This is a genomic window from Limnospira fusiformis SAG 85.79 (assembly GCF_012516315.1).
In the GTDB taxonomy this organism is placed as follows: domain Bacteria; phylum Cyanobacteriota; class Cyanobacteriia; order Cyanobacteriales; family Microcoleaceae; genus Limnospira; species Limnospira fusiformis.
In genome coordinates, this window is the sequence record NZ_CP051185.1 from 57,672 (window position 1) to 115,342 (window position 57,671).

At 45.2% G+C, this 57,671-nt stretch carries 50 protein-coding genes, 4 pseudogenes and 1 riboswitch (2 of these 55 cut by a window edge); of the genes and pseudogenes, 31 read left to right on the plus strand and 23 right to left on the minus strand.

Going from position 1 to position 57,671, the window contains the following annotated elements; genetic code table 11:
- Positions 1–1,815, plus strand: the 3' portion of a protein-coding gene (gene thrS, locus HFV01_RS00295; RefSeq protein WP_193520725.1) for a threonine--tRNA ligase. It extends 54 nt beyond the left edge of the window; only the last 1,815 of its 1,869 coding nucleotides appear in the window; the start codon falls outside the window, past its left edge; it ends in the stop codon at positions 1,813–1,815.
- Between the two features lie 242 nt (positions 1,816–2,057).
- Here the strand turns inward: thrS and HFV01_RS00300 are convergent, their stop codons facing one another.
- Positions 2,058–2,279 (minus strand): hypothetical protein, encoded by a 222-nt coding sequence (locus HFV01_RS00300; protein WP_193520192.1) that lies wholly within the window; start codon positions 2,277–2,279, stop codon positions 2,058–2,060.
- 574 nt (positions 2,280–2,853) lie between these two features.
- Here HFV01_RS00300 and HFV01_RS00305 point away from each other — a divergent pair.
- Positions 2,854–3,247, plus strand: a pseudogene (locus HFV01_RS00305) (zinc ribbon domain-containing protein); the annotation flags it as partial.
- A gap of 96 nt (positions 3,248–3,343) precedes the next feature.
- Here HFV01_RS00305 and HFV01_RS00310 read toward each other — a convergent pair.
- The 6 genes from HFV01_RS00310 to metE all read right to left on the minus strand — a co-directional run bounded on the left by HFV01_RS00310 (position 3,344) and on the right by metE (position 8,793).
- Complete coding sequence (locus HFV01_RS00310; RefSeq protein ID WP_006623099.1) at positions 3,344–3,847, minus strand: DsrE family protein; 504 nt, start codon at positions 3,845–3,847, stop codon at positions 3,344–3,346.
- 164 nt (positions 3,848–4,011) lie between these two features.
- Positions 4,012–5,010, minus strand: a complete 999-nt coding sequence (locus tag HFV01_RS00315; protein ID WP_006623101.1) for a methyltransferase domain-containing protein — start codon at positions 5,008–5,010, stop codon at positions 4,012–4,014.
- 56 nt (positions 5,011–5,066) lie between these two features.
- Positions 5,067–5,615: a c-type cytochrome gene (locus HFV01_RS00320; RefSeq protein ID WP_228116418.1), complete on the minus strand. Its 549-nt coding sequence runs from the start codon at positions 5,613–5,615 to the stop codon at positions 5,067–5,069.
- 52 nt (positions 5,616–5,667) lie between these two features.
- Positions 5,668–5,853, minus strand: coding sequence for a hypothetical protein (locus tag HFV01_RS00325; RefSeq protein WP_006668352.1), 186 nt, complete (start codon positions 5,851–5,853; stop codon positions 5,668–5,670).
- Between the two features lie 80 nt (positions 5,854–5,933).
- On the minus strand, positions 5,934–6,449 hold the full coding sequence (locus HFV01_RS00330) for a hypothetical protein (protein WP_006623104.1): 516 nt from the start codon (positions 6,447–6,449) through the stop codon (positions 5,934–5,936).
- Between the two features lie 61 nt (positions 6,450–6,510).
- On the minus strand, positions 6,511–8,793 hold the full coding sequence (gene metE, locus HFV01_RS00335; protein ID WP_006668353.1) for a 5-methyltetrahydropteroyltriglutamate--homocysteine S-methyltransferase: 2,283 nt from the start codon (positions 8,791–8,793) through the stop codon (positions 6,511–6,513).
- Between the two features lie 337 nt (positions 8,794–9,130).
- Positions 9,131–9,275, minus strand: a riboswitch (cobalamin riboswitch).
- Positions 9,276–9,503: 228 nt separating this feature from the next.
- On the opposite strand from metE, the pseudogene HFV01_RS00340 reads away from it, so the two are divergent.
- Positions 9,504–10,109, plus strand: a pseudogene (locus tag HFV01_RS00340) (IS607 family transposase).
- Positions 10,072–11,181 (plus strand): RNA-guided endonuclease InsQ/TnpB family protein, encoded by a 1,110-nt coding sequence (locus tag HFV01_RS00345; protein ID WP_318286268.1) that lies wholly within the window; start codon positions 10,072–10,074, stop codon positions 11,179–11,181. The pseudogene HFV01_RS00340 and the gene HFV01_RS00345 overlap by 38 nt, the downstream one beginning before the upstream one ends.
- Positions 11,182–11,543: 362 nt before the next feature.
- Here the strand turns inward: HFV01_RS00345 and HFV01_RS00350 are convergent, their stop codons facing one another.
- On the minus strand, positions 11,544–11,765 hold the full coding sequence (locus tag HFV01_RS00350; RefSeq protein WP_193520727.1) for a hypothetical protein: 222 nt from the start codon (positions 11,763–11,765) through the stop codon (positions 11,544–11,546).
- Positions 11,766–12,303: 538 nt separating this feature from the next.
- On the opposite strand from HFV01_RS00350, the pseudogene HFV01_RS00355 reads away from it, so the two are divergent.
- Positions 12,304–13,348: pseudogene (locus HFV01_RS00355) on the plus strand (RNA-guided endonuclease InsQ/TnpB family protein).
- A gap of 204 nt (positions 13,349–13,552) precedes the next feature.
- Here HFV01_RS00355 and HFV01_RS00360 read toward each other — a convergent pair.
- From HFV01_RS00360 to HFV01_RS00375, 4 genes are all read right to left on the minus strand, one after another.
- Positions 13,553–13,753, minus strand: coding sequence for a hypothetical protein (locus HFV01_RS00360; protein WP_071533550.1), 201 nt, complete (start codon positions 13,751–13,753; stop codon positions 13,553–13,555).
- 336 nt (positions 13,754–14,089) lie between these two features.
- Positions 14,090–14,269 carry a hypothetical protein gene (locus HFV01_RS00365; protein ID WP_071533566.1) on the minus strand — a complete coding sequence of 60 codons (180 nt, stop codon included), beginning with the start codon at positions 14,267–14,269 and terminating at the stop codon, positions 14,090–14,092.
- Positions 14,270–15,316: 1,047 nt separating this feature from the next.
- A complete protein-coding gene (locus HFV01_RS29985) occupies positions 15,317–15,517 on the minus strand; it encodes a hypothetical protein (RefSeq protein ID WP_082113529.1) in 201 nt (66 codons plus the stop codon).
- A gap of 336 nt (positions 15,518–15,853) precedes the next feature.
- Complete coding sequence (locus tag HFV01_RS00375; protein ID WP_008050473.1) at positions 15,854–16,033, minus strand: hypothetical protein; 180 nt, start codon at positions 16,031–16,033, stop codon at positions 15,854–15,856.
- A gap of 764 nt (positions 16,034–16,797) precedes the next feature.
- Between HFV01_RS00375 and HFV01_RS00380 the strand changes: the two genes are divergently transcribed.
- The 4 genes from HFV01_RS00380 to HFV01_RS00395 all read left to right on the plus strand — a co-directional run bounded on the left by HFV01_RS00380 (position 16,798) and on the right by HFV01_RS00395 (position 19,529).
- Positions 16,798–16,956: a hypothetical protein gene (locus tag HFV01_RS00380; RefSeq protein WP_006668361.1), complete on the plus strand. Its 159-nt coding sequence runs from the start codon at positions 16,798–16,800 to the stop codon at positions 16,954–16,956.
- Between the two features lie 47 nt (positions 16,957–17,003).
- Positions 17,004–17,756 carry a pentapeptide repeat-containing protein gene (locus HFV01_RS00385; RefSeq protein ID WP_228116416.1) on the plus strand — a complete coding sequence of 251 codons (753 nt, stop codon included), beginning with the start codon at positions 17,004–17,006 and terminating at the stop codon, positions 17,754–17,756.
- 138 nt (positions 17,757–17,894) lie between these two features.
- Complete coding sequence (locus HFV01_RS00390; protein ID WP_006623114.1) at positions 17,895–18,284, plus strand: hypothetical protein; 390 nt, start codon at positions 17,895–17,897, stop codon at positions 18,282–18,284.
- A gap of 75 nt (positions 18,285–18,359) precedes the next feature.
- Positions 18,360–19,529 (plus strand): FtsW/RodA/SpoVE family cell cycle protein, encoded by a 1,170-nt coding sequence (locus tag HFV01_RS00395; protein WP_006623115.1) that lies wholly within the window; start codon positions 18,360–18,362, stop codon positions 19,527–19,529.
- 200 nt (positions 19,530–19,729) lie between these two features.
- Here the strand turns inward: HFV01_RS00395 and HFV01_RS00400 are convergent, their stop codons facing one another.
- From HFV01_RS00400 to pyrE, 3 genes are all read right to left on the minus strand, one after another.
- Entirely contained in the window at positions 19,730–21,229 is a 1,500-nt protein-coding gene (locus tag HFV01_RS00400; protein ID WP_006668362.1) for an ATP-binding protein, read from the minus strand.
- A 546-nt stretch (positions 21,230–21,775) separates the two neighbouring features.
- On the minus strand, positions 21,776–22,099 hold the full coding sequence (locus tag HFV01_RS00405; protein ID WP_006623117.1) for a hypothetical protein: 324 nt from the start codon (positions 22,097–22,099) through the stop codon (positions 21,776–21,778).
- Between the two features lie 363 nt (positions 22,100–22,462).
- The gene (gene pyrE, locus HFV01_RS00410) at positions 22,463–23,089 is read right to left on the minus strand and encodes an orotate phosphoribosyltransferase (protein ID WP_006623118.1); all 627 of its coding nucleotides are present in this window, start codon (positions 23,087–23,089) and stop codon (positions 22,463–22,465) included.
- A gap of 98 nt (positions 23,090–23,187) precedes the next feature.
- Here pyrE and HFV01_RS00415 point away from each other — a divergent pair, with 98 nt between their 5' ends.
- The gene (locus HFV01_RS00415) at positions 23,188–23,622 is read left to right on the plus strand and encodes a hypothetical protein (RefSeq protein ID WP_006623119.1); all 435 of its coding nucleotides are present in this window, start codon (positions 23,188–23,190) and stop codon (positions 23,620–23,622) included.
- Between the two features lie 64 nt (positions 23,623–23,686).
- Here HFV01_RS00415 and ctpC read toward each other — a convergent pair whose 3' ends face one another.
- Complete coding sequence (gene ctpC, locus HFV01_RS00420; protein ID WP_046318625.1) at positions 23,687–24,970, minus strand: carboxyl-terminal processing protease CtpC; 1,284 nt, start codon at positions 24,968–24,970, stop codon at positions 23,687–23,689.
- A 142-nt stretch (positions 24,971–25,112) separates the two neighbouring features.
- Complete coding sequence (ispG, locus tag HFV01_RS00425) at positions 25,113–26,330, minus strand: (E)-4-hydroxy-3-methylbut-2-enyl-diphosphate synthase (RefSeq protein WP_006623121.1); 1,218 nt, start codon at positions 26,328–26,330, stop codon at positions 25,113–25,115.
- A gap of 176 nt (positions 26,331–26,506) precedes the next feature.
- Here ispG and HFV01_RS00430 point away from each other — a divergent pair, with 176 nt between their 5' ends.
- Positions 26,507–27,310: an alpha/beta hydrolase gene (locus tag HFV01_RS00430; RefSeq protein ID WP_046318623.1), complete on the plus strand. Its 804-nt coding sequence runs from the start codon at positions 26,507–26,509 to the stop codon at positions 27,308–27,310.
- 33 nt (positions 27,311–27,343) lie between these two features.
- Here HFV01_RS00430 and HFV01_RS00435 read toward each other — a convergent pair whose 3' ends face one another.
- The 4 genes from HFV01_RS00435 to HFV01_RS00450 form a co-directional block, all read right to left on the minus strand.
- On the minus strand, positions 27,344–28,111 hold the full coding sequence (locus tag HFV01_RS00435; protein WP_006623124.1) for a pentapeptide repeat-containing protein: 768 nt from the start codon (positions 28,109–28,111) through the stop codon (positions 27,344–27,346).
- Between the two features lie 35 nt (positions 28,112–28,146).
- Positions 28,147–29,202, minus strand: a complete 1,056-nt coding sequence (locus HFV01_RS00440; RefSeq protein ID WP_193520728.1) for a pentapeptide repeat-containing protein — start codon at positions 29,200–29,202, stop codon at positions 28,147–28,149.
- Between the two features lie 21 nt (positions 29,203–29,223).
- On the minus strand, positions 29,224–30,720 hold the full coding sequence (locus HFV01_RS00445) for a serine hydrolase (protein WP_193520729.1): 1,497 nt from the start codon (positions 30,718–30,720) through the stop codon (positions 29,224–29,226).
- A 176-nt stretch (positions 30,721–30,896) separates the two neighbouring features.
- Positions 30,897–31,664, minus strand: coding sequence for an RNA methyltransferase (locus HFV01_RS00450; protein ID WP_006670529.1), 768 nt, complete (start codon positions 31,662–31,664; stop codon positions 30,897–30,899).
- 47 nt (positions 31,665–31,711) lie between these two features.
- Here HFV01_RS00450 and HFV01_RS00455 point away from each other — a divergent pair, with 47 nt between their 5' ends.
- The 20 genes and pseudogenes from HFV01_RS00455 to HFV01_RS00555 all read left to right on the plus strand — a co-directional run bounded on the left by HFV01_RS00455 (position 31,712) and on the right by HFV01_RS00555 (position 54,701).
- Entirely contained in the window at positions 31,712–31,864 is a 153-nt protein-coding gene (locus tag HFV01_RS00455) for a DUF2256 domain-containing protein (protein ID WP_071533551.1), read from the plus strand.
- A 30-nt stretch (positions 31,865–31,894) separates the two neighbouring features.
- The gene (locus tag HFV01_RS00460) at positions 31,895–32,839 is read left to right on the plus strand and encodes an isoaspartyl peptidase/L-asparaginase (protein WP_006623129.1); all 945 of its coding nucleotides are present in this window, start codon (positions 31,895–31,897) and stop codon (positions 32,837–32,839) included.
- A gap of 486 nt (positions 32,840–33,325) precedes the next feature.
- Positions 33,326–33,715 carry a response regulator gene (locus HFV01_RS00465; RefSeq protein ID WP_006670530.1) on the plus strand — a complete coding sequence of 130 codons (390 nt, stop codon included), beginning with the start codon at positions 33,326–33,328 and terminating at the stop codon, positions 33,713–33,715.
- An 18-nt stretch (positions 33,716–33,733) separates the two neighbouring features.
- Complete coding sequence (locus HFV01_RS00470) at positions 33,734–35,968, plus strand: chemotaxis protein CheA (protein WP_193520730.1); 2,235 nt, start codon at positions 33,734–33,736, stop codon at positions 35,966–35,968.
- A gap of 116 nt (positions 35,969–36,084) precedes the next feature.
- Positions 36,085–36,549: a chemotaxis protein CheW gene (locus HFV01_RS00475; protein ID WP_192808285.1), complete on the plus strand. Its 465-nt coding sequence runs from the start codon at positions 36,085–36,087 to the stop codon at positions 36,547–36,549.
- Positions 36,550–36,618: 69 nt separating this feature from the next.
- Positions 36,619–38,739 (plus strand): methyl-accepting chemotaxis protein, encoded by a 2,121-nt coding sequence (locus HFV01_RS00480; protein ID WP_193520731.1) that lies wholly within the window; start codon positions 36,619–36,621, stop codon positions 38,737–38,739.
- A gap of 164 nt (positions 38,740–38,903) precedes the next feature.
- Positions 38,904–42,179 carry a HEAT repeat domain-containing protein gene (locus HFV01_RS00485; RefSeq protein ID WP_193520732.1) on the plus strand — a complete coding sequence of 1,092 codons (3,276 nt, stop codon included), beginning with the start codon at positions 38,904–38,906 and terminating at the stop codon, positions 42,177–42,179.
- Positions 42,180–42,276: 97 nt separating this feature from the next.
- Positions 42,277–43,149 (plus strand): CheR family methyltransferase, encoded by an 873-nt coding sequence (locus HFV01_RS00490; protein ID WP_006670535.1) that lies wholly within the window; start codon positions 42,277–42,279, stop codon positions 43,147–43,149.
- Between the two features lie 43 nt (positions 43,150–43,192).
- Positions 43,193–44,242, plus strand: coding sequence for a protein-glutamate methylesterase/protein-glutamine glutaminase (locus tag HFV01_RS00495; protein WP_006623137.1), 1,050 nt, complete (start codon positions 43,193–43,195; stop codon positions 44,240–44,242).
- A 34-nt stretch (positions 44,243–44,276) separates the two neighbouring features.
- Entirely contained in the window at positions 44,277–44,906 is a 630-nt protein-coding gene (locus HFV01_RS00500; protein WP_006623138.1) for a chemotaxis protein CheC, read from the plus strand.
- 3 nt (positions 44,907–44,909) lie between these two features.
- Positions 44,910–46,370: a TRM11 family methyltransferase gene (locus tag HFV01_RS00505; RefSeq protein WP_006670536.1), complete on the plus strand. Its 1,461-nt coding sequence runs from the start codon at positions 44,910–44,912 to the stop codon at positions 46,368–46,370.
- Positions 46,367–47,322, plus strand: a pseudogene (locus HFV01_RS00510) (AvaI/BsoBI family type II restriction endonuclease). Before HFV01_RS00505 ends, HFV01_RS00510 begins: the two are co-directional and overlap by 4 nt.
- 76 nt (positions 47,323–47,398) lie before the next feature.
- The gene (locus HFV01_RS00515; protein WP_006623141.1) at positions 47,399–48,136 is read left to right on the plus strand and encodes a cytochrome c biogenesis protein CcdA; all 738 of its coding nucleotides are present in this window, start codon (positions 47,399–47,401) and stop codon (positions 48,134–48,136) included.
- Positions 48,137–48,164: 28 nt separating this feature from the next.
- Entirely contained in the window at positions 48,165–49,535 is a 1,371-nt protein-coding gene (locus tag HFV01_RS00520) for a cytochrome c biogenesis protein (RefSeq protein ID WP_006670539.1), read from the plus strand.
- A gap of 346 nt (positions 49,536–49,881) precedes the next feature.
- Entirely contained in the window at positions 49,882–49,998 is a 117-nt protein-coding gene (locus HFV01_RS00525) for a hypothetical protein (RefSeq protein ID WP_006623143.1), read from the plus strand.
- 47 nt (positions 49,999–50,045) lie between these two features.
- Positions 50,046–50,231: a PDC sensor domain-containing protein gene (locus HFV01_RS00530; RefSeq protein WP_006670540.1), complete on the plus strand. Its 186-nt coding sequence runs from the start codon at positions 50,046–50,048 to the stop codon at positions 50,229–50,231.
- A gap of 225 nt (positions 50,232–50,456) precedes the next feature.
- Complete coding sequence (locus HFV01_RS00540; protein WP_006623145.1) at positions 50,457–51,200, plus strand: HAMP domain-containing protein; 744 nt, start codon at positions 50,457–50,459, stop codon at positions 51,198–51,200.
- A gap of 584 nt (positions 51,201–51,784) precedes the next feature.
- Positions 51,785–52,123 carry a PP2C family protein-serine/threonine phosphatase gene (locus tag HFV01_RS00545; RefSeq protein WP_318286269.1) on the plus strand — a complete coding sequence of 113 codons (339 nt, stop codon included), beginning with the start codon at positions 51,785–51,787 and terminating at the stop codon, positions 52,121–52,123.
- Between the two features lie 309 nt (positions 52,124–52,432).
- A complete protein-coding gene (gene mrdA, locus HFV01_RS00550; protein WP_008055460.1) occupies positions 52,433–54,223 on the plus strand; it encodes a penicillin-binding protein 2 in 1,791 nt (596 codons plus the stop codon).
- Positions 54,224–54,410: 187 nt separating this feature from the next.
- Entirely contained in the window at positions 54,411–54,701 is a 291-nt protein-coding gene (locus tag HFV01_RS00555) for a Mo-dependent nitrogenase C-terminal domain-containing protein (RefSeq protein ID WP_006623150.1), read from the plus strand.
- Here HFV01_RS00555 and HFV01_RS00560 read toward each other — a convergent pair.
- Together HFV01_RS00560 and ltrA are read right to left on the minus strand one after the other, a co-directional pair.
- A complete protein-coding gene (locus HFV01_RS00560) occupies positions 54,698–56,323 on the minus strand; it encodes a B12-binding domain-containing radical SAM protein (protein WP_035759047.1) in 1,626 nt (541 codons plus the stop codon). The two genes, HFV01_RS00555 and HFV01_RS00560, sit on opposite strands and share 4 nt — an antisense overlap.
- A 114-nt stretch (positions 56,324–56,437) precedes the next feature.
- Positions 56,438–57,671, minus strand: the 3' portion of a protein-coding gene (gene ltrA / locus HFV01_RS00565; protein ID WP_046318614.1) for a group II intron reverse transcriptase/maturase. 542 nt of this gene lie beyond the right edge of the window; 1,234 of the gene's 1,776 nt are visible here — the last part of the coding sequence; its start codon lies off the right edge, out of view — the gene reads right to left on this strand; it ends in the stop codon at positions 56,438–56,440.

Here is a 57,671-nt window from a genome sequence, read left to right on the forward strand (position 1 = left end):
GGAGAAAAGCTGCGGCGAATTCGCCACACCTGCGCTCACATCCTAGCAATGGCGGTACAAAAACTATTTCCCGAAACCAAAGTCGCCATTGGTCCCACCACCGACACGGGGTTTTACTATGACTTTGACCGGAAAGAACCGTTCACCCCGGAAGACTTGGGGCAAATAACTAAGGAGATGAAACGCATCATCAAAGGTAACTTGCCAGTAATTAGGGAAGAAGTCAACCGAGAACAAATTAGGGCAGAAATAGAGAAATTAAATGAACCATTAAAGTTAGAAATTCTGGATAGTATTCCCGAAACAGAAACCATTACTCGCTATTTTATCGGTAGCCCAGATATGGGGCGGACGAATCATCCCGAAGTCGAACCGTCTCTGATTTCACCGGTGGTTATTCCCACCCAGGAATTTTGGTGGGATTTATGTGCAGGACCTCACCTGAACTCTACGGGCGAAATTAATCCAGATGCTTTGGCGTTAGAAAGTGTAGCCGGAGCTTACTGGCGAGGAGATGAAACCCTACCGCAACTACAACGAATTTATGGGACGGCTTGGGAAACTCCAGAAGAACTAGAATATTATCAGCAGCAGAAAGAGGAAGCGAAAAAACGCGACCACCGCAAGTTAGGACAGGAGTTAGATTTATTTAGCATCCAAGAAGATGCCGGAGGCGGTTTAGTCTTTTGGCATCCTAAAGGCTCAAGAATGCGGCTATTAATTGAGGACTATTGGCGACAAGCTCATCTGCAAGATGGTTATGAGTTGTTGTACAGTCCCCACATTGCTAATTTGGAACTGTGGAAAACTTCCGGTCACTATGATTTTTACCGAGAAAATATGTTTGACCAGATAGAGATTGAGAACCAATCCTATCAATTAAAGCCGATGAATTGCCCCTTTCATGTATTAACTTATCAAAGTCATTTGCACTCTTATCGAGAGTTGCCAATTCGCTGGGCAGAGTTAGGCACTGTGTATCGGTATGAACGCTCTGGGGTATTACATGGATTGATGCGAGTGCGGGGGTTTACTCAAGATGATGCCCATATTTTTTGTTTGCCTGAACAGGTGGCAGATGAAATTTTGGGAGTGTTAAATTTGACGGAAAAGATTTTATCGGATTTTGGCTTTAGTAAATATGAGGTGAATCTTTCTACTCGTCCGAGTAAATCGGTGGGGAATGATGCGGTGTGGCAATTAGCAACGGATGCTTTGATTGCTGCTCTGAATACTAAAGGCTGGGATTATGTGACTGATGAGGGTGGCGGGGCTTTTTATGGACCTAAAATAGATATTAAAATTCAGGATGCGATCGGTCGATTGTGGCAATGTTCGACGATTCAAGTGGATTTTAATTTGCCGGAACGATTTAATATGGAATATGTGGCGACGGATGGTTCTCGGCAACGTCCGATTATGATTCATCGCGCGATTTTTGGCTCTTTGGAGCGGTTTTTTGGGATTTTAATTGAGAATTATGCGGGAGATTTTCCCCTGTGGTTGGCTCCGGTTCAGGTGAGAGTATTGGCGGTGAGCGATCGCTTTCGAGATTATGCTCAATCAATTGCCCAAAGTTTAAGACAGCAGAATATCCGCGCGGAAGTCGATAATACTGGGGAACGTTTAGGCAAACAAATTCGCAACTCTGAACTCGAGAAAATTCCGGTGACAGTGGTGATTGGTCAGCGGGAGTTAGATAATCAGTCTTTGAGTGTGAGAACTCGCTCCTCAGGAGATCTGGGAACGATGACTCTGCCCCAGTTGACGGAGGAAATATTGAAGGCGATCGCTGAAAAATCCCCAAGTTATTAATCTAATAGTTTGAGAGCATGATTTAATCTCAAATTAGGTTAACATTTTACGGCAATACGGTACAATACCAAGTATGGGTGCGAGACGTTTAGGAGTGAAATAGGGATGCAATGCCCGAAATAGCCTCCTAGTGGGACTTCCACCCCTTGGTGGAATATAAGGGATTCACATCCCTGACCATCCCATAACTGTTTATATGTCCCGACGCTTGGAGAAATCTGAGCAAGGCAGGGGACTCAAGGTCATAAACAAACTGAGAAATCAGGGAGTAGAGAGTAAAGGCGATAGCCACCCCCAGTTTCAGGATACACAACCTTGGGATTGAAGCGGGGAACGGAAGGCGTGAAGTAGAACCTACTACCAAATGCGACCACTGCCAACCATCCATGACTAGGGAAACCGAATGTCTGGCTTGAACCATCGTCATTATTGAGTAGCGTAATAGGTTGCCACGCTGCGCTCAAAAGAGCAAGGGGAAAAGTAGGGTTTTCCATACAACACCTACACAGACCTTTTTAAGTACCCCGGTGGAAAGGACAAGTCTAAAGATGGAATGCCCATATAAACGGAACGTTTAAACCCCTTTTTTTAGGCTCTCGGCAGGTACATCTTGTTGAGTAGTGAAAGTGTAATCGTATGCCTTTAAGGGGAAGGGATGTGACTGAAAGCCAATGCCTAATTGTAATGGTTAGGATATGCCCACTAGTCACGGTGTAGATATAGTTACTGCAATCAACAGGAGTTTAACGGCGAAAGCGAGTTTAAACACTACGATGTTGTATTTAGCTCCAAAAGTTGAAGTACAAAAGCAGGGGTTGGTAACCCTGTTCCCGTTGCCAAGGGGTATCTACATCAGGAGCCGTGTGATGCGAAAGTATCAAGCACGGTTTTGAATGGGAGTGGGGGAAGGCGACTTCCCTCTCGACCCCTACCTGCGAGACCTTCGGGTATGAAATAGAGCTGAAATGGGCGAAATAACTACCCGGTGAGGACTTCAACCCCTTGGTTGATTGGGTCGCATCCCTGGCCATCCCATAACACAGCCGGATTTTTTGGCCCACCTTCGAGACTTCCAATATGGTTGCCAAGGTGAAGCGTCTAATCAGGTCTAAGACTGCCCGCGCCATGCTGACATGGGCGCATTATCGATTCAAACTAACCCTGAGACATCAAGCGCGGAAATAACTGAACAGTTGTAGATGTGACCGAAGAATACACCAGCAAAACCTGTACTCACTGTGGTCATGTTCATTCCCAGCTAGGTGGCTCAAAAGTGTTCCGATGTCCTGAGTGCGGGTTCACTCTACCACGGGACTGGAACGGTGCTTTGGGAATCTTTCTAAAAGCTTTGCGGGATACCGCCTCTGTTACCTTAACGGGTAATAGTGCTATCGTCGCATTGTCCGGGAACAACCGGAAAAATGCCGCGTAAATGTATCAGTCAGGGGAATAGTCAGATACCTGGGGAGATTTCTTCAACAGGGAATTGGCGATGACAACCAAATTCTCTGTTGAGGTCAAAAACTGACTAGAAACCAATAATTTTATCGGCTGCTAAAATCAAACTAGGGATATCCTCGTTCTCCTTTGCTAATTGAGCGCCAGTCCGTAAATTAGCAGCGGTGATTCCGGCGGCTTCGGCACAAGCAGGACAAACCATTACCTTGCCTCCGGCGGCGACAAAATCATCATACATTTGGGCTAAAGTCATCGGACTACTACCCCAGCGCAAGTCTAAGGGTTGATTTCTAGAGGCAATTCTCACCCCCTCCAAAGTCAAAACCAGCGTCACCTGAGCGCCCCGTTTTTGGAGGTTTGTGCCTAATTTCAAAGCCATGAAAGCCGCATGAAGGTCATCAGTGCCATGAGTCAGGTGCATAATAATATTTTGCCCATCACCCCTGGTTTGGGATTGTCCGACTTGGGTCTGATGTTGAGCGGCGGCGGTGCGGGAAAGGTTGACCGACGGCTCTGCCAACACTCCTAAAAGGCTAAGTGCGGCGATCGCTAAACCCAGATGCGTTTTTCTCATAAAACCTTCCTAACAATGCCATGGGAGCAGTCCTAGAAGCCAGCCATATGCTGGCACTAGGAGTTGATCAGGATTTTAGCATAATTGGCGGCGGCTCCAATCAAGAGAACGGTGTTGACTTTTCCCCTTAATTAACATTTGAAGATAGAGACTTCAAATCTTGATTATTTTGGTAACGCTTCACTGGTTTGAGTCGATACAGCCATCTCCTCAACCGGTGCAGCAGCGCGAACAGCCCGAAACATCCCAAATCGGCACAAACCCGCCCCAAAGGCTAACCGCATTAACAGGAATGTGGGGACTTCTCGCAAGGATTTAATCAATCCCGTCACCCCAAAGCGGATAATCCCCTCTGGACGGATTATCCCCTGCCAAATGGAATCTAGCCAAGAGGGTAGAGTTTCGGCGGTCCAGTCTGCGGTGGTGACTTCACCAGATACCAACCCGGTCGCCGCGAGTTCTTCCGCAAAGCCTTCAATACTAGAGAAAGCCGGATGAGCCCATTGATCCAACAGTTGCCGCATGACTACCTTTTCCCAGGCGTTCAAGGGTTTTTGGCGCGAGTCTCGTTGATTCCAGTCCGCCACCACCAGCACCCCACCGGGTTTTAACACCCGCATCATCTCCCGCGCATATTGGGCTTTATCCGGCATATGGGGTCCGGCTTCAATAGACCAAACCACGTCAAAACTGGCATCGGGGAAAGATAATGCCAAGGCATCATCTACCTGAAACCGCGCATTGAGGTCGGTTGGGGTGAGTTCCTGGGCGCGTTTGACTTGCCCTGGAGAGATAGTAATACCTGTGACGGCAAAGCCATAATCTCGCGCTAGAATGCGACTACTGCCACCGATACCACAACCGACATCCAAAACTGTTGTGCCGGTCTGAAGGCGGTCTAATCCCCCCCAACGGACCATTTCATGCACAAAGTCTTCTTTAGCTTTCAGGAAGTCTTTGGGTTGTGGCGGTGAACCATAGTGACCGAGGTGGATATGTTCCCCCCAGTAAAATTCCAGGATGCCGTCATTAGTCCAATCATCATAGGAGTTGGCAACAGAATCGGCGGATTGATATTTGCGAGGGGAAAGCAGGTAAAGTGTTAATCCTACCACAATTGCTAATAACAGCAGACTAATGGTGATTAAAAAAAGGTTGAACATGGTATAATTGTGTTATAATCTAGGATGGCGTGAACTAAAGCCACTAGGTTTCTGGGTTAAGGTTGGCGCACTCGATAAATGCTATGACAATCTAAGCACGTTTGCCTCACTTTTGTAAATGACTCGATCGCATTAATTGGATTTGGTGAATTATTAACCATAGTTTTCAGGGTTTCAAGATTAGCTTGAAAGTTGGCAATCAGTCGAGAAAAGTCATCGGGTTCTGACCAAATTAATGGCTTGGCTCCCCAGCCCTCTGCGTCAGTCATAGCGGTTCCATGTGGGAAAACTTCGGGCATATATTCAGCTAGGGATAATAAGCTATTAATGTGGGTTAGAGTTTGATTAGCAAAAGGAGCCTCTTTTTCTAAAATCGCTTCCAGAGAACGATAATGGGCTGACAATGCTTTCATGTATTGGCGACGATAGGCGATCGCTAAATCCCTGTCTACGGCTGACAAAGAAGTATTTGGGCTGACATTGAGGGCATTATTGTTGGTTGTATCCGTCAAATAATGGGGATAAACTTTCATCAAAAACCCTCCGCCAATAACCAGTAATACAGCAATTACCAGAGTACAAATAAAGCGGATAAATTTAGTCATTAAGCTAGTCTGGAATGAGAAACTTATGGAGTTTTGTGGGCGGGGTAATAAATTATGGTTTTTCATGTCTTTGGGAGAGCGATCGCCAAATTACCAACCAACCATTTCGGAGTCGATTTATAACTTGAATTTTCCCCTTTTTAGGCGCTTTTTCAGCTTTACCCAGCGCCTCCTGTTTGACAAAAGGATGGACAGAAGCGGGAATTTTTCCAGAGCGATCCAGATAATATTTTAGCATCGTATTTATGCCATCATAAGTTGTTAATAATTGAAGAGGCGATGATATTTTCGCCCCCAAATTAGCGAGCAAGAGAATTTTCAGAAGCCATATAAATTATGGTTTCCGAGGGAATATGATTGGCGACTTGAATCCGAGCAGCCATCATCCGCAGGCTGGAATTCTTCCCAGTGTTTGCAGATTTGCTCGTAGCACTTATGCGGAGTAATTGGCAAATTTTTTAGGTAGAAGAATGTCACCTGATTCAATGACTCCAACAGAAACACTAATTCTGTGGTGGGGTTGTAGGTATCGACAGCTTCCAAAATGTGAGCATTCATAAAATGATGACGCAGAATCACTGTGTCAGGCGCAGCCAGCCACGCATTCAGAAAAGCGGCGAGACGCGATCTAGGTACATAGTGAACCTTAAAAACCTCCCCCGCCATTCCTACTGTTGGCGTATTGGTGCTACAAATCACTGCACCCCGTTCACCATTGAGATACCCCACCCAGGCGTTATAGCCTAGAGACAATAGATTTGTAGCAATAAAATCTTGCTGCCAATTCATCGGCGGATTGGGCGGTTCCTTGGTCGGGCTATCTGTTCCATTCATAAGAAATCCCAGGTGGTTTGCACAGACTCCCCCGTTAGGAAACGGGGGATTTAGACATCAGTTATTTTTCAGTCAAATTAGCTTCCTGGCGCAGAATTTTCGCCGCCTCCACCATATTTTTTAGGGAAGGAATCACCTCTTCCCAACCCCTTGTTTTCAAGCCACAATCGGGATTAACCCAAATCTGTTGTACAGGTAAATTGGCGACCCCGGTTTTTAACTGTTGCACCATCTGTTCTGTGCTGGGAACTGCTGGGCTGTGAACATCGTAAACGCCGTTCCCCACTTGATGTTTGTAGCCCGCATCAGTAATTTCAAACAGGGTTTCGTTATTGCTGCGGCTATTTTCAATGGACAACACATCCGCATCCAACCGCTCAATATGCCCAATAATATCCCCAAATTCCGAGTAACACATATGGGTATGGATTTGGGTTTCCGGTTTGGCTATAGCCGCAGACAGACGGAAAGCATCCACCGCCCAGGATAGATACTCATCCCAACGTTCTGGCTTCAGAGGCAGCCCTTCCCGCAAGGCAGGTTCATCAATTTGTACCATCTTCGCCCCCGCGGCTTCTAAGTCGGCTACTTCATCCCGCAAGGCTAAGGCAATCTGCATGGCTTGTTTACTGCGCGGAATATCGGTGCGGGTAAATGACCAGTTAATCATGGTGACCGGACCGGTTAGCATCCCTTTGACAATTTTATCGGTCAGGGATTGGGCTACCTTGAACTCTCGAACTGTCATGGGTCCGGTGCGGGCGACATCTCCATAAATAATCGGGGGACGCACGCAACGGCTGCCGTAACTTTGCACCCAACCATGTTCAGTAAAGGCAAAGCCTGATAACTGTTGCCCGAAAAATTCCACCATGTCGGTGCGCTCAAATTCCCCATGCACTAATACATCGAGTCCGGCTTCTTCTTGGAATTGGATGCACTTGGCAATTTCGGCATCGATCGCCGCTTCATATTCGGCTTGGGTAATGTCACCCCGTTTCAGTTTCACCCGCAGTTGCCGCACTTCGGAGGTTTGGGGGAAAGACCCGATGGTGGTGGTGGGGAATGGGGGCAAAACGGGCTGGCGTTCTTGACGTTGTTCATAAGGCAAAGTCCGCTCTAAATCCTGGGAGGTCAGATTTTGCAGGCGTTCTTTTACCCCCTGATTAACTGGGCTAAATTCCTGGAAGGTTTGCCATTGCCGGAGGATGACTTCCAGATACTTGTCAGGTTCTTGGGTTCCATAGGAGCGATCGGCCCAATCAGCCAGCAGTGTGATTTCTACTAACTTCTGTTCAGCAAAGCTCAAAACGGACCGCAAGGGTTCGGGGAGTTTGGTTTCTCGCTGGGCATCGTATGGCACAAATTGCAGGGAAGCAGACGGCTGAATCCGCAGGTTAGGGGTGACACGGGAAATGGCTTCCAGGGTTGACAAAACGGAGTCCGGGCGAATTTTCCATACATTGCGGGCATCGACAATTCCCGCCCCCAACTCTTTATCGTCGGGGAAACCATACTGTTGCAGTAACTCTAGGTTACGCCCACGGGTGAAGTCTAAACTAATGCCAGCGACGGGTAATTCCATCACCCAGGGGTAATTGTCTCCCAAGTCATCAAAGTAGGTGACCAGGTGAATGGGTAAGCCGACTTGGCTGAGAGATTGATAAGTTGATTGATAGAGTTGTTTAAAGTTGGCAGCATCTCCGAAGACTAAAGCAGGTTCATGGATTTGGACTTCAGCGACACCCATTTTTTGGAGTTCCTGGAGAAGCAGGAGATAGCGATCGCCTAGTTGTTTTCCCGCTTGGTCTTGATTCATCTCCAAACGACTCAGCCGCAGCAAAGTCACCGGACCCAAAACAATGGGAACAGCGCGATCGCCTAATAAGGTTTGAGCGCGATGCACGGTTTGCAGGAAATCGCTAAAGTCGGCTGGCTGTAATGTTTCGGGAATTTCTGGGACGAGGTAGTGATAGTTGGTGTCGAACCATTTGGTCATTTCCAGGGCGGCAATGCCATCCTTACCCCGCGCCATGGCAAAATAACGGTCGAGTCCGCTAAAGGATGCAAACCGTTCGGGAATGATGCCTAAGCGGATGCTCCAGTCTAAAACGTGATCGTAGAGGCTCATGTCGCCAATACCAATGCGATCGATGCCTGCTTGTCGTTGAGTTTCCCAGTTTTTGAACTCAACTTCATTCCGAGTCTGGATGAGGGTTTCTGCGTCCGATTTACCCCGCCAAAAGGCTTCTAATGCCTTTTTTAACTCGCGACTTTTACCAATACGAGGATAGCCGATAGTCGCGGTTTCCAGACGGGTTTGAGTGTATGTTTCCAAGGTCATAAATTGTCGCGTCCTAACGCTGAAAATAGTCATAGAAATCTAGTCCATCCCCGCGACAAACCAGCGGAGTGAACAATTCAAAGCAGCAGAATATCTGCCCAATTGAGTTAAGCAATACTCAGACCAGACTGATTCAAATCACCGTTAGCATGAGTGACCATCTGCCAGTCAATGTCTACATAAGGCTAGTTTTCTCAAAATGGCAATTTCAAATCAGGGCGCTACCCATGCAACGCCAGGGGAGTCGTCCTAAAAAATGAAGGCAATATTAATTGTGAAAAAGCTAAACGAACCATCATCCGTACCTCGCAGACGAAAAATAACAGTTTGGTGCATCTCCAGAGGAGACAGTTCGGCGGGCATTCTGACTTAGAGAGTTGTGTCTCTCCTCACAGCTGCGGGACAGCGCCGGATTTACGCCGGACTTTCCCCCTTACGTCTGATGGCTGCTCCCCATCAGAACCGACAATATTTAAGCATGATAACACACAAAGCGGAGATTTGACGAAATCATGGCAAAGTTACTGTAAACTGGGGGAACAACGATAGATGTCAGCAACCCGGTTTCTAGGGCTTAGGGTTTCACCAAGCGGCCAAGCCGCCCAAAGTCCATGGGAGAGCCACGGCACGAGAGCATGATTTAATCACAAATTCGGTTAATATTTTAGGGCAATACGGTATAATAAGCGAGAAGGGTTGAGGATAAACCTATTGCCAGATATGTCAAACCCAAGGAAGCGGCCCAAATCCTTCGAGTCCATGAAAGAACACTCCGCAGATGGGACGACAATGGCTCAATCGACACCATCAGAACCCCCGCTGGGCAACGACGATACAACGTTGAGTGATATACTGCCAAATCAGGCAGTGACAAACGCAAAGTCGTTATCTATGCCAGAGTTAGTAGCCGCGCCCAGCAGTCCGACCTCAACCGACAGGTGGCCGCACTGTCCAACCTCTACCCCGAAGCAGAAGTCGTCTCAGAAATCGGAGGCGGGCTCAACTTCAAGGGAAAGAAAATGCTGGCCTTACTGGGACATCATTTGTCAGGAGATGTCCGCATGGTTGTCGTTGCCCACAAAGACCGATTGGCAATATGGGGATTTGACTGGTTTCGATGGCTCTGTGAGTAAAACAGGTGCTCACTCATGGTTCTCAACCAGACAAGTCTCAGTCCAGAACCAGAAATGGTTGAGGACATCCTCGCCCTCCTCCACTGCTTTAGCTCCAGATTATACGGACGGAGTAAATACAAAACTCAGGTCAAAGAAGATCCGGATTTACCCCAGCCCCGAGCTAAATCAAGTCTGGCGTAAATGGCTGGCCGCTTGTCGGTATTGCTACAACCAAGCAATTGCATTATCTAGGAGTGGTAAACGACTAAGCAAGTTAAAGTTACGCAATAAAGTGATGCAGAGTGACTTACCCGAATGGGTCAAAGAAACACCCTGCCACATTCGGCAAAATGCCATCTTTGATGCCTATCTCGCCTTTTCAGCCAGTCCTGGCGCAAGGTTTAGGAGCTGTCGGGATAGTTCTCAAGCCATCAAGTTTAACGATGCTAATTTCTCTTCAGGGAGTTGGTATCCAAGACTAACGAAAGGATTAACTTTCATGGTTTCCGAACCCATCCCTAAAACTTGCGGGCAAGGGACTCAGTTGGTGTTTACCAAAGGTCGATGGTTGGCGATTTTCCCTGAGCCAGTTGCCGTTACCCCAACTGAAGCGAATGGCGTAATTGCATTAGACCCGGGTGTGCGAACTTTCATAACTGGGTTTGATGGTTCACGATTTCTGGAATTGGGCTCCGGGGATATTGGAGGCATTACTAGGCTATGTCAACATTTGGATGATTTGATGAGCCGAATCGCCAAGGAACCCTGTCGTTCAAGAAGGCGACGGATGAGGCAAGCGGCTCAACGAATGAGAACCAAAATCCGCAATCTAGTTGATGAAGCCCACAAACAAATTGCTCATTACTTGACTAATGACTACAGCATAATTTTTCTGCCCACCTTCGAGACTTCCAACATGGTTGCCAAGGTGAAGCGGAAAATCAAATCCAAGACTGCCCGCGCCATGCTGACATGGGCGCATTATCGATTCAAACTAACCCTGAGACATCAAGCCGAGATAACTGGAACCACAGTTGTAGATGTGACGGAAGAATACACCAGCAAAACCTGTACTCACTGTGGTCATGTGCATTCCCAGCTAGGTGGCTCAAAAGTGTTCCGATGTCCGGAGTGTGGGTTCACTCTACCCAGGGACTGGAACGGTGCTTTTGGAATCTTTCTAAAAGCTTTGCGGGATACCGCCTCTGTTACCTTAACGGGTAATAGTGCTATCGTCGCATTGTCCGGGAACAACCGGATAAGTGTCGCGTAAATGTATCAGTAATGTTATACCGTTTCGGATCAGGAGCAAGAATTTAATCCAATATTTGCTTTACATCTTAGGACAATAAGGTACAATACCCCAAAAGATTCGCAACTCAATAATGAGTATACGGTCAAACCCCAGACCATGCCAAATTTCCCTGACGACATACTCATCAAGTCGGATTCATGGTAAAATCCAATCATGGTGCGAGACGTTTAGGAGTCAAATAAGGCTGCAATGCCCGAAATAGCCTCCTAGTGGGACTTACACCCCTTGGTGGAAGATAAGGGACTCGTATCCTGACCATCCCATAACTGTTTATATGTCCCGACGCTTGGAGAAATCTGAGCAAGGCAGGGGACTCAAGGTCATAAACAAACTGAGAAATCAGGGAGTAGAGAGTAAAGGCGATAGCCACCCCCAATTTCAGGATACACGATTCTGGGATTGAAGCGGGGAACGAAAGGCGTGAGGTAGAACCTACTACCAAATGCGACCACTGCCAACCATCCATGACTAGGGAAACCGAATGTCTGGCTTGAACCATCGTAATGATTTAGCAGCGTAATAGGTTGCCACGCTGCGCTCAAAAGAGCAAGGGGAAAAGTAGGGTTTTGCATAAAACACCTACACAGACCTTTTTAAGTACCCCGGTGGAGAGGACAAGTCTAAAGATGGAATGCCCATATAAACGGAACGTTTAAACTCCTCATTGGTTCTCCTTATCAAAAAAGTGAGCAATATTACTCACAAGGAGTAGTGAAAAGTGTAAGCGTATACCATTGAGGGGAAAGGATGTGACTGAAAGCCAATGCCTAATTGTAATGATTAGGATATGCCCACTAGTCACGGTGTAGATATGGAGACTGCGACAAGTAGGAGTAATATGACGAGAGCGAGTTTAAAGACTACGAGTTGTATGCCAAGCTCCCAAAGTTGGAATCATAAAGCGGGGGTTCGTAACCCTGTTCCTAGTGACAAAAAGGGTATCTACATTAGGAGCCGTATGAGGTGAAAGTCTCAAGTACGGTTTGGAAGTGGAGTTGGGGAAGGTGACTTCCCTTTCGACCATAACCAATCAAAGCTTTCCGGACAAAACTCAAACTCAATGACCGTCATCGCACCTTGATGGCCAAACACGCGGGTTATGCTCGGTTCGTGTTTAATTGGGGATTACACTTATGGAGGTCAGCTTATGAAGAGGGACTCAAGCCTAATATCAACTCCATTAAAAAGGTTTTTACTCATTATGTGAAACCTCAATATCCTTGGATGTCTGAATTGTCTTCTAAAGTTTATCAATATGCCTTCATTAATCTAGGGGATGCCTTTAAGCGCTTCTTCAAGGGAATAAGCAGTTATCCTATAATTTAAGAAGAAAGGCTACCATGATAGCTTTACCCTTGACAATTCCGGAAAGCCATTCAATCTGTCAGGAACTCGCCATAAGCTGCCTTTTGTGGGCTGGGTTTCTACATTTGAGGCACAACCCGAAAGTTGGGTTAAGAAAGTCACTATAACGCGCCAAGCAGGTGACTGGTATATGAGCTTTTTCGTAGAAATCACGCCAGAAATTACACCGAAATATCGAGAGAGAATCGGGGTAGACCTAGGAATTAACAATTTGGCGACTTGCTCCGATGGGACCCAATTCTCTAATCCCAAGGCTTATAAAGCAGCGACCAAAAAACTAGCTCGATTACAACGTCATTTAAGTCGCAAAGTCAAAGGCTCGAAAAATTGGGCCAAATGTCTCTTAAAAGTTCAAAAGCTACATCAAAGAGTAGCAAACATTCGGCGGGACACGATTCATAAAATCACTACTTTTTTGGCTAAAAACCACAGCCAAGTCGTCATTGAAGATTTGAATGTGTCTGGAATGTTGAAAAATCATTGTTTGGCGGGTTCTATCGCTGATGCTTCATTTTATGAGTTCCGTCGGCAACTAGGTGACAAGGCAGAACGTTATGGTTCAAAGTTAATGATTGCGGATAGATTTTATCCATCCAGTCAACTTTGTTCTAACTGTGGCCATCGTCAACAAATGCCCCTAGTCCGTCGGACTTTTGAATGTCCAAACTGCGGTCTGGCGATAGATCGTGACTTGAATGCTAGTATAAACCTAGAGTGCGAGACGTTTAGGAGTGAAATAAGGCTGCAATGCCTGAAATAACCTCCTAGAGGGAGTTAAACTAGTCAATCCGGCTGCTACTATAACTAGATTATTAGTTTACCCCTTAAATATATATATGTCCCGACGCTTAGTGAGTTATGACACTAAGCAAGGCAGGGAACTCAGGGTCAATCCCATTCTAAGAAATCGCAATGTTCCATCCAAGTATACTACAAGGAGGAGTATTTAACCCACTTGGGGCGATTATGGGAAAGAGTAAAGGCGGTAGCCACCCCCAGTTTCAGAAATCACAAATCTGGGATTGAAGCGGGGAACGGAAGGCGTGATGTAGAACCTACTACTATAGGCGACCACTGCCAACCATCCATGATTAGGGAAACCGAATGTCCGGCTTGAACCATCGTCATTATACAGCAGCGAAATAGGTTGATACGCTGCGTTCAAAAGAGCAAGGGGAAAAGTAGGGTAATTTTAGCATCACCTACACAGACCTTTAAATGTACCCCGGTGGATAGGACAAATCTAAAGATGGAATGCCCATATATATGGAACGTTTAAACCCCTGTTGGGCTCTCTACGAGTACATCTTGTAGAGTAGTGAAAAGTGTAAGCGTATGGTGCGAGACGTTCGGGTATGAAATAGGGCTGAAATGCCCGAAATAACTACCCGGTGAGGATTCCAGCTCCGAATCTGGATATAAGGAGACCTCTCCTGACCATCCTCATAACTGGTTATATGTCCCGACGCTTAGGGAACTAAGCAAGGCAGGGAACTCAAGGTCATAAACGAACTGAGAAATCAGGGAGTAGAGAGTAACGGCGATAGCCACCCCCAGTTTTGGAAATCATAACTCCAGGATTGAAGCGGGGAACGGAAGGCGTGAGGTAGAACCTATTACCAAGACGCGACCACTGCCAACCATCTATGATTAGGAAGACCGAATGTCCGACTTGAACCATCGTAATACACTAGCAGCGAAATAGGTTGACACGCTGCGCTCAAAAGGGCAAGGGGAAAAGTAGGGGGTTCGTGCGACTACCTATACAGACCTTTAAAAGTACCCCGGCGGAGAGGACAAATCTAACGATGGCATGCCCATATAATCGGAACGTTGTAACCCCTCTAATGCTCTGCCTATAAACCAGTGAGTAATGCTATTCACAAGGCAGTAGTGAAAAATGTAAGCGCATGCTTAGAGGGTGAAGGATGTGACCAGAAGCTAAAGCCCAATTGTCATGGTTGGGATATGCCCACAGGTCACGGTGGGGATATAGATACTGCGGTCAGTAAGAGTATAATGGCGAGGACGAGTTTAAAGACTACGTGGTGCATATAGCTCTGAACATCGAAGTAGAAAGCAGGTCTCTTGATTCTGCTCCTTTGACAAATAGGGTATCCACACCAGGAGCCGTGTGATGGGAAACTATCAAGCACGGTTCTGAATGGGAGAGGGTGAAGGTGACTTCACTCTCGACCCCTAACCCCATAAGGGGAAAGGATGTGACTGAAAGCCAATGCCTAACTGTAATGGTTGGGATATGCCCACTAGTCACGGTGTGGACATAGAGACTGCGATGATGTAAGAGTGCTTATGACCGAGAGCGAGTTTAAAGACTACGTGGTGTATATAGCTCCTAAAGTTGAAGTCACAAAGCAGGGGGTCGTAACCCTGTTCCTACTGACAATAGGGTGTCTACATCAGGAGCCGTGTGATGTGAAAGTATCAAGCACGGTTTTGAATGGGAGTTGGGAAAGGTGACTTTCCTTTCGACCCCTACCAGTGCGAGACGTTTAGGAGTGAAATAAGGCTGCAATGCCTGAAATAACCTCCTAGAGGGAGATAGACTGACTCGACCAGTTTACCCCTTAACTGTATATATGTCCCAACGCTTAGGAAGTTGTGATTCTAAGCAAGGCAGGGAACTCAAGGTCAATCCCATTTTAAGAAATCGCAATATACCGTCCAAATATTACCTAGGAGGAGTATTATAACTCACTTGGGGCGATTATGGGAAAGAGTAAAGGCGGTAGCCACCCCCAGTTTCAGAAATCACAAATCTGGGATTGAAGCGGGGAACGGAAGGCGTGATGTAGAACCTACTACTATAGGCGACCACTGCCAACCATCCATGATTAGGGAAACCGAATGTCTGGCCTGAACCATCGTCATTATAAAGTAGCGAAATAGGTTGACACGCTGCGCTCAAAAGAGTAAGGGGAAAAGTAGGAGTCTTTCTATACTACCTACACAGACCTTTAAATGTACCCCGGTGGATAGGACAAATCTAAAGATGGAATGCCCATATATACGGAACGTTTAAACCCCTATTGGGCTCTCTGCGAGTACATCTCGTAGAGTAGTGAAAAGTGTAAGCGCATGGTGCGAGACGTTCGGGTATGAAATAGGGCTGAAATGCCCGAAATAACTACCCGGTGAGGATTCCAGCTCCGAATCTGGATATAAGGAGACCTCTCCTGACCATCCTCATAACTGGTTATATGTCCCGACGCTTAGGGAACTAAGCAAGGCAGGGAACTCAAGGTCATAAACGAACTGAGAAATCAGGGAGTAGAGAGTAACGGCGATAGCCACCCCCAGTTTTGGAAATCATAACTCCAGGATTGAAGCGGGGAACGGAAGGCGTGAGGTAGAACCTACTACCAAGACGCGACCACTGCCAACCATCTATGATTAGGAAGACCGAATGTCCGACTTGAACCATCGTAATACACTAGCAGCGAAATAGGTTGACACGCTGCGCTCAAAAGGGCAAGGGGAAAAGTAGGGGGTTCGTGCGACTACCTACACAGACCTTTAAAAGTACCCCGGCGGAGAGGACAAATCTAACGATGGAATGCCCATATAATCGGAACGTTGTAACCCCTCTAATGCTCTGCCTATAAACAAGTGAGTAATGCTATTCACAAGGCAGTAGTGAAAAATGTAAGCGCATGCTTAGAGGGTGAAGGATGTGACCAGAAGCTAAAGCCCAATTGTCATGGTTGGGATATGCCCACAGGTCACGGTGGGGATATAGATACTGCGGTCAGTAAGAGTATAATGGCGAGGACGAGTTTAAAGACTACGTGGTGCATATAGCTCTGAACATCGAAGTAGAAAGCAGGTCTCTTGATTCTGCTCCTTTGACAAATAGGGTATCCACACCAGGAGCCGTGTGATGGGAAACTATCAAGCACGGTTCTGAATGGGAGAGGGTGAAGGTGACTTCACTCTCGACCCCTAACCCCATAAGGGGAAAGGATGTGACTGAAAGCCAATGCCTAACTGTAATGGTTGGGATATGCCCACTAGTCACGGTGTGGATATAGAGACTGCGACAAGTAAGAGTGCTTATGACGTGAGCGAGTTTAAAGACTACGTGGTGTATATAGCTCCCAAAGTTGAGGTCATAAAGCAGGGGGTAGTAACCCTGTTCCTACTGATAATAGGGTGTTCACATCAGGAGCCGTGTGCTGGGAAACTCGCATGCACGGTTTGGAATTGGAGTTGGAGGGGGCGACCTCTCTTTCGACCATACCAAATCGCCTGGTTCCGACGATTACACTTGTGGACGGGGTGCTGCCGACAGTCCCGGACGAAGCCAGAAATAAACATCAAGATCCGGCTATGTCCGGTTTTGTTTAAGTTTTATAGAGCATAATTTAATGAGACTCAAGATTCAGGCTGTAATCATGATGATCGCGCCATTAGGATTTATCACTGGTGCGATCGCCGCTGACTCTGATGACTTACAGAGGCTTCTAACTACCAATCAATGTCCTGGCTGTGATCTGCGGGGAGCCGACTTGTCAGCCGCTCAACTTTCCGGGGCTAATCTTTTTCAAGCCGATCTGGGCGGCGCTATCCTCCGACAAGCAGATTTACGCAGTGCTAATCTGCAAGAGGCTAATCTGTATAATGCCGACTTGGGGGGTGCGAGTTTAGCTGCTAGTAATTTGTTTAAGGCTAATCTCCACCATGCGAACCTACAAAGGGCTGATTTGCGTGAAGCCGATCTCGGTCAGGCTATGCTGGGTCGTGTAGACTTGCGGCGGGCTGATCTTAGGGATGCTAATCTATTTCAGGCTAACCTCGGTCAGGCTTATCTGGAAGAGTCCGATTTGATGAATAGCAATCTCCAAAGGGCTTTTTTATTTAGGGCTAATCTGGAACGTGCTAATCTGACCGGGGCTAATTTGCTGGGAGCAGATCTGCGGGGTGCTAATTTTTCTGATGCCGATCTCACTGGTGCCAGTCTGGTGGGTGCGGCCTTGAATGATACTAATATCAATCGTGCCCAACTGTCTAATACAAACTTGTCTGGTGCTTTGTTACAGGGAACAACTCTCGGTCCGGTCGTGTGCATTATTGATCAATCTGTTAATTGTGCCGCTCCCCCTGCGCCACCACCTCCCTTGCTTCCGGCAGATTTTTGGGACGATTAATCTCCTGAGATAGGGGTTTTTGAGTTTTTATCTGGCGATCGCTTTTCAGAATCGGGTAATGTGAGTATACTAAATGTGGGGTCTAAAAATCCCCATATCCTCTAAACTCGCTAAACCTAGGGTTAGCTTCTAAACATCATGAGTGCCCAACCTCTATTAAAGTTTGAAGTCCAGACAGCTGCTCAATTGGCAGAAGATCTGCGATCGGCGACAACCTGGCGTGAAGTTGAGGCACTCACCCAAAACTATTCCCATTGGAAACGTGAAGCCTGGAAGTTACTCTCTGAAGCTGAACAGGAGCGGATTAAATATCTTAAACATTGGCAGGATCACCCAGTAGCCCAAAAGTTTCCCCCCGGTTCTCTGGTGCAACGCATCAATAGCAGCACAGAGAGGGTGGGTAAGGTCGTTAACTACTGGAGTGCATACGGTGTCGATTATGTAACTTTTCAGGTGGAGCAGGATATTGATTGGTGTCGGGCTAGTTTTCTGCAATTGGTGAACCCAGAAAAATCAACCGCCTATTAGGGTAAATTGCCACTCAACCGGATTTTATCTAAGCTACAATAGCCCAAATCCCCTGCTGATCTAAATTTATCCTGAATGCGCTTACGCTATCTTATTCCCTTTTTCGATCCTAGTTCCCAGAATTGGGCAACAGAACCTCGCCTGCTGCGCTGGTTAACCTTTGTGTGGCTATTTGTCGGTCTCGTGGCGATGTTTTCTGCTTCCTATCCTAGTGCATTAGCTGAACATGGGGATGGTTTGTACTACTTCAAACGCCAGCTCACATGGATGTTAGTGGGGATGGTAGGATTTAACGTGATTGTTAATACCCCTGTGCGGGTCGCGTTACGGACTGCTCAGTGGGGATTATTCGCGGTGATGGGGTTATTGTTTCTTACTATAGTCCCCGGTTTGGGAACTACTATCAACGGGGCGACTCGATGGCTGTCACTAGGCCCAATTCTCATTCAGCCTTCGGAATTAATGAAGCCATTTCTGATACTACAAGCGGCGCGGTTTTTTCCCCGCTGGGAGCGGTTGAGTTGGCGATCGCGACTAACCTGGTTAGGGATTTTTCTGCTAATTTTGTTGCTCATTTTAGCCCAACCCAACCTCAGCACCACCGCTCTTTGTGGTATGACATTATGGTTAATCGCCCTCGCCGCCGGACTTCCTTTTTTGTATTTGGGCGGTACTGCTGTTGGTGGGTTAATCTTGGCTACTATTAGTATTAGCCTACGAGAATACCAAAGGAAGCGGGTTCTCTCGTTTATGAATCCCTGGGCTGATCCCGTTAATGATGGCTACCAATTAATTCAGAGTCTACTAGCTGTCGGTTCTGGCGGTCTTTGGGGCGCTGGTTTGGGATTATCTCAACAAAAGTTATTTTATCTGCCGATTCAGTATAGCGATTTTATTTTTGCCGTTTATGCCGAAGAGTTTGGCTTTGTTGGCGGGGTGCTGCTTTTGTTGATGCTAGTCGCTTATGGGACTCTTGCCCTGAGAGTCGCTCAATTAGCCAATAATATTGAACATCAACTGGTAGCGATCGGAGCCATGGTCGTCATGGTGGGACAGTCTTTGCTGAATATTGGGGTAGCTACTGGGGTACTACCAACTACTGGTTTGCCTTTACCCTTATTTAGTTATGGTGGAAGTTCCATGATTGCTAGTTTAGCAATATCTGCTTTATTGATTCGGGTAGCCCGCGAAAGCAGTGAAGCACAGGTTATTCCCATCAGGCCTCTTGCTCAAAACAGGGGTTGACAAGTAGCGCGGGATGATGCTATGTTATCCACGTAATGTCTATTTTATGATTTCTCTGTTTGCATTAATAAAAAAAAATTAAAAAAGTCCCATTATTTAAATACTACCATAGGTCAGCAACAAAAGCAACCCTCCCGAAACCCAATCGCGGGTGGGGAGTGATTTATTTACAAAACTTAACATAACTAATTAATTTTTAACTATTTGACTGTTGAGATGGGGGAATTAGACAAAAAATCAGGACATTGTGGGTTTAAGGGAAGTTTGATCCAAAACTCGGTTCCTTTGCCAATTTCTGACTCGCACCAAATTTCCCCACAGTGGCGGGAGACGATAATTTCACGACTTATATATAACCCTAAACCCGTACCTTTACCGATTTCTTTGGTGGTAAAAAATTGCTCAAAAATTTGGTTTTTCGTGGTTAGGTTGATACCCTTAGCATTATCGGCAACCATGATCGTGATCTGTTCTGAATTAGCCAGGGTTTTAATTGTAATTAACGGCTGAGACTGTTGGTTGTTGTGTGTCCAGTCCCCTACTTCATCTAAGGCATCAATGGCATTGCTGATCAAATTCATAAACACCTGATTCAGTTGACCTGGGTAGCAGAGGATTGACGGTAGTTTCCCATAGTCTCGAATCACTTGAATCGGCGGACGTGATGGTGTGGCTTGTAAGCGGTTTTTCAAGATGAGTAAGGTTCCCTCTAAACCTTCTTCCAGATTGACTTTTAGCATTTGGTCGCTGTCTTTGCGGGAGAAGTTACGCAGCGATCGCACAATTTGAAAGAGTCGATCTGAACCCAATTTCAGGCTAGATATAACTGTCAAAAAATCCGTCTCTAAAAACTCTAAATCTATGGAATCTATGTATTCTTGAATGCGCGGATCGGTCGGGGAATAAATATCTTGATAAAGCCGAGTGAGTTCTAGTAGGTCTTTGCTATAGTTTTCCACATGGGCTAAATTATGAAATATCGAGTTAACGGGGTTATTGATTTCGTGGGCTAAACTAGCCATCATTTGCCCCAATGATGCCATTTTTTCCGATTGAAAAAGCTGTGAATGGGTGTGTTTAAGTTCCTCTAAAGTTTGCTCTAGTTGCTGTGCTTGAGCTTGAGCGATCGCGGCGGCGGAACAGGCTTGTTGATAAAGTTGAATTTGGGTCTGTTCAAGATCTAGTTGTTCGATTTCACTTTCCCGTTGATATTGCGCTACTACAGCATCAAGAATAGATAGCAATTCATTGGGGGCAATATTGGTAATATAGTCAAGGTGAGGATGGCTCGGTGTTAAGTCAGAGTCCGCAGTTGTGGCTAAAGTTCTGACTGCTAAAATATACTCGCGGATGCGTTTATCTAAATTTAGCGGCTCTCGGAAATACATCGATCGCACTATAGCCGAAGGAGATGTTAATAAATTCATCTCACTATCACCGTAGAGTAAACCTTTATGCGATCGCTCCATCAGAGTAATATCTTTAATCAAAGTTTCCCGAATCACCTCCCTTTCGGCTGGGTCAGAAGTAGTAACTAACTTGAGGCTAAAAAAAGCTGTTCTCTGGGAAAGCATCCGCTGACGACCACTGACATTCACCACCGCCGCATTCACCTTCCGGGTGGTGTTAATTTCTTGCAGGTCAAAATAACTCTCAAATTGTTTCATTAATATAAGCAGGGATAGATTTACTGATTTCATCTTTCCACCCTCCTGGCGACTCTCCCTATACCTGTACTCAGGAAATCGCCAATGACAGGAAAAGAGGGGCAGAATTTTTCTGGCATCCTGGTTTCTCCTAAATTAGTTTAGTGTGCAGGTTTTTTTGATGGGAAACTTGCCCAACCCACTCCCACTTATGGGGCAATGTTAGCTTTCAGAAAATGTTATTTTATCTGGTTACCTCAGAAACACTAGCTTCACCCTGTATACTTGTTTAACTACTGACGACAGAGCCAGGAACTAGCTACCTATTCGGTGGGTGTCCTGACTCAAACAACCTTAATGGTTATTTGACAATCAGAGTTTTTTATTTAGTATCTCAAGTTACAGATTATCAAATTATTTAAAATTCACGACTAGACCATAGCACAAAAATCGGCTTTTGTTTGTGAAAAAAAAAGTTAAATTTTTCGACCATTACAGAGCAGTTCAGCAGAAGATAGCCTAGTAGGAGCTAGGTTCAACATAACTTGACAGTTTCAGCCAGCCCCTACATTTACCTAAAGCCTGGTGGCAGAATAATGATTATTTTTTAAGATCACGAGCCATGTTACGGAACATATCCAAACTGGAGTCAGCACGACGACGATCGCTTTTCACCTCTGGTGCTGGAGATTCAGTAGCTTTAGGCTGGGTCATTTCCATCGCTGGTTTAGCGGTAGCTTTAGGAGCCTCGAAAGGTTTTCCTCCCGACATTTTAGGGAAAGACTTTTTAACTTCTAAAGGCTTACGCATATACTCAATATCGCCTAAACTCTTGGCGCTATCGGGATCAAGATAGAAAGAACTTCCTTGAGTTTTTGTTGTTTCTGATTTGCGACCAAATAAGCCTCTAATAAATCCTGACATAGTTTTTTCCTAGGTGGGGTGTTGGGTATATGTTAAATTTTATCAAAAATTGTGTTGATTATGATAATTTTTTACGGATTTCTCAATGCACGCTCATCAATGCCCACTTTATGTAAAGTTTGGTGAAAAAAAATTTAAGAAATATTACAAAAAAAATTTTTTGCTCTGGGGTGGTGGCTTTCCTGGCTGATTTGTGGTATTATTTTTAACAATGGAAATGTTGACATTTTTTTGGTAATTGAATAGATTACCATTATTTAAATACATATCTGTAGCTTACCATTAATTACCCCCACTTGTCAACCCTGGGGCGGGGCGTTTTTTTTAAATTGATGAAAAAATCAACTTAGTTAACAGGAGAATTTAATGATCCAAGTTTAGAGTCTGATAACGAGTTTGTAGTTGATTAATGCTGTAGAGGGACTCCAAATTAAGGCCAGCATTTTGATAAAGTTCAGCCCCCCCTTGATGGCGATCGACTAAAGCGATAACCTTATCAACGCTGTATCCAGCATCAGTAAGGCGTTGTACAGCTTTGAGGGCAGATTGTCCAGTAGTGACAACATCTTCGAGAACTACGACGTTAGCGCCGGGGGATAGTTCGGGTCCTTCGATGTAGGCTTTAGTTCCGTGTCCCTTAGCTTCTTTTCGGATAATGAGGGCGGGTATAGGTCGATTTTCGTAGACAGAAACGACACTAACGGAGGAAACCATAGGATCAGCACCGAGGGTAAGCCCGGCGACTGCTTCTGTTTCCAGGGGAAGTAATGGTAAAATCAGGCGAGCGATCGCCACCGACCCAGCGGGATGTAATGTGACCTGTTTACAATTAATATAGTAGGAACTCTGCTGACCAGAGGAGAGAACAAAATCCCCTTCTTGATAAGCGAGTTGACACAAAAGGTCAAGTAGCCACGATCGCAGGGTATCTAAAGCTGCACAAGAGGCATTGAGATCGCAAAGAGCAGGGATTTCTGAAGGGTTAGTCATAAAGGAGGGAAAAGGTAGGAAACAAATCTGTAATCACTCCATCTGATCGTACACTGGGAGAGACCATCTGATCAAACAGATTCACCAAGGTTAATGCCATGAACAGAATTTTATTACAGAGTATCAGTGGAGTGTTAGGGGTAGCGATCGCCTCATTCGTGTGGGTTGAGGGAGTTGTGGCGCAACCGAGAACCCGTTTCCAGCCTTTTGCGGAAGACTTTAACCAGGCGGCGACCCGCAGTTCTGGGGATGCTTTTAAAAATCAATCCCTGATGGGTCAACTTTCGGTATTCTTCGGGTTAAGCTATCCCTGGCCGGGTGCTATTAATGGTTTTCCTGAAAGTTTGATTGCTGATGATGCCAGACGAGTGAATCAACTGTATAGAGAGAGAATGCTCCAGCAGACCCTAAGCGGTCCGACTATCCGCACTGCCGATCTAGCGAACCCATACAACACCTCAATTTTGACTCAACCTTCTGTGATCAACGAGTTGTCTAACGACACTCCGGGGGGATTTTTGTTTAATCCCTAATGGGAGCGAGTCCAGTTTTTGATCAGGTGCGTCATCAAAGGTTAATGACGCACCTGCAAAGGGACTACTGAGAAACAGCTTGATTGTTTTGTTGAGATGCGATTTTCTGAGTCAAAACTTCCAAGGCTTTGCCATATTGAGGATCATCAAGAGTGCCAATTTTGTCGCGGTTTTCGCGGAGGATATCTCGCTGTTGTTCGGTGAGTTCAACGATCACATCAGGCTTAATTCCCTCATGATTAATGTCACGACCATTAGGGGTAAAATATTTAGCGATCGTGACCGCCAAACCGGAACCGCGACCCACGCCACGAACGGACTGAACTAGACCCTTACCAAAAGTGTTAGTTCCGACCAAAACGGCGCGGTTGTTATCTTGTAGAGCGCCGGATAGAATTTCACTAGCACTAGCGGAACCGCCATCAACAAGAATCACCATAGGCTTATCAGTGAGGGCGCGATTATTAGCGCGTTGTCGATCCATTTCTCCCTGACGATTAACGGTAGAGACTATATCGCCTTCTGTTAGCCACATACGGGCGATTTCAATACTAGCATAGAGCAGACCGCCAGGATTAGAGCGTAAATCGAGAATATAACCTGAAACATTCTGTTGTTCGAGGTTAGTGATCGCCTGTCGCATTTCCTCGGCAGCATTAGCACTAAAATTGTTCAGACGAATATAGCCGATATCGCCGACGGGGGAAGGTTTCTTAGAGTAGCGTACCGGGTGAATTTCAATCTGAGCGCGGGTAATATTAAACTCAATTTCCCTTGGACCGCGCAAAATAGTCAACTTAACCTGAGTCCCAATTGGTCCACGAATCAAATTGACAGCTTCATTGAGCTCCATTCCCTCAGTGCTGCGGCCATCAATTTTAGTAATAATATCCTGAGCCTGAACCCCAGCATCAAAAGCGGGAGAGTCCTCAATAGGGGAAATAACGACGAGTTTATTGGTTTCCTCATCTTGGGTAAGTTGGATACCAACCCCGGTCAGTTCTCCCTGAGTATCAATTTGCATATTTCTGAACTCTTCGGGGTTCATGAAGCGGGTATAAGGGTCATCGAGTTTAGCCAACATTTCGCGGATAGCTTCATAAGCCTGTTGATCATTAGTATATTCTCGGCTTAGAAACTCATTACGAAGTTCCCTCCAATCTACCTGGTTAAAGGTACCGTCAACGTAACTTCTATCAATAATTTGCCATACTTCATCAATTAGTTCCTTCGGGCTTTCCCGAAAGGATGCTTGGCCGGAAAGGTGTATACCAGCGCCCGCAACAGCAACAGCGGTCAGCATAACTGCTGTTGCGCCTATAACAAGCCCACTTTTTGATATAATCATTTATCTGCTGAACCGGAAGAGAATACTAAGAGCTATTAACAGCATACTAGCACATCAGATCTGGCGATCGCGGAGGTTGACCAAAAGCCCAATTGTGACCGGGACTCCCCCACCCCCATCAGAGGTGGGGTCAGCTTGATTTTTATGGCTCTACCCAGCGTCCATCTGCTTTGATGAGATTAATTAATTCTTCGACACCTTGATCTTCGGGAACTTTTTTAATTTCTTCCCGACCCCGATATAGGGAAATATAGCCAGGTTGTTTTCCTACATAACCATAGTCAGCATCTGCCATTTCTCCAGGTCCGTTAACAATACAACCCATAACAGCAATATCTAGTCCAGTCAGGTGTTTAGTTGCTTCTCGGACTTTGTGGAGAACTTCTTCGAGGTTAAAGAGTGTGCGACCACAGGAGGGACAGGCGACATATTCTACCATAGTTTTCCGCAGTCCTAGGGATTGCAGAATGCTATAGCAAACAGGAATTTCCTTTTCTGGGGCTTCTGTGAGGGAAACCCGAATGGTGTCACCAATACCATCTGCTAAGAGGGTAGCAATACCAGCGGTGGATTTAATGCGGCCATATTCTCCATCTCCGGCTTCGGTAACTCCCAAGTGTAGGGGATAGTCCATCCCTAGGTCATCCATGCGTTTAGCCATGAGGCGATAGGCTGCTAACATGACGGGGACGCGGGAGGCTTTTAGGGATATCACTAAGTTCTGAAAGTCTAGGGATTCACAGATGCGGATAAATTCCAGGGCTGATTCTACCATACCTTCGGGGGTGTCGCCGTAGGTAAATAGCATTCTTTCGGCTAGGGAACCATGATTAACGCCGATACGCATGGCTTTACCCTGGTCACGGAGGGAGATAACTAGGGGTTTGAGGGTTTCGCGGATTTTCTCGCCGATTTCTTGAAATTCAGTGTCTGTGTATTCGCTACGATCGCCTTTAGGTTTCTCGAAGACGTATAATCCGGGGTTAATCCGCACTTTATCGACGTGCTTGGCGACTTCTAGGGCAATTTTCATGCCGTTGTGGTGAACATCTGCGACTAGGGGGACGGGTTGATAGGTGGCGGCGAGTTTTTGTTTGATTTCGCCTACGGCTTTGGCGTGTCCGACGCTGGGAACTGTGACGCGGACGATTTCACAACCCATTTCATGCAGCCGACGAATGGAGGCGACGGAACCTTCTATGTCCATGGTATCTTCGTTAATCATGGACTGAACTACGACGGGGTATCCTCCGCCAATGGTGATGTTTCCGACCCGGACTGGACGGGTTTGGCGACGGTGAATTACTGTGTCAACGGAGGGCTGACTAGCGGTCGGAGTGGTTATGGGTAGGGTTTGCATGATCTGAATTTGATAATTGCTTAGTTTTAAGAGTGGGTTCTCAAAATTCAATAGGTGTCTATATTAAAGATAGATTGCCACAAATTGGGGACTTGTGGTTGATCCGATCGCTTAAATTGTTTAAATTGTCACGAATACGGGTAGCGATCGCTTGATTGTAGATTAGATAATTGGCTATGAGTGAACATCTGCGCTATTTTTCGGGTTTTGAGTCTTTAGCAGTCGAGTGGACAGACAAAATCTGGTCAAGGGGTGTACCCTTTTGGTTGCGGGCTGAACCTAAATCCAATCGGGTGGTTTTGTGTTTACATGGGTTTACCGCCACTCCTTTTGAGGTGAGACCAGTAGCGCAAGCCTGTCTAAGTCGGGGGCTTGATGGAGTGGGGCCTTTATTGCCTGGTCATGGTTTTCAAGAATTAGCAGACCAGAAGTTATTTTTTCCCAAAATGACGGCGGAAGGAATGTTATCTGCTGTGCGTCGGGAGTTGGAATTAGCCCGATCGCATTATGAATTTGTAGGTATTTTTGGGCATTCTATGGGAGGTGCGATCGCTTTAAAAATGGCGGCGGAGGGGCGAGTAGATGCCTGTGCGGTCACTGCACCAGCGTTAAAATTACCGCCTCGGGCTGTGATTTTATTGGCTTTATTTGGTTGGGCGAATATTTCTATCCCCACTCAACCCAAGCCTTTTGATAACCCCGTTTATTTATTTGATAATTCTCGGGCGGGGCGGGCGCTGCAACAACTAGCCAGGATAGCCCGATCAGATTTATCTTCAATTACTTGTCCGGTGTTAGCTATTCATTCCCATAGGGATTATTTAGTCAGTCCGGTGGTAATTAATTGGATGGAAAAACAACTACCAAACAATTTAGATGTCCGTTGGTTTGACCAGTCGGGTCATGTCATGATTTTAGATGTTAATGGGGAGGAAATTAGCCAGGCGATCGCCGATTTTTTTAGCCAGAGGAGTATCTAAAATTTTCCCCCAGGGCGCGATCGCCCTAATTTTTCACTCTTCAAAAATTGCCCCTCGTTTAATCAAATCTTGTTTAACTTCCTCAGACAGTCCCGAATCATGCCATAATCTAGCTTGTTTAACAATAGCCCCCGTAAAGTCCGCCCCTTTCAAATTAGTAAGGGCTAACCCAGCTTGGTGCAAATCAGCATTTTTGAGGATAGCATTATGGAGGTTAGCATCACTCAGATTACAGTTATTTAGATTAGCCTCTGTCAAATTCGCGCCGCACAGGTCTGCGCCGCTGAGACTAGCCAAAGCCAGACTCGCCCTATGTAGATCTGCGCCACTCAAATTAGCATCACTCAACAGCGCCCCACTGAGATCTGCACCACTAAGGTTAGCAAAACGCAGGTCAGCACTACTAAGATCTGCATCACTTAAATCAACTCCCCGCAGGTAAGTATTTTGTAAGTTAGCGCCACTGAGATCAAGGTTACTGAGATGTGTTCCCAGGAGTCTTGCGCCCACAAAATCTTCCGATATTTTCAATTCTGCTAAGGTGGCTAACTCGAGAAAATTATCAGTTTTAGCATCAACTACGGTCTGAATAATGCCCTGTAATTGGGCAAAATTCCAGCCTTGGGCTACAGCTTTTTTAGTCAAGGCTTGTAATTCTTCTAAAGTCTGATGCTGTTGCGCCACAGGAGAGGGTTCTGATTCTAATTCTTGCGATCGCAACCAGATGGCAAATTTACGCTCTAGGATCGCCAATTTATTGGGGCTAATATTTTGCGGCCAAAGTCCTTCAACACCAGTCATAATTCAAGAGAGTTTAGAGGAGATTCATTCAACTTTTAACTGTCTCCAAAAATTGCGCCTTTTCGTTGCAATTCAGGTTGCAGTCGCCGAGAAATACCGATCGCCTCAGTAAATTCGACATTTTCCACCATGATATCAGCTAATTCCGCGCGGCTGAAATCTGTTTTCTGGAGGTTAGCTCCTGTCAAGTTTACCCCACTAAGGTCCGCATAGGTAAAATTAGCACTCTGCAAATTAGCATTACTGAGGTTAGCGCGGGGGAGATAGGCGCTAGTGAGATCAGCTTGGGTCAGGTTAGCATTACTGAGGTTAGCGCGGGGGAGTTTAGTTCGTAGATCGGCTTGAGAGAGGTTAGCCTCTTGTAAATTAGCATCTCGGAGGTTAGCGTTGCAGAGGATAGCGTTACTGAGGTTAGCTCCCTGTAGATTAGCATTGCTGAGGTCAGCCAGGGTCAAGTTGGCATTAGTGAGGTTAGTCTTGGCCAAGTTAGCGCCGCGCAAGTTAGCATTACTTAGGTCAACCCCGGTTAAATCCTGCCCATAAAGGTCTTCTGTGAGGCTTAAACCCACCTGTTCGAGAATTTGGGTAAATTCTGCCATCCCGACTACTCCAAGCCACTGATGGGCAATTTCCCATTGTTGGAGGCGACAGTCATTGACTTGTTGAGGGTCTGGGATATGTTCCCAGGTGAGTCGGAGGCGCTGTAGGGCGTTGATTTTCTGGGTACGATCGCCCATTTGATTAGCAATTTCCAACTGTTGTTGATAGCAGGCGATCGCTTTTGGTAACTCATTAGTAGCATGATAAGCCATTCCCAGGTTAGTCAGGGCGTTAAGCTGTCCTGATATATCCCCAATATCTTCAGCGATACGGAGGTGAGTTTGATAGCAGGTAATGGCTTCTTGAGAATTAGACAAAGCAGCATAAGCTATACCCAAATTACCCCAAGTAGCGCCTTCCCGTTGGCGATCGCCCAATTTTTGATAGATAGTCAGGGCTTCGCGCCACAATTCCAAAGCCGCCGGAATATCACCTTGATGATATTGAGAAACCCCTTGTTTAAATAATTGATTAGCCTGGTAGTCCGTCATATTTTACCCTATTTCAACAGCCTAATTGTCTGATAATTCTGGAGTGACGGTTTCCGATGTTTTTTGGCTCAAATACTGATAGACTTGTCTGGACATTTTTTGAATCATTGATTCAGCCGCTTGGTCGCCATTGTTTCTTTGGGCTAAAATAGCTAAAATGTAGCGTTTACCATTGGGCATATCAACTATACCCACATCGGCTAACATAATGTTTAGGGTTCCAGTTTTGTGGGCGACTACCGCCCCATTACTGACCCCGCTAGGTAATAGGTGATTATTTTCTGTTTCTGTCATAATTCGCAAGAGGCGATCGCGTGATGTCATCGAAAGTAAACCCCCTTGGTGAATTTGACTCAAAAGACTAACCATATCCCTAGGCGTAGTTTGATTAGTCCCTTCAATATCAGGTAAAGGGTTACGCACCAGAGTATCTGTCAGACCCCAACTGCGGAACTTTTGATTAAGAACCTGAAACCCTCCCAGCCGTTCTATAATCATATTAGTGGCTGTATTATCACTAATTGTCATCATTTTAGTAGCAGTTGCTAAGGCTGTATATTCAGTCCCCGGCGGCTGATATTGCATAATCCCCGCTTCTCCCACCTGGTGATTTTCCGTCATCACCAGCATTTCATCTAGGCGAATTTCTCCCGCATCAACGGCTTGAAAAAACGCCACTAAAATCGGGACTTTAATTGTACTAGCTGCCGGCACTTTAGACTGTTCTCTTAAACCGACATATCCGCCAGTATTCAGGTCTAAAAACATCAAAGCCGGAGTAATATCTGGGGATGCTGCAGCCACCAATTCCAGTTGAGTTTTTAAGTCTTTTATTTCCCGGTTTAATTGCAGAGATAGGGGCAAAATTCGGGTGGCTGTTAGGCTGTTAATGCTAGTTTCCTGTGTCTCTAAATTCTCAATAGAACTAGCCCCGGCGGTAGCACGACCGAGGGAGTTGAGAATTGAGAGAACTGTTCCCGAAATCACCCCGATACCAATGCCTAAAATCAGCAACCGGGTTCCATAAACTATGGGAGAGACACGGCGACTCTTACGCCTTACCACCCGTTTTTTCACAGGGGTAAGGGGTTGCATAGTCCGCTGAGGGGGGGGATATACTTGGGGAGTGATAGACCTATTTAAGGGGACTATGTTAGATGGTTTACCGTTGCTAACTCCCTGACGCGGTGTAGGTTTTCCCCGACGGCGTTTTCTAGAGTTTGGTGGTGGTAGCTGAGGTGTCTTTTTCCGGTTTCTGGTAATGGGGGGTTTTTGTCGCAGTTGATCTAACACGGGGTCGAAATATCCGTTTTCAGGGATATGTATGGGGGGAATTTGACCAGTTGGGGAAAGGTTGGGGGAGACAGGTCTCCGTGAGGATGATTGTGATTTAGAAGTGGGACTAGGGGAACGGCCACGACGCTGATCACGAGATTGAGGGCCTTTTGACTTCCGGGACTTGGCCCCCCATTGGGAAACAAAGGATAAAAATGAGCGACGGGGATATCGGTGAGCCACACCTAACACCTAAAAATCATCAAAGAGGACAATAGACTATGGAAATTACACCCATCAAGTCGTAGGGGCTGGTTCTGCAATCATCTCTATTGAGGTCCAGACTCTTTATAACCCGCCCTTACTTAGCAATAGGAATCGACAGTTGAGCCTGGGAATCAACGATATCGAGATTACCATTAACTGGGCGGATGTTGCTTAACAGTTAATGCCCATTCTACCTGAGAGATAACCCCCCGTAGCATAGCAACTTCTGTACTAGATGGCTGGGCGCGGTTAAATAAATGCCTAAATTTTTCCATACGACTGCTGACGGTGTGGGGGTAGACATAACCGATTTTGAGTAGGAGGGTTTCTAGCTGTTGATAGTATCCTTCCAGTTGGTCGAGGGTGGCTGATAATGGTTCTGATGGTTCTGGGCTGGGTAATGTATTCTGGTCGATGAGGGTTTGAGCGCTTAGTGAGAGTTCGTAACAGCAGACAGCCACGGCTTGGGCTAAATTTAGGGATTCATAGGCGCTACTGCTGGGAATGCGAACTATCCTTTGAGCATAGTTTAGTTCTGTATTGCTCAAGCCACGATCTTCGGGACCGAAAATCAGGGCGGCGGGGCTGTGGAGTAGCCAGGGGAGGGTGGTTCTGGGATGTTCAAGGGTTCTGTCAAAACTACGATCGCGAGCGGTGGTGGCGATCGCCTTTTGGCATCCGATTAAGGCTGGGGGTAAACTGTCTACTATCTGGGCTGATTCTAAAACATCTTGGGCATGAACTGCCATGGTTTTAGCTTCGCAGCTCATGGGGTCACAGTGGGGGTTAACCAGTACCATTTGGGTTAACCCCATATTTTTCATTACCCTGGCGCACGACCCCACATTTAACGCTCCCGCCGGTTCAACCAATACAATCCTAATTTTAGCTAATGCGGTTTCCCACTGAGTCTCTACCATTGCTATCATAACCGCTGATATAATAAGCGAGCGATCAATGTTCTAGTATGGCACGTCAGCGAGCTAAGTCAGACTTCCCTCAGAAAATTTGCCCAGTCTGCGATCGCCCCTTTGTTTGGCGCAAAAAGTGGGCAAACTGTTGGGATGAGGTTAAATACTGTTCCGAGCGTTGCCGTCGCCGACGCAACGAACAGAATTAAAGGGGAAATATCCCCATAAATTGTACAGCTATGGGTGTTAATGTGCAACCAAAACTAATCATACATGGTGGGGCGGGTAGTTCTCTCCAAGGTAAAGGAGGCGTAGAAACTGTTCGCAAATCTCTTTATCAGGTGATAACTGAGGTTTATGGCTTACTCGAAAAGGGTACAACTGCTGAGGATGCGGTGATTCGTGGCTGTCAACTTCTCGAAGATGATCCCCTATTTAATGCTGGGGTCGGTTCGGTGTTGCAGTCTGACGGACAGATCCGCATGAGTGCGGCTTTGATGAATGGCAGTTTACAACGCTTTAGCGGGGTGATTAATGTCTCTAGGCTGAAAAACCCCATTGAGTTGGCTAAGTTTCTGCAAACCTCTCCCGATCGCATTTTATCCGATTATGGGGCTGCCGAACTTCTGCGGGAGTTAAATATAGCCCCTTTTGACCCCCTAACCGATCGCCGTCTTTATGAGTGGATCGAAGACCGCAAGCAGGATTTTAACCGCAAAATGGCTAATGTGGTCGCCGAAACCTCTGATGATGAAGCTGGTCGCGGCACTATCGGGGTCGTCGCTTTAGACCAAAATGGTCGGATCGCCGCCGGAACTTCTACTGGTGGTAAGGGGTTTGAACGTATTGGTCGGGTTAGTGATTCGGCTATGCCTGCTGGTAATTATGCCACAGCTCAGGCTGGGGTGAGTTGTACGGGTATCGGTGAGGATATTATTGATGAGTGTCTCGCCGCCAAAATTGTGATCCGCGTCGGAGATGGTTTGTCTTTGCGATCGGCTTTTGAACGTTCTTTTGTCGAGGCTAATGATCGTCAGCGGGACTTGGGGGCGATCGGTTTGGATGCTTCCGGGGCGATCGCTTGGGGAAAAACTAGCGATGTGATTCTCGCCGCCTTCCATAATGGTCAAACTATGGGAGATAGTTTGGAAATGCTACCGGGAACTCAGGTGTTAGTGGCTTAGTTAGCCCCAATTTCCCCCACCTTCCCTCCCCCACCACTGGGGGGGGTTATTAATACTGAAGAAAACTTAATATTTTTTTTACTTTTTAGATCCGGTGATCTGACCTATAAACTTATATAGTTGTGTTAATTTTTTCAACATTTTTGTACCAGTTTAACTGGTATAGAATATAATAAAAATTGCGTTCTGTCCTGGAAATTTACTGAGAGGCGAGAGATTTTTTCGCCCCGACAATCAACAAAAATTGAGGCAGATAAATTGGACAATCAGTTGATTGGGGTTAATAGTAAGTTCAGAGGTGCGGTAGTCAATTGAGAACCCGATTAACTTGGTAGTCTGGAGAGAACGCTTTGTTAATCAGTACCATCACAGCCCGATTGATGGAAACCTAGGCTAAGGTTTGGGATGGAGGCTAATAATTAGCAATCCATCAGTCAAAGGCTGTAGGATGAAACCCAGCGTATTCATGCTTAGGAGTCCATAAAAATGAGACGGATTCTAGTTGTAGATGATTCAGCAACCATGCGAAAAATGGTAATGGCATCTCTCAGGGATGTTAAAGATGTAGCTTTTAGCGAGGCGGGGAATGGATTAGAGGCGATCGAGCAGTTAGAAATCGCCCCGTTTGACTTAATGATTTTAGACTTAAATATGCCAGATATGCACGGTCTGGAAGTGTTGCGGTTTGTGCTAAACCACCCGGAATATAGGGAAACACCGATTGTGATTTTAACCACGAAAGGGGATGATGAAAGTCGTAGTGAAGCGATCGCGGCGGGTGCAGCTTGCTATTTAACTAAACCATTTCATCCGAAATCGTTATCGGGGGAAATTGTCAACTTATTATCAGAGCCATGTGCGAGTAATATAAATTAAGAGAGTACCAAGGCGATCGTGTCTAGTCCTACAGAAAGCAACAACTTTTTTGATGACTTTTTAGATGATTATTTTGCTGAGTGTGAAGAGCATTTAGCCGTCGTGCGGCGAGAACTCTTGGCGCTAGAGTCCTGTATGAATCAGCCCCAAATAGAGGGTTCGATTCTGAATGAACTGTTCCGCAGCTTTCACTCAATTAAAGGACTGTCGGCGATGGTGGGTGTGCGGGAAGCGGAGAAATTGGCTCACCAAATGGAGAGTTATCTGCGATCGCTAAGAGATGGTCAAACCTCCCTGAAACCAGAGGGTTTTGATGCTCTGATGTCGGGAACTCAAATTCTGGAGAGAGCGATCGAAGCCTATCGCACGAAGGAAGATCCCCCGGATATTGAGGAAATTATCAGCCAATTGGAAGCCTGTAACCCTCCGGTGGTGGCTAAAACCCCAAATGCAGCTATTACCCCCTTTGAGGTGAAGCTGAAACCAGAGGAAATGAAACGATTAGAGGCGTTAGTCGGTGAAGGAAAACCGATCTGGCATTTCGTCTTCACTCCTAGTACAGAGCTATCCAAACAGGGGATCGGAGTTAACGCCATTCGGGAACAACTGCAAGCGATCGGTGAGTTGATTTATGTGTCTCCCCGCCTAAACGCCAATCAGAAAATCCTGTTTGATTTTATTGTCGCAACTGAGGGACCGGAAAATCACAATTTAGGCTCTGAGCTGAAATATCTGAGTTGGGAACCATATCACATTCCCAGTTCAGTTTCTGCGACCAGCATTCGCTCATCTAACTCGGAGGTTGAACCTTCCAGAGGACCGGAAGCGCCAGCAACAGCCACAGCGCCAGAAGAAGTTGAGGCGATCGCGGTGGTATCTAGTTCTCAGTCAGAGGAGCCAGAGAGGAAAGAGTCAGAGTCGGGGAAAGAAACTGCGGAAGCGGAACCATTGGAGATATCAGAACCGGAAACCAGTAATGCTATCTCTCCGACTAAAGCAACTAGCCCCCTAATTAGTGCATCTAACTTAGTACGGGTAGACCTACCGAAACTTGATGAACTGATGCGGATGGTGGGAGAATTAGTAATTACGCGCGCACGACTGGAGGAAAACCTCAAAAATTTACCCCCAACTGTCCCGGCGGCTCGGCGGCGAACTTTACAGGAAATTAACCTAACTTTAGAACGACAACTGCGGGATCTGCGTCAGGGGGTGATGCAGGTGCGACTGGTTCCAATTGCGGAAATTTTCGCGAGGATGCAGTTTGTAGTTAGGGATCTGATGCGACTAACGGGAAAACAGGTAGCTCTGGAAATTTCCGGCGCGGAAACTGAGATTGATAAGTTTGTGGTTGAGCGCATGATGGACCCGTTATTGCATTTAGTCCGTAATGCGGTTAGTCACGGTATCGAATCAACGGAGGAACGACTAAAAGCGGGAAAATCTGCTACGGGTGCGATCGCCTTACGCGCTTCGGCGGCGGGGGAAATGGTGATTATTGAAATTGAAGATGATGGTCAGGGAGTCGATATTTCTAGGGTGTTAAAACGGGCAAAACAACAGGGTTTATTGTCGGATTCTGTATCGGAGACTAATGATCCAGATAACTATGATTCCCAGACGATACTCGATCTGTTATGTTCCCCTGGTTTTTCGACCAAAGAAGAGGCGGATCTGGCTAGTGGTCGGGGTGTGGGAATGGCGATCGTCAAAAACACCGTTCAAGAACTGGGTGGTTGTGTGAAATTCACCACTCAAAAAGGAAAAGGCAGTCATTTTATTATTGATTTGCCGTTGACTTTAGCGATTACTGATGCTCTGATTGTGGAAGTTAGCGGTCAAACCTTTGCCATTCCAGAATCCTCTATACAGGAGGTATTATCTATTGAGAATGAGAGAATTATTTGCCTGGAAGGTCAGGAAATAATTTCCTATCGAGGTCATGTTTTCCCCCTGCGATATTTAGCGCGTCTATTTAACTGTGCTGTGACTACAGACAACTCGGAAAAATTAACTGTTGTGGTGATTGGTAATAGCCTTAATTCCACCGGTTTAGTAGTGAATAGAATCTTGGGACTGCGAGAAATTGTAGTGCGGCCGTTAACTGATCCGTTGCTGCAAAGTCCGGGAATTTCTGGGGCGACCGAATTGGGCGATGGTCGAGTAGTTTTAATTATGGATGTTCCGGCGTTAATTTGTAGCATAATTAATCAATTTTTAACGACACCAAAAACGGCAATTAACTCCGGTTAATTAATTCAATAATTCCCGAAAAACTGGATGTTAACTAACCGTTAATGCCGATTATTTTAGGGCAATAATGGGCGAAAAATGGATTAGTTTAGTGTAGTGATTCAATGATTATATCTATGACTAAATCAGCAGATACATCTCAACCCTTTATTTTATTTGAACTAGACCATACCACCTATGGTATTCCTTCTGGTGTGGTTCAACAGATGGAAATGGTGGAGCAAATTACCCCAGTTCCTAACTCTGCGTCTTTTGTAGTGGGGGTGATATTCTCGCGGGGTCAAGTGATTCCGGCAATTGATTTGAGGGTACGATTTGGATTTGCCAAAATACCGTATACCCTGCGAACCCGACTAATAGTGATTAATACTAATCAGCGGACAGTGGGTTTAATTGTTGATACAGCCAGGGAGTTTGTATCAATTTCCGCAGACACTATTCAGCCTTCACCGGAGGGAATTTCTAGCTTGAGTGGTAAATATTTAGCGGGAATTGCCACTTTGGGAGAAAGAGTGATACTAATTCTCAATGTGGAAGAATTGTTAGTTTTACCGGAATTAGTATCAGAAAGGGGTGGCTAGGTTGATGGGGTGGGAATGGGTCTGATGGGAGTTGTTATTTGTATTGAGAGTGAATGAGGTAATTTGAAAATGGGTAAAAAATCTAAAAATCATAAAAAGGCAGATAATAGTTATCTAGAAAATGCCAATTTTCAGAATTTCAAAACATCAGAGGAGAGGGAAAAACTGAAATTGGAAATGATGGAAATTCGGGACAATGCCGATCGCGTTAATACAGTGGCGATCGCCATAGCCAAAATAGCGAAACAGGTAGCGGAAGGGGCGGAATCTCAACTGCAACTACTCGATCGCGCTTCCCTGGGAATCAAGCAGATGAATAAATCCCTGGGAGAAACGGCGCAGCAAGCCGAATCGGTAGCCAGTTCCACAGAAGAATTAGTCTCCTCAGTCAATGAGATGGCTGCATCCATCGAACAGGTGTCCGCCAGTAGTATGGGACTAGCGACGGCGGTGCGCCAAACCGTAACATCAATTCAGGAGAGTACCAGCAACACCACTAAGGTAGCAGCAAATGCCCAAGAGATGGCAACTTCTGCCACCCAGGTGATCGCGTCGATGACCCAAATGACGACTTCCATTAGAAACGTGAGTGACGATACGGAAAACCTAACGGTATCGGTAAACGAGACGGCTTCTTCTATGGAAGAAATGACCAGTTCCATTGCGGGAGTGGCTAACAATGCGGATGATTTAACGGCTGCATCAGAAGAAACCAGCGCCTCCATTAACGAGATGGCAGCATCTATCGAGGAGGTATCGGCAACTATTGAGAACCTGGCTTCGACTGTAGAACAGGTATCAACGTCTGTGGAAGAAATTGCCCAATCAGTGCAGGGGGTAGCCAATAACGCGGAACAAATTACGGAGGTAGCGACGGACTCAGCCACCAGCGCGGAACAACTCGATCGCTCTATCCAATCAATTAGCAGCCTAACCCAAAAAGCCAATGAACTTACCCGTGCTGTGGGAGTTGATGCGGATAATGGGGGTAAAACCATTGAAAAAGCGATTCAGGGTTTGGCAAGAGTGCGCGAATCCATGGTTAAATCGGCTGATGTGATGCGGGATATGGGTAAACGGACTAATGAAATTAGCACCATTGTTGATACAATTAACTTAATCTCGGAACGGACTAATCTGCTATCACTAAATGCTTCCATTGAAGCAGCTCGTGCGGGAGAAGCAGGGCGGGGGTTTGCTGTGGTTGCAGAAGAAATCCGCAATTTGGCCGATCGCGCCGCCCAAGCCACGTTCGATATTGCTGCAATTATTAAGGCATTACAGTCGGTGGTGCAAGATGCCGTGAGTACATCTAATGATGGGCTACGAATTGCGGAAGATAGTGGCAGTCTGGCAGAAGATGGGTTATCGGGTCTCAAGCAAATTCTGGCAGGAGTTGAACAAACGACGCAATTAATGAACCAAATTGCGATCGCCTCTCAAGAACAACTGACCGCAGGACAGCGGGTGGTAACGGCGATTAATATGACTGCTACCCAAGCCAAAGAAGTAGCCATTGCTACCCATGAGCAAGCCAAAACTACTCAGGGAATTGTGCAGTCCACCCGACACATGAGGCAAATTGCTCAACAGGTAACACAGGCTATGGGAGAACAGGCGCGAGCGGCTAGGGATGTAATTAAGGCGGCTCAAAATACCAATAATTTAGCCGGACAAATTCGTAAGGCTACCTTTGAACAAAATAAGGGTGCTGAACAAATCATGCAGGCGGTAGAGTCCATGCGCCGAGGGGTGATTAGCACGAACCGTGCTTTAGCGGAACAGTCCACAGCAGGGGATCAAATCTCGAAGGAGTCCGAGCGGCTGTCGCAATTGATTAGCAATGTGACGCGATCGATGACTGAACAGAGTAGCAGTGCGAACCAAATTAGCCAAGCAGTGGAGAGTATCCAAATGCAGTCTGAACAGGTGGCTAAGGCTATGCAGGAACAAAGTAGGGCGGTACAGGACATGAATTTAGCTACTCGTAGTATTGCCAAACAAATAGCTTTGATCCGCACATCTAATTTAGAGCATTCGGATGTTTCTGGTAATCTGCTGGCCAGTATAGAAACCTTACAAACTATTGCCAAAAACAATAGTTCAGGGGTACACCAAACTAATGAAAAGGCTCAAGGTTTGCTGTCACATACTCAAGCACTTATGGAGGTTTTAAAGGTTGGCAGTTAACAGCTAATCACAGTTAAAAGCTGCTAACATTGGCACTGGAATGATTAGGGGTAGCCCGAAAGTCTATCCCTATAACGAACCCTCTCAATTGTTGAGAGGGGGCTAAAATTGATAATTAAAATTGTTAATTGTCAGCCCAAATTAAAACTTACCCCCTTAAAAATATGACGATTAGTATTTTTACAACAGATGAGCAATTATTGGTAAAGTCCTGGGATTCTCAACTGGAGAGTATGAGGGGCTTAGACGCAGAATCTGTCTATGGTTGTCCGTTGACCGAGATAATTCCTGATTTGGAATCGAGGGGTTTACTGGCTCGCTTTAATCAGGTTCTGGAAGATGGTACTATCCAAACCCTAGCACCGGATTTTCACCATTATTTAATTAAGTGTCCGCCACGGAAACCCTCGAAATACTTTGACTCGATGCAGCAAAGGGTAACCATTGCACCTTTGCGAGAAAAAACGGCGATCGTGGGTTTGGTGATTACTTTAGAAGATGTCACGGAACGCATGGACGCGGAATGGGAATTAGCTAATGCTCGCACATTGTCAAATTCTGAGCCAGAAGAAATCGACTCTGATACGTCAGTCCATGAGTCCCTAATTGCTGCCCTGGCTGACGATCGCTGGCAAGTGCGCCAAAATGCTACCCGTCACCTGACCAATGTTAAAGCGCCAGAATTGAACGCGCAACTGTTGCAATTGTTGCGACAACAACATCACAATCCGAATATCCTCAACAGCGTGATCCAGGTTCTGACTCTCACGCAAGTTGATATAGTCCCGGCTTTGATTGATTGCCTCAAGGAAGAGGATTCGGATCTGCGGATTTATGTAGTCCAAACCCTCGGACAAAGGAAAGATCCCCGGGCTGTCTCCGTCCTGATTGAGATGTTGGATGATGAGAATGTCAATGTCCGGTATCATGCTATTGAAGCCCTGGGAAAACTGCAAGCCCTAGAAGCGGTTGATAGCCTGGTTAAAATCGCTGAGTCAGAAGACTTTTTCCTAGCCTTCCCTGCCCTTGATGCCCTAATGCAAATGGTTAACGCTAAACTGGCTCCTCAACTGGTTCCACTGCTGCAAAAAACCCTGAATTGGCAATTGCGCCGAGAAGCGGTTGATAATTTGGCGATAACTGATGACCCAGAAATTATCCGCAGTCTACTGCGATTGATGCGGGAACAGCATCGCAACCCCAATGTTCTTAATGCGACTCTACAAATTCTCGCCCTCAGTAATGTAGACCCAATTCCGGCACTGGTGGAATGCTTGGGAGAACCAGACCCGGATCTGCGAATTTATACGGCTCTGGCTTTGGGAGAACGCCACGACCCCCGTGCTATCCCTGCTCTGATTGGTTTGCTCAATGATCCAGATATCAATGTTCGCTATCATGCCATTGAGAGTTTGGGACAACTGAAGGCAAAGGAGGCGGTGGAGCCTTTGGTTGAGATTGCTACCAGTGGGGATTTCTTTTTGGCTTTTCCGGCGATCGAAACTTTGGTGACTATTGGCGATACAACGATTATTCCCAAACTTCTGCCCCTATTGGAAAATGAGTTGCTTTGTAGTCCGGTGGTATCGGCTTTGGGTAAGTTTGCGGATGCTGATGCGGTAGCGCCTTTGGTGGCTCAACTCAGCCGCCCTTTGACATCGATCGCAGAAATTGTTTTAGCCTTGGCGGAAATTTACGCTAATTATAAACAACTCGAAGAAGGACAACATATCGCTGTTCTGACTCGCCAAGTCATAGAAGACCAGGCGGTGGAAAATATCCTAGCAGAGATTGAACAAGGCTCTTTGTCTGGCCCGGAGTTACGGGGGATGGTGATGATTTTGGGTTGGCTGGAAGGAGAGAAAATTGAGCAAACTTTAGGAAAACTCCTGAATAATCACGAAGTTCGCGATCCGGTTATGGAAGCCTTGGTTGCTTATGGGGGAAGGATAGCGCCTCTATTGATTATGCAGTTGGAAGCGGGAGACCTGGAAACTCGCAAGGCGGCGGTTATGGCTTTGGGACGTATCGGCAGCACCCAGGCGGTTCCGGCTTTGATGTCTTTGTTGGGTAATGCTGAACCGGAACTGGTGATGGTGACGACTACGGCTTTGGCTCACATTGGCGACGGTCGCGCTTTTGAGGGGCTGTTGCAGTTACTGGCACATCCTGACTCGGCGGTGCGTTTGGGGGCGATCGCTGCTCTCAATTCTTTGGGCCATCCCGCTATGCCTCCACGGATTTATGATCTGTTGGCTGACCCTAACCCATTAGTACGAGAGTCGGCGGTGAGAATTGCTGGGTATTTTGCTTTTGAGAATTGCAAAGACCGATTATTGGCTTGTACACAAGATTCCGAAGATCGGGTTTGTCGGGCGGCGATTGAACATTTGCCCTATTTGGAGGATGACCGGGTTCTGCCGCTCTTGGTGCAAACTTTGGCTCACCCTTCAGCTTCTTTGCGATCGGCTGTGGCTCATGCTATGGGAGAATTGGAGAATATCGAAACTCTCCCTTATCTACTACAAGGGTTGGATGATCCAGAATCTTGGGTTCGTTATCAGGCCGCTCGTTCTATTGGTCGCTATGCTGACACTTTAATTGATATCCTGGAATCGGGTTCAAGTTCATCTCTACCAGAACCTTTGGCTGAACTCAATGTTGCTGAATGGGCTGAAAGTGCCTTTGTCGCCCTGAAACAACTGGCTAATTATGACCCGGCTGATCCGGTTAGAGCGATCGCTGCTGAGTCCTTGGGGGCTATTGCCGGTGTGAGGGCCACTCCCATTTTGTCTCGGTTGGCTGAGTTGGAGGATGAAGGCGGAGACGTGGCCCGTGCTGCTTTGAGGGCTTTGGGACGGATTAACCGCGCTCAGGCTATACCCCCTTTACTCACCGCTCTCAATTCCCCTAACTCTGAACGTCGTCTTGATGCTCTCCATGCCTTTCGTGAACGGGGAGGAACTGAAGCCGGAGTAGCTTTGCAATGGATGGCCGCCGCTGACCCCGAAGAACGTCTGGTTTATGAGGCGATCGAGTCTCTTTCCCGTCTCGCTACTCCAGAAGCCATTTCAGCCTTGCTGGAATTGACCGTTGACCCTAGCACGCGAGAGGCTTGTCTTAATGCTTTGGTGCGCCGTAATTGTCCCGAAACTTTAGAGGCAGAATATATTGAATTAGTCGCTCAGGGATTAAAACACATCCATCCGGGAGTTCGCTGTTCTGTCGTCGAGGTTCTCAAACGTTTTAAGCATCCCATAGCTTCCGAGTTTTTGATTCAAGCCTTGAGTGATGCTGATCAAAATGTCCGTCTGGCTGCAGTCACCGCTTTAGTTTATCTGGGAAATCACAGTTGCGATGAACAATTAGCTAAACTGGCTCGCACTGACCCCTCTCCCGCTATCCGTCGCGCCGCTCATCGAGGTCTACATTCCTCTTAAAATTGTCCTTTGTGGTTAGGATCAGGTGCTTGACGGTTTTTAACTGTTAAATATAGCCCCAATTTTACGGTAGATTATCAGGATTTATATGTGATCTATGTCATTTCGTCCAGACTCTCTAGAACTATCCGAAAGTACCTTTATTATTCTTCGGGATTTAATTCACGAACGAACCGGTTTGTACTACGAATCCAGCAAAAGAGACCTGTTGGCGGATAAGGTTTATCCCCGATTAGTAGATAAGAGCTTTGATTCGTTTTTGGATTACTATTATCTACTAAAATATGATCCTGATGCCGATGGTGAGTGGAAATGCCTGATGGATGTTCTGTCAGTTTCAGAAACTTTCTTCTGGCGGGAATTTGACCAGATTCGGGTCATGGTTGATGTGTTGTTACCATCATTAATAGACAAATATAAAGCTGGTTCTCCATCTCATGATTGGCCGATGTGTAGACCTATTCAAATTTGGTGCGCGGCTTGTTCAACTGGTGAAGAACCTATCTCAATTGCTATGGCTTTACAAGAGGCAGGTTGGTTTGACAAACTACCTATTAATATCTACGGTAGTGATGCTTCCCCTCGGTCAATTAATAAGGCTAAGGCAGGACTATATCGACAATATTCATTTCGGGCAACTCCCCCGAAAATCCAGGATAAATATTTTGACAAAGAAGGAGATAATTGGCGCATTAAGCCGAGTATTCACAAGCGAATCACCTGGCAAGTTGCCAACATTACTTCCCCTCAAGAAATTGCCAACTTTAGAAATATTAACTTTATTTTTTGCCGAAATGTGTTCATCTATTTTTCGGATAAATCCATCCAGAAAACTGTTAAACTATTCTCGGAAAGAATGGCAGAATCGGGTTATTTATTTATTAGTGCCTCCGAGTCCCTGTTAAAGTTTGAAACCGATTTCAAATTGATAGATATTAGGCAAGCATTTGCCTATCACAAAAAGCGTTAACTTACCTGATATAATATAAAATATACTACTGAGGAGCCATGAGATGAAAAATATTATCCGAGTTTTGATTGTAGATGATTCCGCCTATGTCCGTAAGGTGATTAGACAAATGCTGTCTCGTAGTCCCTTTATTGAGGTGGTTGATGTCGCCCATGATGGTGCCGATGCTCTGGACAAAATTGAACGGCTGGGAGACCAAGTAGATGTCGTAACCTTGGATTTGTTAATGCCTAAAATGGACGGTGTGGAGTTTATTAAACACCAAATGGCACGCCGTCCCCTACCTGTGATTGTCGTCAGTATTGCTAATGAAGGAGGCGAGAAATTTCTGGCGGCTTTGGATGCTGGGGCCGTGGATTTTGTCCATAAACCTACGGCTCTCGCTACCGAAAAAATGTTTGATATTAGTGATGAATTAATCGCTAAAGTTAAAACAGCATCTACTGTCCCTATTCACTGCATCACTAATGTTAATGAATTGCACTCATCACCGCCATTACCTCGCCCTCCTATTAGTTCCGGAAAAATTGAATTGGTGGCGATCGGAATCTCCACAGGAGGCCCTCAAGCCTTGGCGTTTTTAATTCCTCAATTGCCGGAAAATTTGCCAGTTCCGGTTGTGGTGGTTTTGCATATGCCTGTGGGATACACTAATATGTACGCCCAACGCCTCAATCGTCTTTGTTCTCTCGATGTTAAAGAGGCTCAAGCGGGAGATTTGGTCCGCCCCGGTGAGGTGCTAATTGCTCAGGCTGGACACCATCTGAGTTTTAAGCGTAATCGTGATCAAAATGTGGTTGTCCATTTGCACACTAAACCTTTTGATTTACCTCACCGTCCATCGGTGGATGTCATGTTTCAATCGGCGGCGGAGATCTATAAAGAACGGGTTTTGGGTGTGGTTATGACTGGAATGGGATCTGATGGTAAACAAGGTGCAGCTTGGATTAAGTCCCACGGAGGCTCGGTTTTTACGGAAGCTGAAGAAAGCTGTGTGGTCTATGGAATGCCTAGAACAGTGGTAGAAGCTGGTTTAAGCGATCGCAGTATCCCCCTGAATCAGATGGCTAAAGCGATCGTAGATTATTTATAAATTAGATGTTCTTTAGGGTTTGGGAGTTCTCGTGATGCTGCTCACAGAAAAACAACAGAATGCACTGATTGGATTTATCAATATGATATTATCCAGACGACCGGCAAGTTCTTTATCAGCATTAATTCAATGTCCGGTGATTTTGGATGTTTCTAATATTTGGCTGTATCCTCTGAGTAAATGTAAAACCGAATTTGCCCACTGTTTTGCTAATGAGGTGGCTAATGTCCGTCAAACTTTGTCTGGTTCCTTGTCCGGAGATGCCTTAATACTTCTTGACTATCCGGTGGCAGTAATGTTAACTAATTTACTCCGCCAAAATTCGAGACAACCTATTGAACATCTGAATATTTCTGCCTGTGAAGTGTTGACAGAAGTGGGCAATATTTTACTGAGTAGTTTTCTGCAGATTTTAGGAAACTTAATGGGAAGTCCGATTACAGTTTCCGAGCAGTCATTTTCCATTGACCCCCTAGAATCAATGATTAATTATCTGATTTTAGAACATCAAGAAATCCGCTATGTTTTAGTTGTCAAAACTAAATTCATTCTCTGTGATAACTCATTGGAAGCATACTTGTTTTTTGTATCTGGGGTTATGCCTCTATCTTGTATGATTAGAGGCATTGAGTCTGTCAGCAATGTGGCAGTTTCTAGGGTTTAGATAATGTGGGGAATCTCTAATTATAAATCATCAGGAGAAAAGGCAGTCGAAAACATAGCAGATATCCAGGAAGTCAACCGTCTTGATCAACACTTACATAATTCCTTTAAAAACAAATTTTTAATCGAACCATCACTAACCAGGCTGTTAGTCAGTTTTCAGGCGAATAAAACTCAACCTATTTATCGTTGGTATAAGTATAAAGAAGCCTTTTCCGCATCTCTAGTTCAACTGTTATTGGCAAAATACGGATTGACTCAAGGCAAAATTTTAGACCCCTTTGCAGGTAGTGGAACTGCTTTATTTGCGGCTAGTGATATCGGCATTCATGCTGATGGTATTGAATTATTGCCCATTGGTCAAAATATAATTGATACAAGAAGGCTGTTAAATTCCGAATTTACAGGCGATGATATTCACAGGTTAAAAAACTGGGTCAACTTAAAATTATGGAAACAATTTGAACATCAACTCACTCTACCAGAGTTTAAAATTACCCAGGGTGCTTACTCCCCAGAAACTCAAACAGCAATTGAGAAATATCTGGCAGCTTGCGAACAGGAAAATCCTCAAATTCAAACCGTTTTACTATTTGCTTTGCTTTGTATTTTGGAATCGATAAGCTACACCAGAAAAGATGGTCAGTATCTACGTTGGGATTACCGTTCGGGTCGAGGTAGTGGCAAAAAGTCTTTTAATAAAGGCAATATTTTAGATTTTGATGATGCTATTACTCAGAAAATCAATGAAATTATTAATGATTTAGAACCACCTACACAGCAAATTGAACTTTTCCCTACCCATAAACCTCAAGGTAAAATTCACCTATATAAAGGGTCTTGTCTGGAAGTAATGCCATGTTTACCTAATGGTAGCTATGACGCTATGATCACATCTCCACCTTATTGTAATCGATATGATTACACTCGTACCTATGCCTTAGAACTAGCTTTATTGGGAGTGTCTGCAAAAGAATTAACCCATCTTCGTCAGGAAATGTTAAGTTGTACTGTTGAAAATCGCCCTAAAGATTTGTTGGCTATTAATCAAAATTGGCAATTAGCTTTAAGTGTGGCTGAAAATCAAACTCTATTGCAAGCCATATTACAATTTTTAGAACAGCAAAAATCACAGGGCAAATTAAATAATAATAGTATATCTAGAATGGTGAAAGGATACTTTTACGAAATGGCTTGTGTGATTCAAGAATGCTCCCGCCTACTTAAACCCGGAGGACTTTTATTTATGGTTAATGACAATGTGCGTTATGCTGGGATTAGTATTTCCGTAGATATGATTCTTTCTGATTTAGCTGAAAATTTGGGTTTGGTTGTTGAAAATATACTTATTTTACCAGGCAATAAAGGTAACAGTAGTCAGCAAATGGGAAGTCATGGTCGTGAACCTTTAAGAAAATGTGTTTATGTCTGGAAAAAAACATCAATTAATCATAATTATCTATGAATACTTATCTTAACCACCTGAAATCTAGTAACGATTTGGTGACAACTTATGAAGCTGTCCGTGCGGGTTTTGTAGCACTGGCACTGGAGAGAAATCGACGAGCCACACCTTATGTTGCAGAAGCTCAAGCACTACAAGAAGCGGCTAGTCAAGCTACCTATCCTGCTGATTTACTGAATATTAGAGGTATTGATATCGGATTACTGACGGCAGCAGGACTATCTCAGAAATCCCTGAAATATTTGATGCCAGAGGATAAAATTGATGCAATAAATGGTCTGATTAAGAATTTTCTGGAGCCAGCAGGCGCAAATTTTGTAGAGGAATTAGTATTTAGATTTTTATTAACTCGTGGTGACAGTCTGGGGGGTCAATGCGTAACATTGGGGGAGTATTAGCACAAAGGAAATTAACCCGTGCTATTCTGGCAACTCTCAGCATTGCTGGGACAAAATATTCCTGGCAAGATTCCCGCAGCAAAAAATGGTTATATATGACCAATAATGATACAGAAATTGAGTTATATTTACGAGGTATAAGTTGGGAAAATAAACTAGGCAAGCGTACACTTATTTATAATCTAACAGTTCCAATAATTAATAGTAATGTAGATTTATGTTTATTTAATATGGCTTCCACAGAACTGGTAATTAATAAATCTACTGAGATTAATTTACAATCTATCCTAGCTTTAGGTGAACTGAAGGGAGGGATAGATCCAGCGGGAGCTGATGAACATTGGAAAACAGCACAAGCAGCACTAAATAGGATGCGACAAGCATTATATCAAGTGGGATATTCTCCTTATATTTTCTTTGTCGGCGCAGCCATAGCAACTAGGATGGCTGCGGAAATTTGGGAGCAACTAGAAAATGGGACGCTCCATAATGCAGCTAATCTCAATCAAGAAAATCAAGTAGCATCTATTTCTCGTTGGCTGTGCGATCTGTAGGAGTTTTATTTGAGATGTGGACTCGCTAAAAAAACGTTACAATCTTTGATAGTTCCCAAACTAATCAACTAGACTCATGAGCGAAACCCTACAAACACAACTCTATGAAATTGCACAATTTGCTAATACCCTAGTGCGCGAACAACTAACCCATCTGGGATGGCCAAGCGTTCTCATCCTGTTGGCTGCTGGGTTGCTAACCAGTTTGACCCCCTGTATGCTGTCTATGTTACCGATTACGATTGCCTATATTGGTGGATATGAAAATCAAAATCGCACCACAGCAGCTATTCAGTCTACCTGGTTTGCTTTGGGACTAGCAACTACTTTAGCGGGATTGGGGATTTTTGCGTCTCTGGTGGGACAGGTTTATGGTCAGATTGGCTGGGGTTTGCCTATTCTGGTGAGTGCGATCGCCATTTTGATGGGATTGAACCTTTTAGACGCCTTACCCCTGCAACTTCCGGCTTTTGATACCATGGGGTGGATTCCTGAAAACCTCCCCCATTCTGCGCGGTCTTATCTGTTGGGGTTAACTTTTGGTTTGGTGGCTTCTCCCTGTAGTACCCCGGTTTTAGCGACGATTCTGGCTTGGGTTTCTACCACTGGCGATATCCTTCTAGGGGGGGTCCTGCTGCTGTCTTACGCTGTGGGTTATGTGGCTCCGTTGATTGTGGCGGGTACATTTACGGCTACTATTAAAAGGTTGCTGGCTTTGCGTCAGTGGTCGGGTTGGATTACTCCGGCTAGTGGTGTTTTACTGGTAGGGTTTGGGGTGTTTTCTCTGTTGTCCCGACTGGCTCCGATCGCCTAGTTAACTTTTGCAAAATCTTGATTTAATTATGACTGCTAAAGATGTGGTTTTCTCTAAACTTTCTAGTTGGGGAACAGGACCCAGAAAATTTTTCCGAAAAGAATTACTTCCCGTGTTGGCGGATTTGCGATTAGCGATTGTTTTATTATTAGCGATCGCCATTTTTAGCATTTCTGGAACTGTCATCGAACAAGGACAGTCCGCCGCCTTTTATCAAGCCAACTACCCAGAAGATCCGGCTTTATTTGGGTTTTTAACCTGGAAGGTATTACTATTTATTGGGCTAGATCATGTCTACCGCACTTGGTGGTTTTTGTCAATCCTAATTTTATTTGGCTCTAGTCTCACCGCCTGCACTTTCACCCGGCAGTTACCGACATTAAAATCGGCACAACGTTGGCAATATTACGAACAGGAAAAACAGTTTAAAAATTTAGCTTTAAGTGCCGAGGTGAAAAATGTATCCCTAGACCATCTCAAACAAACCTTAGAAAGCCGTCGTTATCTGGTATTTCAAGAGGGAAATAAACTCTATGCTCGCCGAGGTATAATTGGTCGGATTGGACCCATTATAGTTCACGCTAGTATGTTGATTATTTTGGCTGGTTCAATTGTCGGTTCAATGACGGGTTTTATAGCTCAAGAACTTGTCCCTAGTGGTAAGATATTTGGCATTCAAAATATTATTGATGCTGGGCCGTTTTCTGAGTCTCAAATGCCCCAAGATTGGGCGGTTAAAGTTAATCGGTTTTGGATTGATTATACACCTGATGGCACTATCGATCAATTTTATTCAGATTTGTCGGTAGTTGATCGGGAGGGACAAGAACGCGATCGCCAAACTATTCATGTTAATAAACCCCTACGTTATGATGGTATCACGTTTTATCAAGCTGATTGGGGAATAGCTGGGGTAAAAGTTCGGATCAATCGTTCCCCAGTGCTACAACTACCAATGGCGCAACTAGATACCGGGGGAAAAGGTCGCATTTGGGGAACTTGGGTTCCCACCAAAACTGATTTGAGTGAGGGAGTCTCCCTGCTGGCGAAAGATTTACAGGGAACTGTGTTAATTTATGATAATGATGGTCAGTTAGTCTCAACAGTCCGCGAGGGTATGTCTCTTGACATCAATGGGGTCACCCTCTATGTTGATGAGGTGGTGGGAAGTACGGGATTGCAAATTAAAGCTGATCCAGGTATTCCAATTGTTTATGCAGGATTTGGATTGCTGATGATTAGTGTATTAATGAGCTATGTATCTCATTCCCAAATTTGGGGACTCCAGCAGGGTGATCGGCTTTATATTGGCGGTAAAACTAACCGCGCTAAGGTGGCGTTTGAGCGTGAAGTGGTGGCGCTATTAGACCAAATCGAGTCGGAACAAACCATCAGCTAAACTATCATTCCCCCCTCTCTTAGAGTAATAGGGGGGGATTTGCTCATAGATTTTACGGGTGAGTTTTGATTAACAATTAAATCAATATCAACGTTTATTGATAGGGTGATAATTACTAAATTTCAGGGTCTTTTCAAGTTAATTTTATGGGTAAAATCCCCTATCTCGATGCGGAATATATCCCCCAGATACGAAAATTTTGATTAGCCTCATATTCTAAATATCTGCCAATATTATGCTGGTTCCAAAGTTCAACCAAGCCATTATCAAACTCTTTGGGAATACCTCGATTAGTACAATTTTAATTGTACCATTTGTAGTCCAAGTAGTGTGAGCCACCGGACTGGTGGGTTATTTATCCTTCCGCACCGGAAAAAGTGCGATCGCCGATTTAGCGAATCAATTAATCGAAGAAGTAAGCGATCGCGTTTACCAAAACCTAGAATTATACCTATCCTGCTAATATAAACCCAAAAAAACTGGATGCGATCGAGTTAGGATTTGGAGAATATGATTAATATTATCGAACCCGAGACAGATTTTAGCTTCTATTATTATCATACCAATGACCAAGGCGATCGCACTACTGTACAAGCCATAGTCGAGAACGCAGACCCACGCAAGCACACCATTTATATCACAGCCAAAGAAGCTGGTCAAGCCATCTGGAGTGATGTTTATATCTCCTACTTATAACCCACGCTACTTTTAAGCCATCTTTATCCAGTCTATGATGATAGTAATAACTTCCAAGGTGTATTAATTTCAACCTTACGTCTAGATCATATTTCGGAATTTCTCCATAGCCTTAGTATTGGGAAGTCTGGACAAGCATTTATGATCAAACGTGACGGGATTTTCTTGGCAACTTCCACCTGAGAATTACCCTTGACCATTGATGAATAAGAACGCCGAGAATTAATGAATGGTTCCCAAAGCAATAATCCCATTACTCAAGCAACGGCTAAAGATTTATTTAATACCTTGGGCGACCTCAAAACTCTAGGGAGTACCCAAAATCATGAGTTGCGATTGAATGAAAATCTGTACTTTGTGAAAGTTAGACCTTTACAGGATGAGTATAATTTAGATTGGCTGATTGTTGTAGTTGTACCAGAGTCAGATTTTATGTCCGAAATTAACGCCAATATTCGCACTACTATTAAACTTGGTATTGGTGCAATGATGGTGGCAATTATTATTGGTATGATAACAGCTAGGTGGATTACTTGGCAAATTTCCCGCCTCAATATCGTCGCCAGTAATGTAGCCAAAGGAGACTGGAAACTGTCCCTATATCTGCAAAGAAATGATGAAATAGGACAACTTACAGAGGCTTTTAATACAATGGCTACCCAACTACAAAAGTCATTTCAAGATTTAACCACCCTAAATGAAGCCTTAGCAGAAAGTGAAAGCAGACTGACCAAATTTTTAAATGTGATTCAGGTAGGAGTAGCTATTTATGCACCGAATGGGGAGCTAATTTATTTTAACATAACCGCCACCGATTTACTATCACTTGAGCAGGTGGGAGATTTAGAAACCTATAACTTACCTCTAAATAATTCTATTTATCAACAGGAAACTAATCAACCATACACAGTTAGCTATCTCCCCTATAATAGAGCCTTACCAGGTGAAACAGTGATGTCTGATGACTAGAGATCCAAGTAGGCGATCGCCGTATTACCTGAGAAATGAGAGCAGCTATTATTGTGGAAAAACAAGGCAATATTATCTATAAAATTAGGGGATTCTCAGACATTAGCGAAAACCAAAAACCTGCCAAATTTTATCATAAATTACGGCTCTAAACCAAGGTTTAAAAGCCGAAAATCTCGCCTCATAACCGAATTACAAGTAGCTCAAAAACTGCCATACATGATTTTACCGAAACCGGAATAATTAGCAGAAATATCTAACTTGGAGGCAGCCGAATTTATGGAGCCAGCGGACGAAGTTGGGGGAGATTATTATGAGATCATACTAGAGTAGAATGGCAGATTAACAGTAGGTATTGGTGATGTAACCGGACATGGTTTAGAAAGGTGTTAATGCTGATGAAACCAACAGCAGCTCGGACTTAATCAGCCTGACCATAAGCCGATCACGTAAATTTTTTAAATGGAATTAACCAGGTAATTTATAGTAATGGTATGCCGATGAGAAACGATAAAAATTTAACCCTGTATTTTTTAACATTTCCAGATGATAAATTTCATTTAACCGGACAGCATGAAAGTTGAATTGTAGTTCGTAACCATGGAGAAGTCGAACAAATTGATAGAATGGACTTAGGGTTTCTGATAGGTTTAGAAGAAAATATCTCAGATTTTATTAATCAGCTAGAGGTGAAAGTCAATCCAGGAGAAGTGATGGTTTTATATACCGATGGTATCCCGGAAGCCGTTAATGAGCAACAGGAAATGTATGGTATGGAGCGACTTTGTGGAGTGCTTCAGGAAAACCGCCACGAGTCAGTTGATAGTATTTGTGAAAGGGTAGTTAAAGATGTCAAGCAATTTATCGGCACACAAAAGCTGTTAGATGATATAACCTTAGTAGTTTTAAAAAAAATAGCATAGCCTGAGTAGAGACCGACTCAGGAAGCCGAGAGCCATGCTAATGTTAAAATCTAGTCAACACATATCCTCATTTGTATTGCACTCAGGATCTAAGCTATGGCTGTACTACTTACCTGGATCGCGCTAATTCTGAGCATTCTGCTAACAGAGACATTTTGGCTGGACCCTCTGAGCTTTCTTAATTGGCTACACCTACCGAATTGGACTGGGTTAGCATTTGTGGGGTTAATTGTGACTTGGTGTCTTGGGGAATAGGTACTAACTTGCCCAAAAAATAGTATGTTGTATCAGAGATTTATTTCAAGGTCTATGGTGCGTCAACTGTCTTTTAACCCTAGGGTCCATTTTACTAGTAGCGATCGCCCGACTGTCCGCAAGGAAGCGCCGCGACCGCTGTATCGTGGTTTACTATTAATGCTGGTAGCCACAGGATTGATAGGTTTGCAGGTTCATCGGCTGGTACAACTGCAACTGGTGAAGGGAGCAGAAAACCGACTGAGAGCGGAAGAAAACCGTATCCGGCTGATTCCAGTCCCCTCAAATCGGGGTCGAATTCTCGATCGCAATGGTACAGCCATAGCCGATAACCACCAAGTGCGGGGGGTTTTTTTCTGGCCAAGGGAAAAGACCCCAGAACAGTGGAAACAAGCGGCTAACCAACTGAGTGAGTTACTGGATGTACCAGTAAGCAGCATTTTAAACGAACTAGAACGCATCGGCTACCAATCCGCCACCTCAGTCCGCATTAGCAATAATCTGACTCCAGAAGCCTTTATCTGGTTAGCGGAAAATGCCGAGAAGATGTCCGGGGTGGAAATTAGGATGGAGTCGAGTCGCCACTATCCCCACGGTAATTTAGCAGCTCAAGTAGTTGGCTACATTGGGGAAGCCAACCTACAAGAATTAAAAGCTAACCCCGATTGGCCAATGGGCATGGTAGTAGGACAGTTGGGGATTGAAGCCTTAGCCAATAAAGATTTAGTGGGAGTGTGGGGCGCTCGCTTGGTGGAAGTGAACGCCAAAAACGAGGAACTGCGGATCTTTGGTGAGAAATCCTCTCAAGGGGGTACAGACGTACAACTAACCATAGATATCAATCTGCAGAGAGTGGCGGAACAGGCTCTGGGACAGCGACGGGGAGCAGCAGTAGCCCTGAATGTGAAAACTGGGGAAGTGTTAGCAATGGCGAGTAGTCCACGATTTGACCCTAATTTATTTACTCGCCCCATTACCCCCCAACAATGGGAAGAACTCCAAGGGTTAGACCATCCGTTTCTGAATCGCGCCTTACAGGGATATCCCCCCGGAAGTACATTTAAGATTGTTTCCTCTGCTGCTGGTATGGCTTCTGGCCATTTTAGTCCAGATTCGGTAATTGCGACCTCAGATTCAATTACTATTGGTGGGATTGCCTTTAAAGAACATAGTGGCGGGCTTGGGATAATTGGGTTTCGGGATGCTTTAGCCTTTAGTAGTAATACCTTTTTCTATCGCCTGGGGATGGCCATTGGCCCGGGAACCATGGCTAAATGGGCTAGAAATTTGGGAATTGGTACTACGGATTTAAGATTGTTGGGGTTAACAGAGGGGTCTAGTGGATGGGTTCCTACCCCGGAAGACAAGGAAAAAATGTTTGGGGAACCCTGGTTTTTGGGGGATACTGTCACGATGTCTATTGGTCAAGGGTCGGTACTAGCTACCCCTCTGGAGTTGGCGGTGATGGTATCGGCGATCGCCAATGGTGGACAGCGAGTTAAACCCCATTTACTCTCTTCCATGACTAATACTCCCGCTACCCAACCTGTACCCACAGGATTGGCTCCTGATGTGATTCAAAAAATTCGAGAGGGGTTAGTTGCTACGGTCCAGTATGGAACCGCTCAGGTGATGAATGATGGTAGTATCCCTTTAACTGGCGGGAAAACCGGAACTTCTGAGGTTTGGGGACAGCGATCGCACTCGGTTTATGTCGCCTTTGGTGCTGCGGATCAAGCAGAAATTGCCATTGCTGTAGTCGTGGAAAATGGCGGTTTTGGCTCTAAGGCGGCGGCTCCGGTAGCTCTGGAGATGTTCCAAACCCACTTTGCTGGTAAAAAATAACCACCCACCCAACCGGGTAACACCAAACCCGGTTAGGTAAGAGGTTTCAGGCGGTGGCTACTTCCTCGGCGGGATATGTATAAATTTTGATAATCATAATCAAAAATTTATATAAGTAAACCCTGGCGTTATAGCGATCGCCTTGCTAAATTAAATCTATAGCAACCGAGGAGGAGCCATAGCAGATATGAATACACCCAACTTAAATACCCAGCCAAATTTCATCTTAAAACCCATCAAAACCTGGCTCGATATTCAAGTCAAAAATCCCAAAACAGCCCGGTTAATCTGCAATTTAATCCCCGCAAAATGCCCCTTTGAACGCACTATCAAAATGTTTGGGCGTACAGTTTTACAAATTCCCCCCCTCTGCAAATTCAATCCTTTTTATGAGGAAGTTGTGGCTATGCGATTTCGCGCCCTTTGCTACTTAGCCGATGAATGTGGAGAAGATATTTCTCAGTTTTTTGTAGCCTAAGATAACCTGTCTCTCGCCCAAATTCTAGCATCATCAAGATGCTTTTTAAGAGTTGTTTCTGGTAGAGGTCCTTGGAGGTGATTCCAGGGGAGAACCTGGTTTAATTCCCAGTCTTGATTAACATAAAAATCTATGGGGGGAAGCTGTCCGCGTAATTCCTTAAACCCCCGCCGATAACTTCCGGGACTGTCCCCATAATGGCGGACTTTTTCCAAGAGATAAGATAAACGGCGATCACCTCTGGAAATTAAAGCCTGAATTACCGACCATCGATAACTTTCCGGGCGAAAATCCATCCCATTGGAGCGCAGTTTTTTCTCTAAAAACTTTAATCTTTTTTCGGCGGCTGGATTAACTCCAAACCACTGAAAAGGAGTGTGGGCTTTGGGGACAAAGGTACTACAACCCAGCGTCAGACGTAAACCAGGGGCGGCTTTTTTAATCTCCTGCATCATAGCAACTGTCGCCTCTAAATCCTCTGATTCTTCCCCCGGTATCCCCACCATACCATAGAGTTTAAGGCTTTTTAATCCTCCGGCTTTCGCATTAATGGCAGCTTGGATAATTTCATCATTATCGAGTTTTTTATTAATGATTTTACGGAGGCGATCGCTACCACTTTCCACCGCTATAGTAATACTACGAGTATCCCGTTTCGCCAAAGTAGCCGCTAGTTTCACCGTCACCGTATTCGTGCGAACCGAAGCCAAACTCAATCTCACATCATCATATTCTGGCTGACTCAGATAATCCAACAATTCGTTAAATTCGGGATGTTGAGTCACCGAAGCACCCAATAAACCCAGCCTTTTAGTGACAGTTAAACCCCGATTAATTGCCGGGATTAAAGATGATTCAAGATTCGCCGTCCGGAAAGGTAAAGTCAAATAACTAGCCAAACAAAAACGGCACATTTCTGGACAACTGCGAACCACTTCCACCATATAAATATTTTCCCAAGCCGCCAATTCCGTGACTACGGTGGAAGCTGATAGAGTATTTCCGCGATAGGTTTGTTTTTGCACCTGGGGGGGAATATCACTATCAATAGGTTTAAGAGAAGCGATCGCCCCATCAGGACTGTGATAAGTCACCTCATATAAACTGGGGATATACACTCCCGGAACCTGTGCTAAGTGGCGTAATTTAGTCTGTCGGTCTGCTTGTCTAACCTGTTGATAGGCGCTGATAAAATTAGGTATTAAATCTTCGCCATCTCCCAGTAAAATCACATCAAAAAAATCAGCAAACGGTTCTGGGTTGGCCGTGAGGACAGGTCCGCCGCCAAAAACTAGGGGTTGTTGATTATCGCGCGAGTGCGATCGTCTTGGTAGCCCTAAATCTTCCAACTGCTGTAAAATGTTACTGTAGTCTAATTCCCAGGACAGAGAAAACCCTAATAATTCTGGGTTATTTGGTAGAGGTTCACTCAGATCTGTAAACAGGCGGCTAACTTGTACATCTTGACGGAGTGCTAAAGTCGCCCATACTATCTGATAACCTAGGCTAGTAATTCCCACACTGTATTCATTGGGGAAAGCCAAAATCACCGGAACCGCATTAGTTTCCGGTGTAGCTGGGGTAAATAATAAACGTTCGCGGGCGAATTTGGTAACAGTCACAGTATAAAAATTGACCTAATCAGATTGAGGATATCCAAGTAGGGGTCGAGAGAGATGTCGCCATCTCCCCCTCCCATACAAAACCGGACGTGAGACTTTCACCTCATCCGGCTCCTAGTCTAATTGTTCCATTGTTAAGGATACAGCATTGGCGTTGTTTAGTGCCGTCTTATCATCGTGACAGTGGCGATGTAATAGTTGAAGGTTCTTGTATTCATCCTTTCCGCCGTTGCTTCGAGGTACAATGTGGTCTACTTCAACTAAATCCGATGGTGCGAAATACTGTCCGCACCAGGTACACCTACCTTTTTGCTTTTTGAGTAGTTTTGCTACCCTAATTGGCGTGTCTATTGCTTGTCCTTTCCTGGTTGCCCAGTAAGTCCAATTTCCGTCGTATGGTGTTGCGTCAGGGCGTATTAGGGTGTGTCTGACAATTGGAGTCCAATTATGTTGCCATAATGTGAATCCATCCTTAGTCTTGAATAACCAGGATTCATGCCTTTCTTTCCCATTGCTAAGTTTAACCGTTCCTTGTTGGAAATAGTTTCCTAGCTTTTCGTGGCTTGCCTTTCCGCATCTTGAGGCTGTCCATGCTCGTAACATTTGCCAGACTGTGTAATCTAGCTTATTGAAGGTCTCCATTGAGACGACCCCTGAGTAGTAGTTTGACCATCCCCTTATGATTGGGTTTAGTTTACTAATCAGGGCTGATTGAGGTGCTGTTTTATGTTGTTTGATTACACCCTTAATCACTTCTGTATGGGCTTTAACTGCTTTGTTGCTGGGTTTGATGTGGGTTAAAAAGGTTTTCCTTTTGTTCCCATTTATCTTACCCGCTCTGTTTTTTCCTGCTGGGTATTGCCTGATATTGAATCCTAGAAAATCGAACCCGGGTTCTTCGTTCTTGCCATTATACTCAATGGGATTGAGCGTGTGGCAAATTCGAGTTTTTTGTGGTTTAATCTCTAATCCTACAGGTTTTAACCATTCAGAAATAGCAGTTTTGCACTGTTCAATGATTTCTAGGTCTTTGGATATGACTACAAAATCATCGGCGTATCTTATAACAGTAGCTTGCGCTCTGTTTGCTTTCTTAGGATACATTGTCTCTATGAACCTAACCATTCCATCCAGTGCGATGTTGGCTAGGAGTGGGCTTATTACCCCTCCCTGGGGTGTCCCTGTTTCTGTATCATCAAATACGCCGTTATCTAGCACGCCTGCTTTAAGCCATTTTTTCAGGTCTCTTTTCAAGCTGCTTGTACAATGAATTTTGGACAGTAGGTAATCATGGTTTATTCGGTCAAAACATTTTGCTATGTCTGCATCCAGTACATAATATTCACCC

Excerpts from the sequence above, each read along its gene's own strand:
- HFV01_RS00310 (WP_006623099.1), bottom strand. The coding sequence starts at position 3,847 with ATGAGAAAAACGCATCTGGGTTTAGCGATCGCCGCACTTAGCCTTTTA.
- HFV01_RS00315 (WP_006623101.1), bottom strand. The coding sequence starts at position 5,010 with ATGTTCAACCTTTTTTTAATCACCATTAGTCTGCTGTTATTAGCAATT.
- HFV01_RS00320 (WP_228116418.1), bottom strand. The coding sequence starts at position 5,615 with ATGACTAAATTTATCCGCTTTATTTGTACTCTGGTAATTGCTGTATTA.
- HFV01_RS00325 (WP_006668352.1), bottom strand. The coding sequence starts at position 5,853 with ATGCTAAAATATTATCTGGATCGCTCTGGAAAAATTCCCGCTTCTGTC.
- HFV01_RS00330 (WP_006623104.1), bottom strand. The coding sequence starts at position 6,449 with ATGAATGGAACAGATAGCCCGACCAAGGAACCGCCCAATCCGCCGATG.
- metE (WP_006668353.1), bottom strand. The coding sequence starts at position 8,793 with ATGACCTTGGAAACATACACTCAAACCCGTCTGGAAACCGCGACTATC.
- HFV01_RS00365 (WP_071533566.1), bottom strand. The coding sequence starts at position 14,269 with ATGGTTCAAGTCGGACATTCGGTCTTCCTAATCATAGATGGTTGGCAG.
- HFV01_RS00375 (WP_008050473.1), bottom strand. The coding sequence starts at position 16,033 with ATGGTTCAAGTCGGACATTCGGTCTTCCTAATCATAGATGGTTGGCAG.
- HFV01_RS00380 (WP_006668361.1), top strand. The coding sequence starts at position 16,798 with ATGCACGGTTTGGAATTGGAGTTGGAGGGGGCGACCTCTCTTTCGACC.
- HFV01_RS00385 (WP_228116416.1), top strand. The coding sequence starts at position 17,004 with ATGATGATCGCGCCATTAGGATTTATCACTGGTGCGATCGCCGCTGAC.
- HFV01_RS00390 (WP_006623114.1), top strand. The coding sequence starts at position 17,895 with ATGAGTGCCCAACCTCTATTAAAGTTTGAAGTCCAGACAGCTGCTCAA.
- HFV01_RS00395 (WP_006623115.1), top strand. The coding sequence starts at position 18,360 with ATGCGCTTACGCTATCTTATTCCCTTTTTCGATCCTAGTTCCCAGAAT.
- HFV01_RS00400 (WP_006668362.1), bottom strand. The coding sequence starts at position 21,229 with ATGAAATCAGTAAATCTATCCCTGCTTATATTAATGAAACAATTTGAG.
- HFV01_RS00405 (WP_006623117.1), bottom strand. The coding sequence starts at position 22,099 with ATGTCAGGATTTATTAGAGGCTTATTTGGTCGCAAATCAGAAACAACA.
- pyrE (WP_006623118.1), bottom strand. The coding sequence starts at position 23,089 with ATGACTAACCCTTCAGAAATCCCTGCTCTTTGCGATCTCAATGCCTCT.
- HFV01_RS00415 (WP_006623119.1), top strand. The coding sequence starts at position 23,188 with ATGAACAGAATTTTATTACAGAGTATCAGTGGAGTGTTAGGGGTAGCG.
- ctpC (WP_046318625.1), bottom strand. The coding sequence starts at position 24,970 with ATGATTATATCAAAAAGTGGGCTTGTTATAGGCGCAACAGCAGTTATG.
- ispG (WP_006623121.1), bottom strand. The coding sequence starts at position 26,330 with ATGCAAACCCTACCCATAACCACTCCGACCGCTAGTCAGCCCTCCGTT.
- HFV01_RS00430 (WP_046318623.1), top strand. The coding sequence starts at position 26,507 with ATGAGTGAACATCTGCGCTATTTTTCGGGTTTTGAGTCTTTAGCAGTC.
- HFV01_RS00435 (WP_006623124.1), bottom strand. The coding sequence starts at position 28,111 with ATGACTGGTGTTGAAGGACTTTGGCCGCAAAATATTAGCCCCAATAAA.
- HFV01_RS00440 (WP_193520728.1), bottom strand. The coding sequence starts at position 29,202 with ATGACGGACTACCAGGCTAATCAATTATTTAAACAAGGGGTTTCTCAA.
- HFV01_RS00450 (WP_006670529.1), bottom strand. The coding sequence starts at position 31,664 with ATGGTAGAGACTCAGTGGGAAACCGCATTAGCTAAAATTAGGATTGTA.
- HFV01_RS00455 (WP_071533551.1), top strand. The coding sequence starts at position 31,712 with ATGGCACGTCAGCGAGCTAAGTCAGACTTCCCTCAGAAAATTTGCCCA.
- HFV01_RS00460 (WP_006623129.1), top strand. The coding sequence starts at position 31,895 with ATGGGTGTTAATGTGCAACCAAAACTAATCATACATGGTGGGGCGGGT.
- HFV01_RS00465 (WP_006670530.1), top strand. The coding sequence starts at position 33,326 with ATGAGACGGATTCTAGTTGTAGATGATTCAGCAACCATGCGAAAAATG.
- HFV01_RS00475 (WP_192808285.1), top strand. The coding sequence starts at position 36,085 with ATGACTAAATCAGCAGATACATCTCAACCCTTTATTTTATTTGAACTA.
- HFV01_RS00480 (WP_193520731.1), top strand. The coding sequence starts at position 36,619 with ATGGGTAAAAAATCTAAAAATCATAAAAAGGCAGATAATAGTTATCTA.
- HFV01_RS00485 (WP_193520732.1), top strand. The coding sequence starts at position 38,904 with ATGACGATTAGTATTTTTACAACAGATGAGCAATTATTGGTAAAGTCC.
- HFV01_RS00490 (WP_006670535.1), top strand. The coding sequence starts at position 42,277 with ATGTCATTTCGTCCAGACTCTCTAGAACTATCCGAAAGTACCTTTATT.
- HFV01_RS00495 (WP_006623137.1), top strand. The coding sequence starts at position 43,193 with ATGAAAAATATTATCCGAGTTTTGATTGTAGATGATTCCGCCTATGTC.
- HFV01_RS00500 (WP_006623138.1), top strand. The coding sequence starts at position 44,277 with ATGCTGCTCACAGAAAAACAACAGAATGCACTGATTGGATTTATCAAT.
- HFV01_RS00505 (WP_006670536.1), top strand. The coding sequence starts at position 44,910 with ATGTGGGGAATCTCTAATTATAAATCATCAGGAGAAAAGGCAGTCGAA.
- HFV01_RS00515 (WP_006623141.1), top strand. The coding sequence starts at position 47,399 with ATGAGCGAAACCCTACAAACACAACTCTATGAAATTGCACAATTTGCT.
- HFV01_RS00520 (WP_006670539.1), top strand. The coding sequence starts at position 48,165 with ATGACTGCTAAAGATGTGGTTTTCTCTAAACTTTCTAGTTGGGGAACA.
- HFV01_RS00530 (WP_006670540.1), top strand. The coding sequence starts at position 50,046 with ATGATTAATATTATCGAACCCGAGACAGATTTTAGCTTCTATTATTAT.
- HFV01_RS00540 (WP_006623145.1), top strand. The coding sequence starts at position 50,457 with ATGAATGGTTCCCAAAGCAATAATCCCATTACTCAAGCAACGGCTAAA.
- mrdA (WP_008055460.1), top strand. The coding sequence starts at position 52,433 with ATGGTGCGTCAACTGTCTTTTAACCCTAGGGTCCATTTTACTAGTAGC.
- HFV01_RS00555 (WP_006623150.1), top strand. The coding sequence starts at position 54,411 with ATGAATACACCCAACTTAAATACCCAGCCAAATTTCATCTTAAAACCC.